The 57,671-nt window shown below is 39.2% G+C and carries 49 protein-coding genes (1 of these 49 only partly in view); 25 read left to right on the top strand and 24 right to left on the bottom strand.

Annotated features, from left to right (window positions below):
• The 5 genes from JMN32_RS25935 to JMN32_RS25915 all read left to right on the top strand — a co-directional run.
• On the top strand, positions 1–117 hold the 3' portion of the coding sequence (locus JMN32_RS25935; protein ID WP_202859325.1) for a SusD/RagB family nutrient-binding outer membrane lipoprotein. Its footprint begins 1,332 nt before the window's first position; the window shows 117 of its 1,449 coding nt (coding positions 1,333–1,449); the start codon falls outside the window, past its left edge; it ends in the stop codon at positions 115–117.
• 25 nt (positions 118–142) lie between these two features.
• A complete protein-coding gene (locus tag JMN32_RS25930) occupies positions 143–1,435 on the top strand; it encodes a hypothetical protein (protein ID WP_202859324.1) in 1,293 nt (430 codons plus the stop codon).
• A gap of 95 nt (positions 1,436–1,530) precedes the next feature.
• The gene (locus JMN32_RS25925) at positions 1,531–4,194 is read left to right on the top strand and encodes a TonB-dependent receptor (RefSeq protein WP_202859323.1); all 2,664 of its coding nucleotides are present in this window, start codon (positions 1,531–1,533) and stop codon (positions 4,192–4,194) included.
• Positions 4,195–4,198: 4 nt separating this feature from the next.
• Positions 4,199–5,284 (top strand): DUF4249 domain-containing protein, encoded by a 1,086-nt coding sequence (locus JMN32_RS25920; RefSeq protein ID WP_202859322.1) that lies wholly within the window; start codon positions 4,199–4,201, stop codon positions 5,282–5,284.
• Between the two features lie 26 nt (positions 5,285–5,310).
• Positions 5,311–6,417 carry a DUF4249 family protein gene (locus tag JMN32_RS25915; RefSeq protein ID WP_202859321.1) on the top strand — a complete coding sequence of 369 codons (1,107 nt, stop codon included), beginning with the start codon at positions 5,311–5,313 and terminating at the stop codon, positions 6,415–6,417.
• 93 nt (positions 6,418–6,510) lie between these two features.
• Here the strand turns inward: JMN32_RS25915 and JMN32_RS25910 are convergent, their stop codons facing one another.
• The 4 genes from JMN32_RS25910 to JMN32_RS25895 are packed head-to-tail and all read right to left on the bottom strand — an operon-like array spanning position 6,511 to position 12,890.
• Positions 6,511–7,131 (bottom strand): rhomboid family intramembrane serine protease, encoded by a 621-nt coding sequence (locus tag JMN32_RS25910; protein WP_202859320.1) that lies wholly within the window; start codon positions 7,129–7,131, stop codon positions 6,511–6,513.
• A gap of 47 nt (positions 7,132–7,178) precedes the next feature.
• Positions 7,179–8,579 carry a dihydrolipoyl dehydrogenase gene (lpdA, locus tag JMN32_RS25905; protein ID WP_202859319.1) on the bottom strand — a complete coding sequence of 467 codons (1,401 nt, stop codon included), beginning with the start codon at positions 8,577–8,579 and terminating at the stop codon, positions 7,179–7,181.
• Between the two features lie 28 nt (positions 8,580–8,607).
• Complete coding sequence (gene odhB, locus JMN32_RS25900; protein ID WP_202859318.1) at positions 8,608–10,149, bottom strand: 2-oxoglutarate dehydrogenase complex dihydrolipoyllysine-residue succinyltransferase; 1,542 nt, start codon at positions 10,147–10,149, stop codon at positions 8,608–8,610.
• A gap of 23 nt (positions 10,150–10,172) precedes the next feature.
• Positions 10,173–12,890 carry a 2-oxoglutarate dehydrogenase E1 component gene (locus tag JMN32_RS25895; protein WP_202859317.1) on the bottom strand — a complete coding sequence of 906 codons (2,718 nt, stop codon included), beginning with the start codon at positions 12,888–12,890 and terminating at the stop codon, positions 10,173–10,175.
• A gap of 320 nt (positions 12,891–13,210) precedes the next feature.
• Here JMN32_RS25895 and JMN32_RS25890 point away from each other — a divergent pair, with 320 nt between their 5' ends.
• The 4 genes from JMN32_RS25890 to rplS all read left to right on the top strand — a co-directional run bounded on the left by JMN32_RS25890 (position 13,211) and on the right by rplS (position 15,597).
• Positions 13,211–13,774, top strand: a complete 564-nt coding sequence (locus tag JMN32_RS25890) for a 30S ribosomal protein S16 (RefSeq protein WP_202859316.1) — start codon at positions 13,211–13,213, stop codon at positions 13,772–13,774.
• A 5-nt stretch (positions 13,775–13,779) separates the two neighbouring features.
• Positions 13,780–14,304, top strand: coding sequence for a ribosome maturation factor RimM (gene rimM, locus JMN32_RS25885; protein ID WP_202859315.1), 525 nt, complete (start codon positions 13,780–13,782; stop codon positions 14,302–14,304).
• 4 nt (positions 14,305–14,308) lie between these two features.
• The gene (gene trmD, locus JMN32_RS25880; RefSeq protein ID WP_202859314.1) at positions 14,309–14,983 is read left to right on the top strand and encodes a tRNA (guanosine(37)-N1)-methyltransferase TrmD; all 675 of its coding nucleotides are present in this window, start codon (positions 14,309–14,311) and stop codon (positions 14,981–14,983) included.
• A gap of 260 nt (positions 14,984–15,243) precedes the next feature.
• A complete protein-coding gene (gene rplS, locus JMN32_RS25875; protein WP_202859313.1) occupies positions 15,244–15,597 on the top strand; it encodes a 50S ribosomal protein L19 in 354 nt (117 codons plus the stop codon).
• Positions 15,598–15,677: 80 nt separating this feature from the next.
• Here the strand turns inward: rplS and fbaA are convergent, their stop codons facing one another.
• Positions 15,678–16,751 carry a class II fructose-bisphosphate aldolase gene (gene fbaA / locus JMN32_RS25870; RefSeq protein ID WP_202859312.1) on the bottom strand — a complete coding sequence of 358 codons (1,074 nt, stop codon included), beginning with the start codon at positions 16,749–16,751 and terminating at the stop codon, positions 15,678–15,680.
• A gap of 191 nt (positions 16,752–16,942) precedes the next feature.
• On the opposite strand from fbaA, the gene accD reads away from it, so the two are divergent.
• Positions 16,943–17,782: an acetyl-CoA carboxylase, carboxyltransferase subunit beta gene (accD, locus tag JMN32_RS25865; protein WP_202859311.1), complete on the top strand. Its 840-nt coding sequence runs from the start codon at positions 16,943–16,945 to the stop codon at positions 17,780–17,782.
• A gap of 393 nt (positions 17,783–18,175) precedes the next feature.
• Here accD and JMN32_RS25860 read toward each other — a convergent pair whose 3' ends face one another.
• Both JMN32_RS25860 and hemE read right to left on the bottom strand, forming a co-directional pair.
• Positions 18,176–18,673 carry a hypothetical protein gene (locus JMN32_RS25860; RefSeq protein ID WP_202859310.1) on the bottom strand — a complete coding sequence of 166 codons (498 nt, stop codon included), beginning with the start codon at positions 18,671–18,673 and terminating at the stop codon, positions 18,176–18,178.
• A 70-nt stretch (positions 18,674–18,743) separates the two neighbouring features.
• Positions 18,744–19,778, bottom strand: a complete 1,035-nt coding sequence (hemE, locus tag JMN32_RS25855) for a uroporphyrinogen decarboxylase (RefSeq protein ID WP_202859309.1) — start codon at positions 19,776–19,778, stop codon at positions 18,744–18,746.
• A 97-nt stretch (positions 19,779–19,875) separates the two neighbouring features.
• On the opposite strand from hemE, the gene JMN32_RS25850 reads away from it, so the two are divergent.
• Both JMN32_RS25850 and JMN32_RS25845 read left to right on the top strand, forming a co-directional pair.
• Positions 19,876–20,766, top strand: a complete 891-nt coding sequence (locus JMN32_RS25850) for an SdiA-regulated domain-containing protein (protein ID WP_202859308.1) — start codon at positions 19,876–19,878, stop codon at positions 20,764–20,766.
• Between the two features lie 44 nt (positions 20,767–20,810).
• Positions 20,811–24,533, top strand: a complete 3,723-nt coding sequence (locus JMN32_RS25845) for a metallophosphoesterase (protein WP_202859307.1) — start codon at positions 20,811–20,813, stop codon at positions 24,531–24,533.
• Between the two features lie 26 nt (positions 24,534–24,559).
• Here the strand turns inward: JMN32_RS25845 and JMN32_RS25840 are convergent, their stop codons facing one another.
• The 4 genes from JMN32_RS25840 to fabG all read right to left on the bottom strand — a co-directional run bounded on the left by JMN32_RS25840 (position 24,560) and on the right by fabG (position 27,829).
• A complete protein-coding gene (locus JMN32_RS25840) occupies positions 24,560–24,766 on the bottom strand; it encodes a hypothetical protein (RefSeq protein WP_202859306.1) in 207 nt (68 codons plus the stop codon).
• A 174-nt stretch (positions 24,767–24,940) separates the two neighbouring features.
• On the bottom strand, positions 24,941–25,864 hold the full coding sequence (locus JMN32_RS25835; protein ID WP_202859305.1) for a GyrI-like domain-containing protein: 924 nt from the start codon (positions 25,862–25,864) through the stop codon (positions 24,941–24,943).
• Positions 25,865–25,975: 111 nt separating this feature from the next.
• Positions 25,976–26,953 (bottom strand): radical SAM protein, encoded by a 978-nt coding sequence (locus JMN32_RS25830; protein ID WP_202859304.1) that lies wholly within the window; start codon positions 26,951–26,953, stop codon positions 25,976–25,978.
• Between the two features lie 129 nt (positions 26,954–27,082).
• Entirely contained in the window at positions 27,083–27,829 is a 747-nt protein-coding gene (gene fabG, locus JMN32_RS25825; protein ID WP_202859303.1) for a 3-oxoacyl-[acyl-carrier-protein] reductase, read from the bottom strand.
• Positions 27,830–28,047: 218 nt separating this feature from the next.
• On the opposite strand from fabG, the gene JMN32_RS25820 reads away from it, so the two are divergent.
• Positions 28,048–28,734: a response regulator gene (locus tag JMN32_RS25820; RefSeq protein ID WP_202859302.1), complete on the top strand. Its 687-nt coding sequence runs from the start codon at positions 28,048–28,050 to the stop codon at positions 28,732–28,734.
• Positions 28,735–28,746: 12 nt separating this feature from the next.
• On the opposite strand, the gene JMN32_RS25815 is transcribed toward JMN32_RS25820, so the two are convergent.
• Together JMN32_RS25815 and JMN32_RS25810 are read right to left on the bottom strand one after the other, a co-directional pair.
• Positions 28,747–30,096: a sigma-54-dependent transcriptional regulator gene (locus JMN32_RS25815; protein WP_202859301.1), complete on the bottom strand. Its 1,350-nt coding sequence runs from the start codon at positions 30,094–30,096 to the stop codon at positions 28,747–28,749.
• A gap of 146 nt (positions 30,097–30,242) precedes the next feature.
• Positions 30,243–30,578, bottom strand: coding sequence for a hypothetical protein (locus tag JMN32_RS25810; protein ID WP_202859300.1), 336 nt, complete (start codon positions 30,576–30,578; stop codon positions 30,243–30,245).
• Positions 30,579–30,845: 267 nt separating this feature from the next.
• Between JMN32_RS25810 and lpdA (JMN32_RS25805) the strand changes: the two genes are divergently transcribed.
• The 7 genes from lpdA (JMN32_RS25805) (at position 30,846) to JMN32_RS25775 (ending at position 40,908) form a co-directional block, all read left to right on the top strand.
• On the top strand, positions 30,846–32,240 hold the full coding sequence (gene lpdA / locus JMN32_RS25805; protein ID WP_202859299.1) for a dihydrolipoyl dehydrogenase: 1,395 nt from the start codon (positions 30,846–30,848) through the stop codon (positions 32,238–32,240).
• 559 nt (positions 32,241–32,799) lie between these two features.
• Positions 32,800–33,588: a LamG domain-containing protein gene (locus JMN32_RS25800; RefSeq protein ID WP_202859298.1), complete on the top strand. Its 789-nt coding sequence runs from the start codon at positions 32,800–32,802 to the stop codon at positions 33,586–33,588.
• Positions 33,589–33,902: 314 nt separating this feature from the next.
• Positions 33,903–38,813, top strand: coding sequence for a tetratricopeptide repeat protein (locus tag JMN32_RS25795; RefSeq protein WP_202859297.1), 4,911 nt, complete (start codon positions 33,903–33,905; stop codon positions 38,811–38,813).
• 124 nt (positions 38,814–38,937) lie between these two features.
• On the top strand, positions 38,938–39,417 hold the full coding sequence (locus JMN32_RS25790) for a thermonuclease family protein (RefSeq protein ID WP_202859296.1): 480 nt from the start codon (positions 38,938–38,940) through the stop codon (positions 39,415–39,417).
• A 98-nt stretch (positions 39,418–39,515) separates the two neighbouring features.
• Positions 39,516–39,902, top strand: a complete 387-nt coding sequence (locus JMN32_RS25785) for a hypothetical protein (protein WP_202859295.1) — start codon at positions 39,516–39,518, stop codon at positions 39,900–39,902.
• A 71-nt stretch (positions 39,903–39,973) separates the two neighbouring features.
• On the top strand, positions 39,974–40,627 hold the full coding sequence (gene deoC, locus JMN32_RS25780) for a deoxyribose-phosphate aldolase (protein ID WP_202859294.1): 654 nt from the start codon (positions 39,974–39,976) through the stop codon (positions 40,625–40,627).
• Positions 40,628–40,635: 8 nt separating this feature from the next.
• Positions 40,636–40,908 (top strand): acylphosphatase, encoded by a 273-nt coding sequence (locus tag JMN32_RS25775; protein WP_202859293.1) that lies wholly within the window; start codon positions 40,636–40,638, stop codon positions 40,906–40,908.
• A gap of 27 nt (positions 40,909–40,935) precedes the next feature.
• On the opposite strand, the gene JMN32_RS25770 is transcribed toward JMN32_RS25775, so the two are convergent.
• Positions 40,936–41,439, bottom strand: a complete 504-nt coding sequence (locus JMN32_RS25770; protein ID WP_202859292.1) for a hypothetical protein — start codon at positions 41,437–41,439, stop codon at positions 40,936–40,938.
• 151 nt (positions 41,440–41,590) lie between these two features.
• On the opposite strand from JMN32_RS25770, the gene bla reads away from it, so the two are divergent.
• Positions 41,591–42,310 (top strand): subclass B1 metallo-beta-lactamase, encoded by a 720-nt coding sequence (gene bla, locus JMN32_RS25765; protein ID WP_202859291.1) that lies wholly within the window; start codon positions 41,591–41,593, stop codon positions 42,308–42,310.
• A gap of 1 nt (position 42,311) precedes the next feature.
• On the opposite strand, the gene JMN32_RS25760 is transcribed toward bla, so the two are convergent.
• Complete coding sequence (locus JMN32_RS25760) at positions 42,312–43,118, bottom strand: SDR family oxidoreductase (RefSeq protein ID WP_202859290.1); 807 nt, start codon at positions 43,116–43,118, stop codon at positions 42,312–42,314.
• A gap of 311 nt (positions 43,119–43,429) precedes the next feature.
• On the opposite strand from JMN32_RS25760, the gene JMN32_RS25755 reads away from it, so the two are divergent.
• Entirely contained in the window at positions 43,430–44,278 is an 849-nt protein-coding gene (locus JMN32_RS25755; RefSeq protein WP_202859289.1) for a lysophospholipid acyltransferase family protein, read from the top strand.
• A gap of 127 nt (positions 44,279–44,405) precedes the next feature.
• Here the strand turns inward: JMN32_RS25755 and JMN32_RS25750 are convergent, their stop codons facing one another.
• Positions 44,406–45,650: a cystathionine gamma-synthase family protein gene (locus JMN32_RS25750; RefSeq protein WP_202859288.1), complete on the bottom strand. Its 1,245-nt coding sequence runs from the start codon at positions 45,648–45,650 to the stop codon at positions 44,406–44,408.
• 132 nt (positions 45,651–45,782) lie between these two features.
• Here JMN32_RS25750 and JMN32_RS25745 point away from each other — a divergent pair, with 132 nt between their 5' ends.
• Positions 45,783–46,265: an Lrp/AsnC family transcriptional regulator gene (locus JMN32_RS25745; protein ID WP_202859287.1), complete on the top strand. Its 483-nt coding sequence runs from the start codon at positions 45,783–45,785 to the stop codon at positions 46,263–46,265.
• Here JMN32_RS25745 and JMN32_RS25740 read toward each other — a convergent pair.
• The 3 genes from JMN32_RS25740 to rbfA form a co-directional block, all read right to left on the bottom strand.
• On the bottom strand, positions 46,254–49,184 hold the full coding sequence (locus JMN32_RS25740; RefSeq protein ID WP_202859286.1) for a DEAD/DEAH box helicase: 2,931 nt from the start codon (positions 49,182–49,184) through the stop codon (positions 46,254–46,256). The genes JMN32_RS25745 and JMN32_RS25740 overlap by 12 nt on opposite strands.
• A gap of 187 nt (positions 49,185–49,371) precedes the next feature.
• Positions 49,372–50,511, bottom strand: coding sequence for an ABC transporter permease (locus JMN32_RS25735; RefSeq protein WP_238354628.1), 1,140 nt, complete (start codon positions 50,509–50,511; stop codon positions 49,372–49,374).
• A gap of 87 nt (positions 50,512–50,598) precedes the next feature.
• Positions 50,599–50,979 (bottom strand): 30S ribosome-binding factor RbfA, encoded by a 381-nt coding sequence (rbfA, locus tag JMN32_RS25730; RefSeq protein WP_202859284.1) that lies wholly within the window; start codon positions 50,977–50,979, stop codon positions 50,599–50,601.
• 280 nt (positions 50,980–51,259) lie between these two features.
• Between rbfA and JMN32_RS25725 the strand changes: the two genes are divergently transcribed.
• Complete coding sequence (locus tag JMN32_RS25725; protein WP_202859283.1) at positions 51,260–52,582, top strand: hypothetical protein; 1,323 nt, start codon at positions 51,260–51,262, stop codon at positions 52,580–52,582.
• Here the strand turns inward: JMN32_RS25725 and rpiB are convergent.
• From rpiB to JMN32_RS25710, 3 genes are read right to left on the bottom strand one after another with little or no spacing between them, the layout of a single operon-like run.
• The gene (rpiB, locus tag JMN32_RS25720; RefSeq protein WP_202859282.1) at positions 52,579–53,010 is read right to left on the bottom strand and encodes a ribose 5-phosphate isomerase B; all 432 of its coding nucleotides are present in this window, start codon (positions 53,008–53,010) and stop codon (positions 52,579–52,581) included. The two genes, JMN32_RS25725 and rpiB, sit on opposite strands and share 4 nt — an antisense overlap.
• On the bottom strand, positions 53,007–53,822 hold the full coding sequence (gene tatC / locus JMN32_RS25715) for a twin-arginine translocase subunit TatC (protein WP_202859480.1): 816 nt from the start codon (positions 53,820–53,822) through the stop codon (positions 53,007–53,009). Before tatC ends, rpiB begins: the two co-directional genes overlap by 4 nt.
• A gap of 39 nt (positions 53,823–53,861) precedes the next feature.
• Entirely contained in the window at positions 53,862–55,151 is a 1,290-nt protein-coding gene (locus JMN32_RS25710; RefSeq protein WP_202859281.1) for a serine hydroxymethyltransferase, read from the bottom strand.
• A 127-nt stretch (positions 55,152–55,278) separates the two neighbouring features.
• Between JMN32_RS25710 and JMN32_RS25705 the strand changes: the two genes are divergently transcribed.
• Positions 55,279–56,016: a head GIN domain-containing protein gene (locus tag JMN32_RS25705; protein WP_202859280.1), complete on the top strand. Its 738-nt coding sequence runs from the start codon at positions 55,279–55,281 to the stop codon at positions 56,014–56,016.
• A gap of 22 nt (positions 56,017–56,038) precedes the next feature.
• On the opposite strand, the gene JMN32_RS25700 is transcribed toward JMN32_RS25705, so the two are convergent.
• Positions 56,039–56,932: a TPM domain-containing protein gene (locus JMN32_RS25700; protein ID WP_202859279.1), complete on the bottom strand. Its 894-nt coding sequence runs from the start codon at positions 56,930–56,932 to the stop codon at positions 56,039–56,041.
• Positions 56,929–57,582: a TPM domain-containing protein gene (locus tag JMN32_RS25695; RefSeq protein WP_202859278.1), complete on the bottom strand. Its 654-nt coding sequence runs from the start codon at positions 57,580–57,582 to the stop codon at positions 56,929–56,931. Before JMN32_RS25695 ends, JMN32_RS25700 begins: the two co-directional genes overlap by 4 nt.
• Between the last annotated feature and the right edge of the window lie 89 nt (positions 57,583–57,671).

Genomic DNA, 57,671 nt, shown 5'->3' with positions numbered 1-57,671 from the left:
GTGAGATTTACCTATCCACTTGAGGAAGCTCAGTTGAACGGTGAGCAATACGCTAAAGCGGGTACTGCAATAGGTGGGGATGATGTTTCTACTAAAGTCTTCTGGGACGTATTATAATCTCAACTCTAAAAAGAATAATATAATGAAGAATAAACTATCGATATTTATATTGTCTCTCATCACAGCCGTACTATTTACGGCTTGTGGTGACGACGACTCAACTTTTAATGGTCCCTTCAGATTGAATATAGCGGGATCTAGTGAGGTTAGACCTGAGTCCACTCACGAATATACTATAGGTGATTTTACTAGTGCCGATTCATATACATGGACTGTTTCAGGTCCAGCGACTGTCAGTGGTAGTGCTACAGGTAATACAGTTTCTATTACTTTTGGAGAGGTAGGTGATGTTGTTATTACTGTTACTAATGGCACGGATACTGGTACATTTGGTGTTGAAGTAGCTAATACAGAACCAACTGTTAGTGTATCATACAATGGTGGTGGTACTCTAAGAACTGGAGAGGCTGATACAGTGTTCTTCGAGTTTGATGCTCCTTTGGCACTTGATCCTAGTTTTGCAATGAATACAACAGATTCAACTCAGTTTAATGGAGGAACGCCATTTGTGTCAGGTTCATTAGGTCCATTGGTTAAAGTGGATGCGGATTCTTACTATGCAATCTATACCGCAGGTGATGGAAATGGTACATCTGAGGCATTGTTCCAGGATATTAAATCTACGGCTACATATGGTGATGTGAATATTGACAGTGCTTTTGTAAAACTTTACAGAGTTGACAATATAGCTCCTGTTGCAACTATTGATTACTCACCTGCACTGGCAATGGACAGCACAGTAATAACTGTAACTGTTACTTTCAGTGAGTTGGTAATGGCAGCTAATCCTGCGGTTGATAGTTCGTTGCTAATTTCATTTGCTAATGCAGGTGTTGCTACTGAAACTGATACTTTAATTGCTACTGAAGATCCATTGGTTTATACTTATCAGTATACATTAAATGGAGAAGGTAATGGACAAGTAGAGGTTATCGTTAGTAATATTGCTGATCTAGCTGGTAATACATCTGAAATCTCGTCATATGAGTTGGTTGCTGATAATACAGCACCTGGTATTGATTGGTATATAGATGAGTTTACAGGATATGCCGAGGTTGGATTTATTTTACTTGGCATGGGGCCTGCTGAGGCTGGAACAGGTTATTATGCTGTATTCCCTAGTGGAGCAGCTGCACCTGCTAGTTTAGAGGAATTTGAAAATGGTGTTGTTAGTGGAACCAAGCAAATAAATGCGGGTACCTATGTTATTTATAATGTGCCGTTAGAGGCTGGAAATTATAATATTTACTTCATAGGTGAAGATCTTGCAGGTAATATGAGTCCTATCTCATCAGATAGTTTTACAGTGAATTAACACATAGATATTACCATTCATATAAAAAGCCATTCCAAAAGCTGTTTTTGGGATGGCTTTTTTTATTATTGTGTCAATCAATTGGACCCGACATAGTGAAAAATGCACTCCTTATTTTAATAATGGGTTTGGGTTGCCTTTCCCTAAAGGCACAGAACCTCAAAGATGTTTTTGTAGACCCTTCTGATAACGGTAAAATCTTCTCTGAATTCTTATACGACCTTGAAAAAAAGTATGGGGTTGATTTTATTTTTGATGAACAAAAAATCCAGGCACTAACAGTTAATGGAATTCAGGAAAGAATCAGAATTATAGATTACCTGGATTACTATCTTGTTCAATATAAAGTAGTCAAGACTCATGATAACATCCTCTTTATTGTAGATAAACATCTAGGAGAGGAATTTGGTAAGAGAAAGGATAACTATGTAGCTGTTAAAGCTAATACGAAGGGTGGCATTGTAACCCTTGAGGGTGTTGTTACGGATGCCGGAACCGATGATCCGATAGTTGGTGCTCAGGTATATATATCAAAATTGAATAAAGGTGCTCTCACGGATGTAAATGGACGATTTAAGTTCTCTGTTGATCCTGATACCTATAAAATAGACATTCGTTTTGTTGGGTATGAAACCACTACTTTGATAGTAGCCTTTAGTCCATATGGAGATCAACAGCAGATTGAATCCTCAATTTTTCCTGAGTCGAAGGAGCTTGATGGGGTGACTATTACAGCTGAGAGAATTGATAGAAACGTTACAAGTGAACTTACAGGTGTAGAGGCATTGGGTATTGAGACCATTAAGTCTTTACCTACATTTTTAGGCGAGGTTGATCCTATTAAGAGTTTGACCACATTGCCGGGTGTAAGTACTGTCGGCGAACTTTCCTCCGGGTTCAATGTAAGAGGTGGGGAAACCGGACAAAATTTGATTTTACAGGATGGAGCAACCATATACAATCCAGCTCATATGTTTGGGTTCTTTTCGGCTTTTAACCCAGATATGGTTAGTGATGTTGTACTATATAAAGGAGGTGGCCCAGCCAATTTCGGAAGTAGGGTATCCTCAGTTCTGGATGTGAAGTTAAGGAACGGTGATGCTGGTAAGCATAAGGTATCCGGAGGAGTAGGGCTTGTGTCCAGTAGATTGACAGTTGAAGGGCCAATAAAGAGAAGTAAATCTTCTTATTTATTAGGTGGTAGAATTTCTTATAGTAATTGGCTACTAAAGGCGACAGACGATATTCAATTGCAAAACAGTTCGGCAGAATTTTATGATGTGACTGCTAAAGTATTTCAGACGATCAATGAAAATAATTTCATAACCGTTTCTGGATATAGAAGCAGTGATGGTTTTCAGCTTGCCAGCGATTCAACCTTTAGTTGGGAAACCACAAATGCTTCAATCAGGTGGGATCATACCTTTAACCAAAATTTATCTTCTTCAGTTAATGTTGCCAGCAGTAATTATTTGAGTAAGGTTGATAACCCTGATCCTATTGAGGGTTTTACTTACGAAAATGCTATCAATAATATCAGGCTAAAGGCAGAGTTCAATTATAGTAAAGATGATAAATTAAAGCTGTTAGCTGGTATTGAAGGGGAAGGTTTGATTATAGAGCCAGGCAGGCTTGAGCCCTTAATAGAGGGTAGTAATGTCATTGGATCTGACATGAATGATCAGAGGGCGCTTGAAACAGCGGCCTATCTCCAATCAAATGTACAATTATCTGCCAAGTTATCGTTATCTGCAGGGTTGAGATATTCCCGCTTCATGAGGCTGGGTAGTGATGAAATATATAAATTTGATTATGCCGATATCAATGGGAGGTATCCTGCTATTGTAGATACCTTGGTTTATGAGGATGGAGATGTTATTAAATCGTTTGGAGGTCTGGAACCAAGAGTATCGCTAAGATTTTTGTTATCAGAGAGCTCTTCTCTTAAAGCAAGTTATTATAGGGGCTATCAGTATTTACATTTAATTTCTAACACAACATCTACAACCCCTCAGGATTATTGGGTTGCAAGTGGTCCTTATTTAAAGCCTGCAATGGGTGATCAGTTTTCATTAGGGGCTTTTAAAAACTTTAAGGATAACGTATATGAATTATCTGTAGAAGGGTTTTATAAACAGGTTTCTAATTCTATTGATTATATAGAAGGTGCCGATATCACGCTTAACCCATCTCTCGAAGCAGGCTTAACTTCTGGTAAAGGATTGGCCTATGGAGTGGAATTCTTACTGAAGAAGAATCAGGGTACAGTTAACGGTTGGATAGCTTATACTTTTTCAAGAAGCCTTAGGAAGTTTGATTCGGATGTACATGAAACTAAGGTTATCAATAAAGGAGATTATTACCCTGCTACATATGATCAGCCTCATAATCTATCCTTAGTGTTTAACTACCGACTGGGAGGGAGAGCAACCTTCTCCACAAACTTTAGCTATAGTACGGGTAGACCTATTACTATACCCGTGTCGAAATTTTCTTATGAGGCGTATCTTTCAGTGTTGAATTACTCTGAAAGAAATGAATATCGTATACCGGATTATCACAGATTGGATTTTTCGTTAACTATTAAAGATAAACCAAGAAAGAATAAGCGGTTTATGGGTGAATGGATAATTTCTGTATTTAATGTTTATAGTAGAAATAACGCCTATTCGATATTTTTCGATAGATACGGAAAGGCAAGTAAGCTTTCTGTTCTAGGTAGTGCTTTCCCTTCGATATCATACAATTTTACTTTCTAGGAAAATGCAGAGGGGGCTCTTGTTTTGTTTATTTATCTTATTTAGTAATGGCTGTATAGAGCCATACGAGTTTGTAATAAGGAACAATTCACCAGCCTTGGTAGTTGAGGGGTTTATATCGGATGTTTCATATAATGAAACACTGGAATACCCAAATGATGGCAGGTATTTCTATGTTAAACTCAGCTATACTAGTGACGTTACTAACCGTAGAGGGGAGGCAGTTACTGGTGCAGTGGTCAAGCTTGAAAATGAGAGTAATCAAGGATGGTTATACACTGAGGAGGGTGATGGAAAGTACCTACTTTTGGATAAAGATTTTAAAGCGATGAAGGGTGGTAAGTACAGGATATTAGTGGACCTTCCTGAAGGTGAGCATTATGAAAGCGAATGGGAAGCTGTGCCTGATGGAAATTTAGCACCTATTGGGAATATATCATATGAAGAAACGGAGGAGCTTAGCTATCAGTATGTTGCCCAGGAGGAAGTAATTCGAGAAATTCAGGGGGTTGATGTTAGGATAGGCTTGCCTATAAATGAAACCCAAAGTAGTGTTTACTATCTTTGGAAATTTGAGCCTACGTGGAAATTTGAATCACCTAGCAATCCTTCTGTAAATAGAAGGTGCTGGATAAGCAGCGACGTTTATTTATCTGATTATGTACTTCATGAAGATAACGTCGGAGGGTATGACAAAAAGTTATTCTTTATGGAGACAGTAGGTAATGAGAGACTACTCTGGGATTTTTCACTTCTTGTAAAACAGTTTGCTATTAGCAAGGATTACTACCAGTTCATGAGTGATATGCAAAAACAAACAAATACTTCGCTTAGCGACGCTCTTCCTTATAATCTGCAAACAAACCTTAAAGCAAAGGATGGAACAGGTGTAAAAGGGTATTTTACAGTGGTTAGTGAAAGAGCAACACGTTGGTATTTTAGTCAGAGAGATCTTTCATATGTACTTAAAGATAAAATTAGGGAGTATTGTTTGAATCCACTTTCAGATAAAGGCCCTTTGTGTTGGGATTGTATGGCATATGGAAACGGTGTTCCAAGTACAAGCCCCCCGGTTTGGTGGAAAAAGTAATAATGATTATCAAAATTATAAATAGTATGGGCTTCAGGTTTTTTTATGTACTGCTTTTCATTGCAATTATAGGATGTATTGAGCCTTATGAGTTTGTTATCAAGGATGATACGCCTGTATTGATAGTTGATGGATTTATTACGGATGTTTCGTATGAACAGTCAAGGGCATACCCAAATGATGGTCGCTACTTCAAGGTTAAGCTAAGCTATACAAGCGATGTTACGAACAAGAGAGGGGAGCCTGTGGTTGGAGCCTCAATCCAGTTATTATCCGGAGATAGTAAAAATAGTTGGTGGTATCATGAGATTAATGAAGGCGAATATTGGCTTGCTTATGGTGATTTTGCCGCAAGCCCGGGGATGGATTATAAGCTATCAATCTCTCTTCCTGATGGTGATAAATTTGAATCTGAATGGCTGAGACTTCCTGAGGTTGATGGTCAGGAAATGGGGGATGTGTCGTTTACAGAGTTATCAAAAGAGGTCCATGAGATTGTGGCGGGAGAGAAAAAGGTTAAAACCATAGAGGGTATTAATGTGAATGTTGGTATCCCTAAAAATGAAAGTGGACTACCTAGGTACTACAAATGGGATTTTGAGCCTATATGGGAATATACTGTTCCTTTAAGACCTTATATTAATAAAACATGTTGGATACGCAGCAGCACCTATTTGCCAAACTATACTTTGCAGGAGGATCATGTAGGCGGATATGCAAATGACCTTTTCTTTATGGAAACGCACGGCAATGAGCGATTGTTTGAGAAGTTCTCTCTGCTGGTAAAACAGTATATACTCAATGAAAAAGACTATTATTTCTTCCAAGAATTGCAGGAACAGGCTACAGCAGGAGCCTTTTTCGATAAACCTCCTTACAACCTAAAGACTAATATTAACAGCGTAGAGGGTGACAAAAAGGTTGTTGGGTATTTTTGGATAGCCTCAGAGCAGGCAAAAAGGTGGTATTTTGATATCACTGATTTATCATACTATGTATATAATCATTTGCGCGAAGAATGTCTCAAGCCTTATGGACCTCCAGCTATTGGAGATATTGATCCTTGCAAGGATTGTCTTGGATACCCCAATGGCAAGGCTACACTGGAAAAACCGGAATGGTGGATTAGATAAATGGCAATTCCCTATAAATTAGGGTTCTAAACAACTAGACCGTAGTAAGTACTGTCAAAGTCGTTGTCTTAACCAATAGGCTTTGTTAAGGTGTTAGAAAAGACTGAGGTTGCCCAGTTGATCTATAAAATGTAGAATAACTTTGGGATAGACCAATATAGTAAATCCAACCCCAAACAAAGCGCCATAAAGGTGAGCATCATGATTGATATTGTCAGCCCCTCTTTTACCCATGTAGGCTGAGTATAGGAGGTACAATGCGGCCCACACTATACCAGGTAGTCCGATAATACCATAGAGGTATAGCTTTTGAGCTGGGGCAAACAGGATAAAGCTAAACAAAACCGAAGCAACACCACCAGAGGCTCCCAAGGCGTTGTAATATGCGTGGTTTTTATGCTTTAAGTAAGTTGGTATGTCAGAAACTATTATCCCCAACAGATAGAGTGCTACGAAAATGGCCTTTCCACTAATACCATAAATTGCAGCAAAAACATATTCAACTTGCTCTCCGAACATCCAAAGTACCAACATATTGAATAGTAAATGTACGAAGTCATTATGAATGAACCCTGATGTGACAAAACGGTAATACTGTCGGTATTCGTTTACACTATATGGATTGAATATCCATTTCCTAAGCAGATCCTGATTGTTCCATGCATATAAGCTGGCAAGAACAGTGATAATTACAAGTATTAATGTCACTGACATAATTGGCTAAAAAATAATGCCCGGATTGGATTCCGGGCATTCTATAATTAAATGTGAATGGGTCTATTATCAGTTGCCGCCAGACAGGCTTCTTTTACTGCTTCCATGTACGTTGGGTGAGCGTGTGACATGCGTGACACATCTTCAGCTGCCGCTCTAAACTCCATGGCTGTAACTCCTGCTGCGATCATATCGGCTGCTCTTGCACCGATGATATGAATGCCAAGAATTTCATCTGTTTGCTTATCAGCAAGCACTTTTACTTGTCCATCGATATCCATACTAGCTCTGGCTCTGCCTAAGGCTTTGAAAGGGAAAGCTCCTGTTTTATAAGCTCTACCTTCCTCTTTCAGCTCCTCTTCTGTATAACCTACACTGGCAACCTCTGGCCAGGTATATACCACACCTGGTATTAAGCGGTAGTTAATATGCGGTTTCTGACCTGCAAATTGCTCTGCTACCATTGTGCCCTCTTCCTCGGCTTTATGCGCAAGCATGGCACCTTTCACTACGTCACCAATAGCATAGATATTATCAATGTTAGTTTTTAAGTGATTGTCGACCTCTATTCTCCCTCGATCGTCGGTTTTAATACCTACATTTTCAAGCCCAAGACCAGCAGTATATGGTTTCCTGCCGATAGCAACGAGGCAGTAATCGCCTTTGATCTCAACGATGCCGCCCTTTTTGTCCTCAGCTTTAACAACAACCTCCTTACCTTTGGGTTCTACAGAAGTTACCTTATGACTGACCTTAATATCCATACCTAATTTTTTGGCAGACCTTGTAAGCTCTTTGCCCATGGTGCCATCCATAGTAGGTATTATCTTGTCCATATATTCAACCACGGTAACTTTGGAGCCAATTCTTGAATAAACAGAACCCAGCTCCATACCTATCACACCACCACCAATCACGATAAGGTGTTTGGGTATTTCTTTTAACTCCAATGCCTCAGTGCTGCTAATCACGCGCTTTTTATCTATTTTGGCAAAAGGCAGATCCGCAGGTTTTGAACCTGTGGCAATGATTACTTTATCGGTTTTTATTTCCTTGGCATCACCTTTTTCAGGGGTGATTTTAATGGTGTTCTTATCAACAAAAGATCCTACACCATGGTGAACATCGATTTTGTTTTTTTTCATTAAAAAATCAATGCCATCGCAGGTCTGTTTTACCACACTTGCCTTTCGGTCAATCATTTGCTTTAGGTTTACCTTTGGCTTACTGATCTCAATGCCATGCTCTTTAAAATGAGTTACCGCATTATGGTAGTGCTCTGTCGAATCCAACATTGCTTTGGATGGAATACAGCCTACATTTAAGCAGGTTCCACCAAGGGTATTATACTTTTCAATAATGGCTGTTTTAAAACCGAGCTGTGCGCTGCGGATAGCAGCTACATATCCACCAGGGCCTGAACCAATTACTGTTACGTCGTATTGCATGTTAATATTTTTTAAACCAAAGTTTTATTTATACTCCCAACATTAAGCGAGTAGGATCTTCAAGTAACTCTTTTACCCTTACAAGGAAGCTTACCGACTCTCTACCGTCAATGGTTCTATGATCATAAGATAGTGCAACGTACATGATCGGTCTGACTTGGACTTCACCATTAACTACTACAGGTCTTTCTACAATATTATGCATTCCAAGAATTGCAGACTGTGGTGCATTTATGATCGGTGTTGAAAGCATTGAGCCAAACACACCTCCATTAGTAATCGTGAATGTGCCACCGGTCATTTCATCAATTGTGAGCTTCCCATCGCGTGCTTTTACGGCAAGTCTGATAATCTCACTTTCGATACTCTGAAAATCCATTGCCTCAGCACTTCTAACCACTGGAACTACGAGCCCCCTAGGGGTCGAAACGGCGATTGAAATATCACAATAGTCATGGTAAACTATTTCATCGCCATCAATTGCTGCGTTTACTGCCGGCCATTCTTTAAGAGCCTGACAGCATGCTTTGGTGAAGAATGACATAAAACCTAAACCAACACCGTATTTTTCTTTGAATTGATCTTTATATTTTTTACGTAGATCCATAATAGGTTTCATATCCACCTCGTTGAAGGTAGTCAACATAGCTGTTTCATTTTTAACAGCTACAAGTCTTCTGGAGATGGTTTTACGCAGGTTAGTCATTTTTTCTCTGCGCTCGTCTCTGGCTCCTGCAGCACTTGTACTGGTGGCTGCTGGTTTGGAGGTATCTTTTGGTGCTTGCTGAGTAGGCTTCTGAGCTTTCTCAGCATCTTCTTTAGTAATACGTCCATCAATACCACTACCTTTTACGTCTCCGGCATTAATACCCTTTTCTTCGAGAATTTTTGCTGCAGCAGGTGAAGGGTGCCCAGTCGCATATGTTGTTTCTCCTGAAACTGATACTGATGATGTTTCTGCGGGCTTTTCTTGGCTTGTTGAAGAAGTTGTTCCAGAAGGTTTTCCTTCCATAACTTCAATTTTACAAAGTAGAGCACCAATTTCTAAAGTATCACCTTCACTGGCTACCGTACGAAGTATTCCATTCGCTTCAGCAGGTAGTTCAAAAGTGGCCTTATCTGATTCGATTTCTGCTATTGTTTCGTCGAGCTCTACAAAATCTCCATCTTTTTTAAACCAAGAAGCTAATGTGACCTCAGTAATAGACTCCCCAAGCTCTGATACATGCATTTCTTTTATTTCTCCGGTTTTCTTACCCTCTTCAGAGTCATCGGAAGAAGTAGTGGTACTTGCCGTACTTTCTTTAGGAGCATCACTTTTCCCGCCAGCCTTAGCGTCGGTATCGATTTCTGCTATTACTGCACCAACCGCAACAGTATCTCCCTCGTTGGCCTTAATGCGTAGCACGCCAGAAGCTTCTGCTGGAAATTCCTGAGTAGCTTTATCAGTTTCAATTTCAGCAATGATTTCGTCCTGTTCTACATAGTCTCCGTCGCTCTTTAACCAAGAGCCTATAACTACTTCGGTGATTGACTCACCTACTTCAGGAATTTTGATTTCTAAACTCATCGGAATATATTTTTAATATGTTATTACTTGTCAAATGCTTTTTCTACTATACGTGCTTGTTCTACTTTATGCACTTTTGCATAACCGGTTGCCGGAGATGCACTGGCTTTTCTAGAAACTAATTCTAGTTTGGAGTCTTCCTTAAATCGCTTGATGAACCACCAATACCCCATGTTTGAGGGTTCTTCCTGTACCCAATATAGTTCAGCATTTTTATACTGTTTCAGTACCTTGTCAAGTTGCTTTTTAGGGAAAGGGTACAATTGCTCAATTCTTACAATGGCAATGTCTTTGATTTTTTTCTTTTCTTGCTCTTCCAGCAAGTCATAGTAGACTTTACCACTACATAGCAATACCCGTTTAACCGATTTTTTAGTAACATAGTTGTCATCGATTACCTCTTGGAATTTACTCTCCGTAAAATCTGTGATTGGAGATATCACCTTAGGGTGCCTAAGAAGCGATTTTGGAGAAAATACGATACAAGGCTTTCTGAAGCTCCAGGTTACTTGTCTTCTTAGTAAATGAAATATGTTTGCAGGAGTAGTACAGTTGGCTGCAATCATGTTTTCTTCAGCGGCTAACTGCAAAAACCTTTCAGGTCTGGCATTGGAGTGCTCAGGCCCCTGTCCTTCATAACCATGCGGAAGTAACATTACAAGACCATTCATACGCTGCCACTTGGATTCGGCACTGGTTATAAACTGGTCAATCATAACTTGGGCACCATTGGCAAAATCTCCAAATTGAGCTTCCCAAAGTACCAATGCATTGGGTGTGGCCATTGCATATCCATATTCGAAACCTAGAACACCAAACTCAGAAAGCAGGGAGTTATAGATCTGGAATTTTTGCTGACCTTCTTCAATATGATTGAGGTTGCAATATGGCTCGTTAGTATTGGCATCGAATACAAACGAGTGTCTGTGAGAGAATGTACCTCTTTTCACATCCTGGCCAGACATACGAACCAACTTATTCTCGGTCAATAAAGATCCGTAAGCCAGCAATTCCGCATCAGCCCAATTGAGTTCCTTCTTCTCTAAGAAATTAGTTTTTCTGTCTTTAATGAGCTTATCGATTTGCTTTAAGGGTTTAAACCCTTTAGGAAGAGAAGTAAGCGCTTTAGCTACTTTATCAACAACTTTCAGATCTATGCTCGTGTCTGGAGACTCATCAAAATCTTCTGGTTTAGCCCTGTGTAAGAGCTGCCATTCTTCTTCTACCTTTTGAGGTTTGTAAGGAAGAGGCTTCTGCTTCACTTCGTTAAGCCTGTCTTGTAATAGGTCTCTAAATTCTTTATCAAGCTTTTTGGAATTCTCCTCATCAATATCCCCACGCTCAATTAGAGTCTTTACATAGATTTCTCTTGGGTTAGGGTGTTTGGCGATGAGGCTATATAATTTTGGCTGAGTGAATTTTGGTTCGTCAGCTTCGTTGTGACCATGTCTTCTGTAGCATAGGAGATCAATAAAAATATCCTTGCCAAATCTTTGGTTATATTCTACCGCCAATTTTGAAGCAAACACTACAGCTTCAGGATCATCTCCATTGATGTGAAGTACCGGGGCATCTATGATTTTGGCAACATCAGTACAGTAGATACTTGATCTGGCATCATCATAATCGGTAGTAAAACCAACCTGGTTATTAATTACAAAGTGAATAGTTCCGCCTGTGGAATAGCCATCAAGCTCTGACATTTGTATGATCTCGTAAACAAGACCTTGACCCGCTAATGCTGCGTCTCCATGAATTAATACTGACATGGCCTTTTTTGGGTCTCCGCTGTACTCGTCATCAATTTGACCTCGTGTATAACCTAAAACGACAGGATCCACTGCTTCAAGGTGAGATGGGTTTGGTGTCAATTTTACATAAACATCTTTGTTTGAGACAGTTTTTATCCGGCTGGAATATCCCATGTGATACTTTACGTCACCATCACCCATGGTAAGGTCAGGGTCTGTTGTTCCCTCAAATTCACTGAATATTTCCTCATAGGTTTTGCCCATGATGTTGGCCAGTACGTTAAGGCGGCCTCTATGTGCCATACCAATAACAACCTCTTTTACATCGAAGTTTGTCGCATAGTGTATGATCTGATCAAGGGCCGGAATGGTGTTTTCTCCACCTTCGAGAGAGAACCTTTTCTGACCAAGAAATTTTGTGTGCAGAAAGTTTTCAAAGACTACAGCTTCATTCAGCTTGCTTAGAATTCTTTGCTTAGTGCTTTTATCTGGGTTCGTGTCGAGGCCTTCTTTTTCACATTTTCTTTTGAACCAATCAAGAATTTCTGAATCACGGATGTGCATATATTCAAAACCTATATGGCCCAAATAAATTGTGTCCAGCGTTTCAATGATCTTTTTTAGGCTGGCTTTACCCAAACCTATTTCACTGCCAACTTCAAATTCCGTATTCAAGTCATTATCTGATAAACCGAAATCCTTATATGATAGCGTTACATTGTGGTTACGCCTTGTACGTACCGGGTTTGTATCTGACTTTAAATGCGCCCTTGAGCGGTATGCGTGAATCAGGTTGCGCACCTGGGTCTCCTTAGAGCTTTCTTCAGTGGAGACATGTCCGTTTTCCCCAAACTTCTGTTGAGAAAATTCAAAACCTTCGAAAAACTTTTGCCATGATTGATCTACTGATGAGGGATCCTGCTTGTATGCTTGATACAGCTCATCCAGATAATGGCCGTGAGCGTTGGAAATGTAGGAGTATTTATCCATGGGTTTGTTCTTGTGAAATTGTAAAACAAATGTAGGTAAGATAAATACAATTAAAAAATCGTTTATTCGCTTTAACAAATTTGTTTAATTTTCAGTATAGTTGAGGGCTTTTTAGGGATTCACACTTTTCTGGTTAAAATTGGAACACTAGCGACAGCTATTTGTTTGCAAAATAACTAACCCTTCTTCCCAATAAGATGTATTTCAAGGTATGCGTCCTTCTTTTACTTTGGCTGTGTGAATTATTTGGAAAATAACCTTATCTTTGCAGTCTTTTAAAGGGCGGACGTGATCCGTAGTTTTAGAAACTAAATAAAAAAATGGCAGTAAAAATCAGATTGGCCCGTAGAGGTCGTAAAAAACAAGCATTGTACGATGTAGTCGTAGCAGATGCTAGAGCACCACGTGATGGTCGCTACATTGAGAAGATTGGTAGATACAATCCGAACACTGACCCTGCAACTATTGAGTTGAATGAGGAGAAAGCTTTTCAGTGGGTAATGAATGGAGCACAACCTACTGACACAGTAAGGGCTATGCTTTCATACAGAGGAATTATGCTTAAGAAACACTTGCAAATAGGTGTTAATAAAGGAGCGATTACTCAGGAAGAGGCAGATAAAAAATTCGAAGCTTGGTTGCAAGAGAAAGAATCTAAAATCGAGTCGAAGAAAGATAAACTTGCCAAAGAAGCTGCTGCTAGTGCTAAAGCTAGAAAAGAAGCTGAAACTAAAGTTAAGGAAGCTAGAGCGGAAGCGCTTAAAAAGAAAAGCGAAGCTGAAGATGCAGCAGCAGCCGAGGAAGCTGTAGCAGAATCTGCTGAGGCTGTAGAAGAGCCTAAAGACGAAACTCCTGCTGAAGGAGAAGAGAATAAAGGAGAATAATAGCTATGAATGTTGGTGAGTGTTTCCAGCTTGGTTACGTCATCAAAAAGCATGGCTTGAGTGGAGAGGTTAGCATCATATTGGATGTTGATGTTCCACATGAATATCAGGAATTGGAATCAGTTTTCGTTGAAATAAACGATAAACTGGTTCCTTTTTTTATTGAATCCATTTCTATTAAAGGCAACAAGGCCATTGTCAGGTTTGAAGATGTTAATACTCTGGAACAAGCTGATGAACTAAAAGGGAAAGGGCTTTTTTTACCTCTTTCGATGCTTCCTGAGTTGGATGATGATAAGTTTTACTACCATCAGGTTATGGGGTACCATGTAATTGATACAACGGCGGGTGATGTAGGTGTTATTGTTGATGTCTACACCTCTCCAAATCAGGATTTGCTTGCGATAGACCATAGGGGTAAAGAGGTGTTGGTTCCTATTAATGATGAGATCATAGGTAAGGTTGATCATGAAAAAAGTACTCTAAATGTGAATCTACCCGAAGGCTTATTGGATATTTACCTGGACTAATGATATGCGAATAGATATTATTACATGCTTGCCACGTTTGTTGGATAGTCCATTTTCGGACTCTATCTTACAGCGAGCTCAAAAGAAAGGACTTGTGGAGGTTAATATCCATGATTTGCGGAAATATTCTACCGACAAACATCAAAAGATTGATGACTACGCTTTTGGTGGTGGGGCAGGTATGGTGATGATGATAGAGCCGATAGCAAACTGTATTCGTGATTTGCAATCTAAGCGTGCATATGATGAAGTGATATATATGAGTCCCGATGGAGAGCAGTTTACTCAGAGTATAGCTAATCAGCTTTCTATGTATAAAAATATAATCATACTATGTGGGCACTATAAAGGTGTTGACGAGCGTGTGCGTCAGCATTTTATAACCAGAGAAATTAGTATTGGTGATTATGTCCTGTCAGGAGGTGAGCTTGCCGCAGCTGTAGTTTCAGACGCTATTATCCGCTTACTTCCCGGAGTGCTTTCAGATGAAACCTCGGCATTGACTGATTCTTTTCAGGATGATTTGGTTGCTCCACCTGTCTATACCAGGCCTGCGGACTTTGAAGGAATGGTTGTGCCTGATATATTGCTGTCTGGGCATGAGAAAAAAATAGATGACTGGCGTTTTGATCAGGCGGTGAAAAGAACAAAAAAACGGAGACCTAATCTATTGAAATAATAGTTAATCTTTGCAATCTCCTTAGCTAATTTTGATGTTTGTTATAATTTAGGACTTCTATTCATAAACTTACAATACACCAAATAATACCCTATTTCTATGACGCGATCGGGAATGTTTTGTTTGGATTAGTCAAGATAAAGCTAAACAAAATATTTTTGTGCATTTTCATATTTTTAATGTAGTATCGTGTATTTCTAAAATTATTGTTATATTTGCAGTCCGATTTTTGGAACAGAGACTTTTTAGCGATAGAAATCATGAACGATATTATCAAATCATTGGAAGCAGAAAATAACGAGAGAAGAGCTGCGTTCCCTTCTTTCCAGGCTGGTGATACTGTTAACGTGCACGTAAAAATTACTGAGGGTAACAAAGAAAGAATCCAGCAATTCCAAGGTACTGTAATACAAAGGAGACATCCCAATTCAAACGGTGAGACTTTTACCGTTAGAAAAGTTTCCAATGGTATTGGTATCGAAAGAATATTCCCCATTTTATCACCTAATATCGAGAAAATTGATGTGGTGAGAAGAGGTAAAGTAAGAAGAGCGAGACTTTATTACTTGAGAGGAAGACAAGGTAAAGCAGCAAGGATTAAAGAAAAGTTGTAATGCCTTCCTTATTCGTAAAGGACATAAAAAAAGATCGTCAACATTGACGATCTTTTTTTATGTCCTTTTGAAAGTAGGGACTAGTTAAGAGTACCTACGTTGTTAAGGTCTTCACAAGCTTGTTTAAGCCTGGCTTTGAAACTTTCCTCTCCTTTGCGTAACCATACTCGAGGATCATAAAATTTCTTGTTAGGTACATCATCTCCTTCAGGGTTTCCTATTTGCCCTTGTAGATACCCTTCATTCTCTTTATAGTATTGGCGAATACCGTCCCAGTATGCCCACTGTAAGTCAGTGTCAATATTCATTTTTATTACTCCATATGAGATACCTTCTCTTATCTCATCAACAGTAGAGCCTGAACCTCCATGGAATACGAAGTCAACCGGTTTCTCACCAGTACTGTACTTCTCTTGAATGTAATCCTGAGAATTCTTAAGTATAACTGGGGTCAACTTTACGTTGCCAGGTTTATATACACCGTGAACATTTCCAAATGCCGCAGCAATTGTAAATTTATCGCTTACTTTTTTGAGTTCTTCATAAGCATAAGCCACCTCTTCAGGCTGAGTATATAGTTTTGAACTATCTATTCCTGTATTATCAACACCGTCTTCTTCACCTCCGGTAACTCCAAGTTCAATTTCCAGGGTCATGTCCATTTTGCTCATACGCTCAAGGTATCTCTTGCATATTTCGATGTTTTCTTCGAGGGGTTCCTCAGAAAGGTCGATCATGTGAGAGCTGTAGAGTGATTTTCCATGTACTTTATAAAAGTCTTCACCAGCTGTCAGCATACCATCTATCCAGGGTAATAGCTTTTTTGCGGCGTGGTCGGTATGAAGAATTACCCTTGCGCCATACTGTTCTGCAAGAAGGTGAACGTGGTGCGCGCCAGAAACAGCTCCGGCAATAGCGGCTTTTTGATCGGTATTAGACAGGCCTTTACCGGCAAAAAAGCTTGCTCCTCCATTAGAAAACTGAATGATTACCGGGGAATTTAATTCGCTGGCGGTTTCCATTACAGCGTTAACAGAGTTTGTACCTACCACATTTACAGCGGGAAGTGCGAATTGCTTGTCTTTTGCGAACTGAAAGAGTTTCTGTACGTCATCACCGGTCAAAACTCCGGCTTTAAATTGTGAAGCGGACATTTTTAAGTTTTTTAGAGGTTAAAAATAATTAGCTTTAAAAGCCTTGCAAATAAACTAAATAATTCAAGTAGGTCACATTCTTAAGGCTAATTTTTGAAAGCTGGCTTATACTGTAGATATTTGCAATGATAATTTTACTTATATTGACTCGTCATATCTGTTAAAGGATTGATTCATACAAAATTAACCTCATGAGCTGGTTTAAAAGAAAAGATAAAGGTATTCAAACCCCGACTGAAGCTAAGAAAGAAGCTCCGGATGGACTTTGGTTTAAGACCCCAAGTGGCAAAATTGTCCACACCAGGGAGTTGAAAAATAATGCTTATGTAAGCCCTGAAGATGGCTATCATGCGAGAATAGGTTCAAAAGAGTATTTTGAAATACTTTTTGATAATAACAAATTCACTGAGTTGGACCCCGAAATGGAGTCTGCGGATCCGCTAAAATTTGCGGACAGTAAGCCATATCCGGATAGAATAAAGGCTACTCAGGAAAAAACGGACCTTAAAGATGCTGTTAGGACAGCCTATGGTAAACTTAATGGAATTGATATTACCATCGCCTGTATGGATTTTAATTTCATTGGAGGATCCATGGGGTCAGTAGTGGGAGAGAAGATAGCACGAGCTATTGATCATTCTCTTAAAGAGAAGATACCTTTTTTAATGATTTCAAAATCTGGGGGTGCCAGAATGATGGAGGCCGGGCTTTCATTAATGCAAATGGCAAAAACTTCAGCTAAACTTGCCTTGTTGAGTGAGGCAGGGATCCCGTATATCTCATTACTCACGGACCCCACAACTGGTGGTGTTACAGCTTCATATGCTATGCTGGGTGACTTTAATATTGCTGAACCAGGGGCGTTGATTGGGTTCGCCGGACCAAGGGTAATCAGGGAGACAATAGGTAAGGATTTGCCTAAGGGCTTTCAAAGTGCCGAGTTTGTGCTTGAGCATGGGTTTCTGGATTTTATAGTCGATAGAAGAAACCTGAAGAGCAAGCTCTCTATTTTGCTCAAAATGCTTCAGTAAAAATATATTGAGACAAAACTTGAAAATCTCAGTTGGTGAGTCCGGCTGAGATTTTTTGTTTTATTGGGAGTATTGTCGGGTTGTCGGTCGCTGTTGCATGTCTTTATGTGTAGGTTAATGGTTGTTAGCATGCAACTTATAAGGTAAGTGCGGGTGTATACCCTCAAACCATTCCGCCATAATCGGTAATTGTATAAAAGTTGCTTTAAGAAACCTGATCAATAATAAGGTATATACTTATTGATGTAATGGGTCGGCTATATTGCAAGTTGCCTGTCTTACGGTATAATTATCAGGCAATAAAGACTGAAATTGCAAACCCTGCGCAGTTGTTAAGAAGTGAGTAGGGCTGTTTCGGGATTCGGTGTAGGCCGAAACAGCCACTAAGCTATTTTATGGTAAGGAGTCTAAGTCTAAGTCTTTTGATACTTTTTCAGCCAGGCTTTCATCTGCATTTTCGGTGATGTTGATGGTTATCAAATATCTGCCGTTAATTCCAAGAATGAGCGTAGACTCTTGATTGTGTTTATCGTAACTGAACCACCCATTCATTCCATTGATGCTAACACTATGGGCTTTTTGTTGATCGTCTTCATAAGACATGGAATTGTTCCATGCCATAGTAGAGCCTTCATACATTTCTGCGGCACCTTTGTAATCCATGATTGTGATAGTCAGCCAGGAATTTCCTTTGCTATATTCTCTCATGGCTGAAGAGTATGACATCTCATTCATTTCAAACATATTGCCTTCCGGGGCACTCTCAGCAGAGAATCCTGCCAGAGACGCAGGTAGATGTTTTTGCAATTCCTTATAGTGAACGGCTTTGTTCTGGGCTTGTACTGCTGCGCCAAGCAGCAAAAGGGCTAGATAGAGTAAGGTTTTCTTCATGATATTTTTATAATTGCCTAAGACAAATTAATAGCATTTTATGAGAAAAATAAGGAGGAAAGAGAATAATTTAATGTATAGTGGCACTATATTCTTTAACCGTGTCTATAAATAACTTAACCTTTCCTGGATCTGTATCCGGGTACACCCCATGACCTAAATTAGCAATGTGACGCTGTGGACCAAATTGGTCAAGCATATTTATTACGGCTTCCTTTATGCGCTGCTCATCAGCATATAATACACAAGGGTCAAGGTTACCCTGTAAAGTTTTGTCAGTACCTACCAATTGTCTCGATTCTTTTATGTCCATGCACCAGTCGAGTCCTACAGTATCGCAGTTGATTTGACCGAGTGATCTTCTGGCAAAATAGGCATCCTTCGCAAATACAGTTTTAGGTACCTCTGTGATTGCATCACAGATTTGGCTGATATATTTAAGGCTAAACTCTTCATACTGGTAAGGCGGTAGTATGCCAGCCCATGAGTCAAATATTTGTACGAGGTCTGCACCTGCAGCTACTTGTCCTTTGAGGTAGTTGATGGTACTGTCAGTGATCATTTGCAGTAGCTGGTGAGCTGTTTTTGGATCTCTGTAAAGTAGTGCGCGAGCCTTTGAAAAGGTTTTACTCCCGGTACCCTCCACCATATAGGCAAATATGGTCCATGGAGCTCCTGCAAATCCAATAAGAGGGACACGTCCATGGAGCTCTTTCTTGGTTATTTTGATGGCGTCTATTGTGTATTTGATATCGTCAGCTTCTGCAATTTTAATCTTTTTAAGATCTGCTGCTGACTTTATAGTAGAGGGAAAGCGCGGTCCCTTCTTCTCAATCATTTCGTAAGGGAGTCCCATAGCTTCAGGGATTACCAGTATATCAGAAAATATAATAGCAGCATCAACCCCCAAAATGTCAACAGGCTGAATAGTTACCTCTGCTGCTAGTTCTGGCGTTTCTACTAGTTCCTTGAAACCAGATAGAGAGTTTCTCACCTCTCTGTACTCTGGTAGAATCCGTCCGGCCTGGCGCATAAGCCATACCGGTGTGCGCTCTGTTTTTTCGCCTCTGATAGTGCGAAGAATAAGATCATTTTTCAATTGCATGCACAAAGATACTCCTACGGATAATTAATAAAAATATGCTCTATTTTTTTGTCAATCCATTTTTCTGGAAATTTGTTGAAAACCAAAATACATCATTTTGAAAAGCCTGATTTTTACATGTTTTGCCTTCTCGCTTTTAGCTCTGACTGCCCTTAACTGCAATAGTATCACGAATCTGGTAACCGATAGTGTATATATGGATTATGATTATCAGAAAGTTCCCTACAAATTATATGCTCCTGATCAGAAGTATTTGCTCCATTATGATCTGGAGGAAATCTCGGGGTTGTCTATGTTAGGAGATGCTCACTTGGCAGTAGTACAAGACGAGCTAGGTTATGTATATGTGTTGAAAGCAGAAAATGGCGAATTAGTACGTAAAATAAAATTTGCCAAGTCTGGCGACTATGAGGGAATTGAGGTGGTCGGTAATAGTATATATGTGGTGAAGAGCAACGGAGATATTTACTCTTTTAAAGTCTCAGGAAGTGAAACGGTAGCGCCTGATGAGGTTGATACGGATTTTTCTTCTCAGAATGATGTTGAAGGGCTTTCGGTTTTGGAGGATAGGCTACTTGTGGCTTGTAAAAAGAAAGGTGAAATTAATGATAAAAAAGTCAAGGGAAAGGCGGTTTATAGCTATAATATCAAGGAGAAGAAAGTGAGTGCAGAACCTCTTTTTCATTTCAGGGAAGAGGAGATTGAAGATTTTATTAAGGGAAGAAAGTTTTTTAATAAAATACATAGTTTTGATCCGTCTGCAATTGCGGTGCATCCCTTAACTTCAGATATATATTGGCTTTCTGCAGATAAAGTGTTGGTGGTATTATCGCCTGCCTTTCACCTGAAGGAGGTGGTACGTCTCGATAGAGGTATTTATAAGCAGCCAGAAGGTATATGCTTTGCTCAGGATGGTACCATGTATCTCTCTAGTGAAGGTGATGGGGCAAGGGGCAAAATTTTTAAAATTAGTTATAAGTCTAATTAGAAGTTAAAATGGTTTTGGCTAAATTTTAATTTCAACCTTATTTTATGAAGAATCTTTTGATTTTAGCGATTTTAGGCCTGGTGCTATTTTTCTCCACTGGCATTTATGGGCAAAGAAATTCTACTGATACACTTTCTTATTCTGTTTTTCTGATTGGTGATGCGGGTAAAATTACTCCCGGGCAGCAAAAAATCTTTGAAGTCTTAAAGCAACAACTTGCTTTAGTTGGAGAAAACAGTGGTTTAATATTTCTTGGAGATAACTTATACCCAAAGGGCATGCCTCCGGCATACAGTACGGATAGGGCGGCTTCTGAAGATGCTATTGATAAGCAACTATCCTTAACTACTGATTATAAAGGTAAATATTATTTTGTTCCTGGAAATCATGATTGGGCTCAGGGCAGGAGTTATGGGTGGGATTATGTGCAAAATCAGGAGAACTATATTGAAGGAAAGTCAGGTGGAGAGAATGTCTTTCTTCCTGATAATGGTTGTCCGGGTCCCGTTGCCGTGTCTCTAAGTGAAGAGGTAGAGTTAATTATTGTAGATACACAGTGGTTTTTGCATGGGTGGGATAAGCCTAATGAGTTACAGGGTGATTGTCCTGTAGCTAACCCGATTGAGGTCATGCAATTAATGGATGACATCATCAAAAAGAACCCTGAGAAAAAAATCATTGTCGCTACGCACCACCCCATGTATTCCTATGGTAATCATGGGGGTTTTAACACTGTCAAAGATCATTTTTTTCCACTCACAGAGTTGGCTTCTCCCTTATATATTCCCATGCCTGTTGTGGGTTCTATATACCCCTTCTTTCGCAAAGTTTTCGGTAATATTCAAGATATTTCGCACCCGAAGTATAAAGCCATGCGAAATAGTATGGTCAATATTTTTGAAAACTATCCAAACCTCATTCATGTTTCAGGCCATGAGCATGCTTTGCAGTATATCAATAAAGATAGCATACACTATATCGTCAGTGGTTCCGGTTGCAAAACAGAATATGTGCGTACCAAAGGTTATGCAGAGTATACGGAGTCTGTTAATGGGTTTGCCCGGTTAGATTTTTACAAGAATGGAGAGGTGCGTGTAGAGTTTTGGAAACCCTCAAAGGAAAGTGCTTCAGGTAAATTGTCTTTCGAAAAAACACTATTTAAAAAAAGCTTCCAGCCAAAGCTTACTTCAGAGGAGTTTGTGCAAAAATTTGATCTTAAAGACAGTGTTGTTTTTGCCAGTGCGAGTAATCAATACGGAGTCAAAAAGGGGCTGGGAGAAAAGCTAATGGGGGCAAACTATCGAGCTGAGTGGAGGCAAAAAATTGAAGTTCCTGTATTTGATATTGGTGGTGAGCATGGAGGGCTAAAGATTGTGCAGCGTGGAGGGGGTATGCAGACTAAATCCCTTCGGCTTGAAGCTTCTAACGGAAAGCAATATGTTTTAAGATCTGTAGAGAAGTACCCAGAGAATGCCGTTCCTGCTTTCTTACGAGAGACTTTTGCAGTTGACTTAGTGCAGGATCAGATTTCCGCAGCGCATCCTTATGGAGCCTTTGTTATTCCTCCTCTTGCAGAAGCAGTTGGTATTTATCATACCAACCCCAAGTTGGTATATATTCCTGATGACCCAAGGTTTGGGGATTATCAAAGTACCTTTGCAAATACTCTGGCGCTCTATGAAGAGAGGCCTGATGATGACTGGTCTGATGCTTCATTTTTTGGTAACTCTGAAAAGATTGTAAGTACCTCGAAAGTATTGGATAAGTTGGTTGATGATAACGATAATGAAGTAGATCAGCAATTTGTACTGAAATCTCGTCTTTTTGATTTGGTAATAGGGGACTGGGATCGACATGATGACCAGTGGCGTTGGGCTAAATTTGAAAAAAAAGGAGAGAAAGGTGATTTGTATCGACCAATTCCTCGTGACCGTGATCAGGTGTTTTTTGTAAATGAAGGCCTGCTTCCTGGCCTGGTAAGTAGAAGGTGGGCTTTGCCAAAACTTGAGGGTTTTGATTATGACGTAAGATGGCCTTCAGGTTTTATGTTCAATGCACGATACTTTGACAGGTCATTTCTTACAGGGCTTTCTAAAGAAGATTGGGAGGCTGCCGCTGAGGCTATTCAAAACGACCTGACTGATGCTGAAATTGAGGCAGCCATACGGCAATGGCCAGATTCAATCTATGCATTACACGGAAAAGAGGTTGTAGCTAAAATAAAAGCCAGGAGAGATAAGCTGAAGGGTTATGCTTTGGAGCACTACCTGTTCCTGGCCAGGGAAGTTGATGTAGTTGGTAGTGATAAGCATGAATATTTCCATGTTAAAAGGCTTGCGAATGGAGATGTGCATGTTGAGGTTCTTAAGATGAAGAAAGACGGTGAAAAAAAGAAAAAGATCTACAGTCGACTTTTTAAATTAGGAGAAACAGAGGAAGTGAGGTTATATGGTTTGGGGGGAGAAGATGAATTTTTGATTGAGGGAGATAGTAAAGGAAGTATTAAAGTACGAGTAATAGGTGGAGAAGATGAGGATATAATGAAGGACCAGTCGCATGTAGCTGGCCTGGGTCGTAGAAATATTTTTTATGATACCAGAACTGGTAATGATATTGAACTTAATGCAGAAAGTAAAAAGCGGTTGTCAAGTAACCCTAAAGTGCATTATTATAATCGAAAGGAATTTAAATATGATGTATTAATGCCATTGGTTACGGGAAATCTTAACCCAGATGATGGCCTGTTTGTCGGAGGTGGATTTATGTATACTACTCATGGCTTTAGAAAGGAACCATATAAGAGCAAGCATACATTATTGGCAAGTTATGCATTGAAAACCTCATCATATGATTTTAGGTATTCAGGAGATTTTATCGATGCAGTCAGTGACTGGAATTTAAGCGTGAAGCTCAGTGTGAAGCAACCTAATTATGTAAATAACTTCTTTGGTCTGGGGAATGAAAGTGAATTTAACCAGGATATTGATGAAACAACTAATGTAGGGCGTTCAATCAGCTATTACAGACTGCGTTTTCAGGAAATGTCTTCGGATATTGGTCTTTACAAGAGAATTGGAGGTTTTGCAACATTTTCTGTTTCTCATAAATTCCAGGCTATTGAGATTGAGGATATTGAAGGTGATGATCGTTTTATTACCGACTATAGTAATGCTACCGGTGAAATAGACTTTGATATTTACAAAAGCTATACCGGAGGGGCGATAAACCTGACTTTTGATAAGCGCAATAGTTCACTAATAACTACTTCCGGGGTTTTCTGGAGTAATGAGGCGTCAGTACTTACCGGAATCAGTCATGCGCAAAAGACTTTTTCATCACTTAGCTCTTCTCTTGCATTCTACTATACATTAAAGCTACCTTCTTCATTTACAATGGCTACACGCTTCGGTGTTGGTACGAATTTGGGTGATTATGAATTTTATCAAGCACAGGTATTAGATGGTAAGTCGGAGTTGCGTGGATACCGCAAAACACGATTTTATGGTGATAGTAAGCTATTTAATAATTTTGAAGTGCGTTGGAATCTGCTTTCTTTTCGCACATATATATTTCCCGCCAGTATGGGGATATTGGCTTTCAACGATATAGGAAGAGTTTGGTTGGACGGTGAAGATTCCAACTTATGGCATCACGGATATGGAGGAGGACTTTGGATTGCTCCTTTTAACACAGCAGTTGTATCTGCCGAAGTGGGCCACTCCGTGGAGGAAACTCTTTTTTATATCCGGTTAGGATTTATGTTTTAAGAAAGCCTTTTAGGCTGCCTTAAATGTCAAAGCTGATATATGGTCTTTATAGAAGCTTTGGGGATTGATAAACCTCCTTTAGTTAAAACTAGGTCTTGCTTCAAACCTATAACAGTGTCGACAATGGTTTCATAACCTTCGTTAATGACCTTAACGATACGAACGCTTTTGTTGTAAAAGTTCCCAAGTATCAGGGCTCTTTTTAACTTGATTTCTTTTCTCTCGTTTTGCATGGTTTTATTTGTCTTAAAAACTGATAACGATTTAAATCAGTATTTTATTTGTGGTTATTTTAAAAGAACCCAATTTTTTACTCTATTTTGAGTTTTTTGTCGATGAATCAACATATTTGTCGATGAAATAAAGAAAATAATTCTGATTTTTGGGTTACCTCTCGAGGTGTCACTTTAATTGACTGCCTGCTTCACTGGGTATCGTATGATCGTTTTTAGCTTTTCAATTGGAGTATTGCGAGGGTCTGAAACAAAAATTTCGTGGTGATATCCATTCACTTTTAGACTATGTTCACGGATAAATTTCATTAGTCTATCAATAGTTGACTTTTCATCATTATAAGAGCCAGTATGCATTATTTGAACGCTTCGGGATTCATTAAGTGTTATGAGCTGTACCTCGTTGGCCAGTGAGATGTTATTTTTATGAATTACCTCTTCTACCGCTTTATCGACTTTATTCGTACTTATGAACTCTGGCATACGTATCAGGATGTTCCATTGCCATTCTTCAGGTGGCGCCTCGGCAATGGGTGCCCCTGACTCTACCCACCATTGCCCCTCCATTTTAGCAACTACAAAGTCTTTACCTATAGACTTACTTGTAAACTTCAAGTTGTAAGAGATAGAATAAATAGCCTCTACAGCATTTTTGAAATTCATATTTTCAGGAGTGCCAATACCTTTAATTGATAAATATTTCAATGGTTTGAGTTCAATGATATGAGGTTCTTGGCTGGCTTGGTAATAATTAGGGTCTGCCCTGAATAGATCCAGTTTTCTTATATGCCGAGTGATGTCATCTGTGAATGGTTCAAAATGATCCATTATGAGGATTTCATCAAAGACAGCTATAAAAGATTCTAGCTCTGCCTTTCTGGCCAAGTCTATTGAATTCCATTTTACAAGATCAATAAATAATAGGTCCCTGCTAATTGATCTCAGAGCTTTATACTCTATAAAACCGGGAAACTTTTCTATTGTTGAGCGGGCTATAGAAAGTACTTCTTCAAAATCGTCAGAATGGTCTGGTTTGATTTTGTAAATTACCGTCTCTACTACAGCAGTTTGAGTTTTGGGATAAACAAGGCTTGTCATTATTTGTTTAATATTAAAAGGATCGTTAATTTCTTATATGCAAGAAAATAGAGAGTAGTGACAGCCTTATGTCAGTAGTAAATCAAGTTAATTAGCTTTTTTTGAAAAGCACTAAAGCAACTGTTTCCATGTGCCCTTCATACGGTTGTATTTGATGGTGCTGGGCAGGGCCTTCCACCAATATTTATTGAGTTCTACAGTAAAGGATGGTTGCATATAGCAATTAATCGTACAGCCCTCACATTGGGGGTGTTTGCCTTCCAGTGAAATCAGGTTTTGCACCTCCCCTGATTTATAAAGTTGGTAGAGGTTGTCATTTATAGAGAGCGACTTAAGGCCTAAATGGTAGCAAGGTAGCACCAGTTCATTTTTTGGCGAGATAACTATTGTGGAGCTTGCTGCCTTGCAAATAGGGTTATTTACATGGTTTCCCCCATCTTTTCTTAATTGGATAAAGGCCTCATTGAGATAAACCCCGGGCTTTTTAGTCCATCCCTTTAATTGCTGTAAAGTTGCCACTGAAAATTTTTCTCCTGTTTCGACGTTGTTGTACTCGAAGATGGGATTAAGGATGAGCACAAGTTTATTAGGTTTGCAGAATTTGTGGTAGACTTCCTCTATTTGGTGTACATTAGTTTCAAATACGGTGAAAAGTATGTCTGGTTTTTCACCTAGCATTTTGGCTTGGACGATTGATTCAACTAAAAAATCATAACAATCTACACCTCTGGACTGGTTATGTTTTTCTTTAACAGGAGAGTCGAGTGAAAAGTGTAGCATGTCAACTTTCCCTTTTAGTCTCTCCGCCCATTTCGGATAAAGCAGGCAATTGGTCGTTAGGGTGGTAATGAAGCCATAGTCTTTAGCAAGGTTCAATAGTTTGTCTATCTCCCTGTGTAGTAGCGGTTCACCTCCAGTGAAGTCAATCACTTTCACCCCCAGTCTTTTTAGATCTTTGAAGTTCCTTTCAGCAGTGTGTAAGTCAATGTATGGAGATGGGCGCTCCCAAATATCGCAAAAACTACAGCGCGCATTACACCTGTAAGTGACATAGTAATTGCATAATACAGGGTGTGAAATGAGTCGCATTTGTTGAAGTTACGATTACTTTTTCATCTGCCAATGGTTCCGGGGGAGTTATATTGAGGTAACCGTAATAGGGAAATTTGCTTGAGGTAAAGAGTCGCATGGTTAACCATACGACTCTGTGAATAATCATTAGGTAAGCATACCTCCATCAACTTGGATCACCTGTCCGGTGATGTAAGATGACATGTCGGAGCCAAGATAAACGCATGCATCAGCTACATCTTCAGGTCTTCCACCTCGCTTAAGAGGAATGGCATCTCTCCAGCCCTGAACAGTTTTTTCATCTAATTTATCAGTCATTTCAGTTTCAATAAAGCCGGGGGCAACTGCATTTGACCTAATGCCTCTCGACCCTAATTCAAGGGCAACTGATTTGGTAAAACCTATTATGCCAGCTTTGGAGGCAGAGTAGTTGGTTTGTCCTGCATTACCTTTTAATCCTACCACGGATGTCATGTTGATGATGGAACCACTTCTTTGCTTCATCATGGTCTTGGTGACAGCTTTTACCGTATTGAAGCAAGATTTCAGGTTAATGTTGATCACATCATCCCAATCAGCTTCGTTGATTCTGAGCAGAAGGTTGTCTTTTGTGATCCCAGCATTGTTAACAAGAATATCTAAAGAACCAAAATCATTAACCACATCGCTAATCAGTTGTTCTGCTGCAGCAAAATCAGAGGCATCTGATCTGTAGCCTTTTGCTTTGATACCTTTTTCCTGAAGCTCTTTTTCAAGGGCCTGTCCTTTTTCAACACTGGATAGGTAAGTGAATGCAACATTGGCACCCTGTTCCGCATATTTATGAGCAATGGCATATCCTATACCCTTTGAGGCTCCTGTTACAAGTGCGGTTTTTCCTTCTAATAATTTCATGGTATAATTAACTTTAAATGATTCGCATGCATGACTAGTAGATCAATACATGTTTAAGTTTTAGGTAATGAACTATATGTTTCTAAAATTGAGGGCTTTTATTGGTTTTACTAAATATTTATCCCTTTGGTGATCCAAAGAAAAATAAAAGAAATAACACCGGCAAAAATGAAGTCAGGAATTGCATACTGAGGTGTGGTTTTTGCTTGTAACACTTTATGATGGCAAGCAGCAAAAAAAGGATAATCTACCTCGAAGATGATGAGTTTACACGCCAGATGGTTAAGTCACAATTTGAAAATGCTGGTTTTTCTGTAGATGCTTTCTCCTCCTTTGATGAGCTGATGAAAACCCTGGAACAAGACAAGTGCGATATTGTGGTTACAGACTTGCATGTCCATGGACACGATCCTGCTCAATTAATAAAGAGTATAAAAATGGCTCATACTCACTCCTTGGTGGTATTAAGTGGGGTAGCAGTTGAGGTGCCGGGTGCAAATCTGGTAATAGAAAAGCCCTTAAGTGATCAAGGTATAAAAGCAGTTATACAGCTATTGCCTGAGGAAGAAGTAAAGGTCAATCTTAGTAAAGTACTCAAATTTGCCTGCGGAGATCAGGGGCTACTGAGGAGGTATGTCAGTACTTTTATTGAAAACTATGAAAAAGACCTTCTTATGTTAAAACGAGAGGTCAGCAATGGTAATAATAAGGAGGTGGAAAGCCTTGCGCATAAAATGCTATCTTCGGTGTCGTATTATGATCAGGGTTCGTTGATTGAACTTTTGCAAAAACTAGAATTGTATGCTTCTGAAATGAGCAAGAAACAGATTTTGGATGATATACAGCAAATTGAACATCATTCAGGTAAATTGCTTAGCGGTATTCGTAAGCAGGTTTGGTTTTAATGGTTGAGCTGATCAGACTTCAAGTTCATATTTCCTGATTTTATTGTATAGTGTGGAACGGTCAATTTTCAGAATCCGTGCTGCCTTTGATTTATTGAATTTTACATCCTTTAAAGTTTGAGCTATCAGTGCTTTTTCATTTTGAATTGCAAGTGTCTTCAAATCTTTGGGCTGGCTATGTTCTTTGTTGGTCATAGCTAGGCTTTCTACTGAGGTTAGTTCTGATAAATTGTCAATGCCTAGGTACTCTTCGGTTTCAAGTAAAACTGACCGGCGCACCATGTTTTTGAGTTCTCGAATATTTCCAGGCCAGTCGTAGTTCAAAAATACCTCCATAGCTTCATTGGAAAAGCCCTTGACACTGCGGTTAAGTTCTTGATTGGCTTTTCCCAGAAAATACTGGGCATATATTTCAATATCTTGCTTCCTTTGCCTTAATGCAGGTATATTGATCTGGAATTCATTGATCCTGTGAAATAGGTCTTCTCTGAAGTTATTATCAGAGGATGCCGTAGGGCTAAGGCTTTCATTTGTGGCGGTAATTAGCCTGACATCTACGTCGAAATCTTTGGTGCCTCCTACTTTGCGAACTTTCCTTTCTTGCAATATGCGAAGCAGTTTTACCTGTACTTCATAAGAAAGATTTCCAATTTCATCTAAAAAGAGCGTACCTCCGTTTGCAAGCTGAAACTGCCCGTCTTTGTCGTTTATTGCTCCGGTGAAGGCTCCCTTTACATGACCAAACAGTTCACTGGCAGCGAGATTTTCTGACAAGGCTCCGCAATCAATTGATACAAAAGGTTTGTCTTTTCTTTTGCTTTTCTGATGTATCAGGCGTGCAATGTATTCTTTGCCTGTGCCACTTTCACCCAGTATCAGAACTGACATATCAGTTTCGGCCACCAAGCCTACATGTTGAATTATCCTTTGGAAGTCGGGGCTTTGTCCGTGTACAAACTCAAAGTTAGGTGTTATGGGTATCGGACGCTCTTCTTTGGGCGATTTTGCGTTCAGTGCTTTGTAGGTAATACTTAATAGCTCGTCGGGGTTAATTGGCTTGGCTATGTATTCGAATGCACCGAGCTTAATAGCTTTGACAGCACTTTTAATATGCGCATAATTGGTCATAATTATGACAGCGCATTCATGGCTTTTCTTTTTTATTTCTTTGAGGAGGTCGAGGCCATCCAAGTCAGGCATTTTAAGGTCTGAGAGTATAATGTCAAAAGATTTTTCATTAAGCTTTCTTAGGGCCATTATCCCGTTCGATACATGGTCGCACTCAAACTTATTCTTTGCTAGAAAACCTTTTAGCATAGCTGCAAAAGAGGCATCATCTTCAACTATTAAAATACTCGCCATTATTATCCTTTACTTGGTTAATCCTTTAACGTTTTGTTAAAGCAAATGTGATCTTTAAGCTAACAAAAATAAAGGCCCACTTGTTGAAGCGGGCCTTTCGGGAGTTAAAGAAGTGCTATTAGCTGTTGAAAGACTAACCTATCCTGTTAGCCATCAATCAGCGCTCCTTCTTTATTGTAAACCTTTATTTGCTTTTCCTTTTTATCATTAGAAAAATGAACTTCATACTCTACCTTTTCTTTATTCTCCGAATAGGTGATTTTATAAACCTTGGCAACGTTCCACTTAGCAAATTCGCTATTCAAAATAACATCTTTAACGGGTGAAGGAAGTTCTGAGGGTCTTATTTCAGTTTTTTTTGGATCCATCTTCAAAACAATCTCATCATCTGATTTTATTTGAGTGGTGTTTGCATAAGAAGAAACAAGGGCAGTAAAAGTAAGAGTAAATGCGGCTATGAATATTTTAGTCATCTTCATCATTATAATCGTTTTGGTTAAACATCATTTATACATGAAAAAAGAGAGAACTATGCCAAAACCCCCATTAGGATTTAATTGGCTGATTATCAATGAATTAAAATAATTCTAATTGTAGGTATAAGGTTTGACTGTTGTATTTCTCTACAAATTGATGTGTGTATGTGTCGCTGATTGTGCCAGCTATGCAGAAGGCAAATTTTTTTCTAAGACCATTTCGCTTAAATTTGCAATCCCACGATTAAACAGGAAATTAAAACACATTATAACATGTCAAAGAAATATGATCTTTTAGTATTAGGTAGTGGACCTGGCGGTTATGTTGCCGCTATTCGTGCTGCTCAGTTGGGATTAAAAGTAGGGGTTGTAGAAAAGGAATCTTTAGGTGGAATATGTCTTAACTGGGGGTGTATTCCTACCAAGGCTTTATTAAAAAGTGCTAATGTTTTTGAATACATATCACATGCTGCTGATTATGGAATTAGCGTAAAAGATGCTAAGGCTGACCTGGATGGCATGGTTAAGAGAAGCCGTGGAGTTGCCGAAGGTATGAGTAAGGGTATTCAGTTCTTATTTAAGAAGAACAAGATCGATGCTATTATGGGCTTTGGTAAGCTAAAAGCTGGGAAGAAAATAGAAGTTGCAACTGAGGATGGAAAAACTGAGATCTATAGTGCTGATCATATTATAGTTGCAACAGGTGGTCGTTCAAGACAATTGCCTAACCTGCCAATAGACGGCAAGAAGATCATAGGTTACAGAGAAGCTCTGGTTCTTGATAAAGCGCCTAAGAAAATGGTTATCGTGGGGTCAGGAGCCATCGGCGTTGAGTTTGCATACTTCTACAATACCATAGGTACTGAGGTAACTATTGTTGAGTTCATGCCAAGGCTTGTTCCTGTTGAAGACGAGGAAGTTTCTAAGGCACTTGAGAGAAATTTCAAAAAAGCAGGTATGAAAGTGATGACCAGCTCAGAAGTTACCAATGTGGATACCAAAGGCACAGGCTGTAAAGTTACTGTGAAGACCAAAAAAGGTGATGAAACAATTGACTGTGATGTCGTGCTGTCGGCGGTAGGTATCTCTACTAACCTTGAAGGTATTGGTCTTGAAGATATAGGTGTAGCTACAGATAAAGGAAAAGTGATTGTTGACGATTACTATAAGACCAATATACCTGGAGTGTATGCTATCGGTGATATAGTTCACGGTCCGGCACTGGCTCACGTAGCTTCGGCAGAAGGTATTATTTGCGTAGAGAAAATAGCAGGAGAAAATCCTCAACCACTTGATTATAACAACATTCCCGGATGTACTTATTGTAGCCCTGAAATTGCATCTGTTGGATATACGGAGGCAGCAGCAAAAGAAGCAGGTTATGAACTTAAAGTAGGTAAATTCCCATTCTCAGCATCAGGTAAAGCTAGTGCGGCTGGAGCTAAAGATGGTTTTGTGAAACTTATCTTTGATGCTAAATATGGTGAATTGCTTGGAGCGCATATGATCGGTGCTAACGTTACTGAAATGATAGCGGAGATCGTTGCTGTTAGAAAACTGGAAACAACTGGTCATGAAATCATAAAAGCGGTACACCCTCACCCTACTATGTCAGAGGCAGTGATGGAAGCAGCAGCAGCGGCTTATGATGAAGTGATCCACATATAATTTAAGACTATCACCCGAAAGGGACTGTTCAGAGGTCAGGGCAAGTGTCATGTCTGCCGACTATTGACAAGTGCTTAAGTTACTTGACCTTTGATACAGTCCCTTTCTTTTTTATATTTTCAGCTAACTGCTAACCAAGAGCCAATATCTCAGGCTTACAAGGGCAATTATAAGAATCGGATGTCATGGCTTTGTTGAAAAGAGAAGTTCTTGACTTGGGTTGACTATCATTTTCCTATATATTCTTGGCATACCCTTTTTGAGGTTATTCTATTCCCCAAACTGTTGATTAATCAAACATTTGCAAGGAAAGTGGTTTGCCCTGTTCCATTGTTAACAGGCAGGTTTCAGTTTATTGTAATATATTGGAAGGATCAGTTAACCTTATAGTGGTTTTCTTTTAATTAATTAAAAAATAAGTGAATTAATCTTCTCTGATTTGGGTTATTGAGTTGATAGTGCTATATCAACTAAACAGGTTTCAAAATTTAATAGGTGAGTTTAGGTGCGAAAGTTGCCTTAAGTCTAGTATATGTTGTAACTCACTTAAACTGTTATTATGATGAAACCATCTATTTATGTACTCAGGATATTATACCTGGCACTGGCAATTGCGATTGCTGGTTGTTCAGAAGAAGATGACCCATCTATTGACCCCGAAGAAGTAGTTGATCCGCCGATTCCCTCACTAAGTTTTGCAACTTCCTCTGATTCTACTAGAATTTCATTTGATGTTGTTGGGGATCCTGAAATTATGGGAACAAGGTATACATTTAATCTTACCGATGAAAATAATGGGTGCGGAATGCCCGGCGGTGATTATGTTAAATTAGATACACTTGAATCTATTTGGAGCAATGGTTTTGCAATAGCTGCCTGGGTAGAGTTTAAGGATAAAGCTCGATATTATGAAAGAATTATTGATTTTGGTAATGGCTGGGGAGAACATGGTGGGATGAATATTACCCTATCTCGCCTGGCTCGCTCCACTGACTTGGTATTAACCAGTTGGATTGATTCTGATTCTTTGACTAATCGGGAGAAAGGTAGGCTAATAGCTCGTGATGCTATAGTTGATGGGGTGACCCAGTTATATGCGGCAACCATTAGTCCAAGCGGAGAAATGAAGATTTTTGTAAATGGTATGTTGGTAGCAGAGAAAGCTAATGGGCACCCTGTTGCTAATGTGGTGCGTAATCAAAACTATATTGGTCACTCAAACTGGTGTGAAGAGGATTATGATTTGAAGGGAACCGTTGATGGAGTGTACATTTTCAACAGAGTTATTACTCCAGAAGAGGTAAGTGCTCTATATGATCTTAAATCAGCATCGGCTCAAACCAAATAAGGAAATAAAATTGTCTGTAACATAAAGGCCATTTCCTCGGGAAATGGCCTTTTGCTTGTTATAAAATCTCAAGGTAGTGAAATGTATTTCAGAAACAGGGGTGGATTCATTGAATAACTCTGATTTTGTTTCAAACTGAACAGGTACACGTCAATATGATCGACAGTAATGAGATTAATGCCGCCCATTATAGAGTTTATTGTGAGTAAAGGCCATACTGTCAGTCAATGCTTTTAATGATGATTTTTGTAAATTGATATCGTTTAAAGCCGTATTTTAATAACTTTACTATCCGCCAATTTTTTGAAAAGCATATGAATAAACATGTTTACATACTCTCTACGGTATTTTTTTGTCTGATTACGACTATTATGTTGGCTCAGGGGGATGAGGCTCTCGAGAAGACCTACGCCAGAGCTAATGAAAAGCTTGAAAGTGGAGACTTTAGAAGTGCTATACTGGATTATTCGCAACTCATCAATTCGAAATTTGGTAATGATGAGGTGTATGTGAAACGAGGTATGGCTTATTACCAAATGAAGGATTTCAGCAAGGCTGCTGATGACTTTGATGATGCTGTTAAAGCGCGTGTTGACAGCCCGGAATTATATGGGTATCGTGGACTGACAAAATATGAGCAAAAAGACTATCAAGGTGCTGCTGGTGATCTGGAGAAAGCCGTTAATATGGGTTTTAAAAACCCTGAAGGCTTATTTAATCTGGGTAATGCCAAGTATAGAATGGATAGCTACCAAGATGCTATTAAATACTATGACCAAGCAGAGGGTGCAGGGTATCGGGATGCCACACTTTTTAATAACAGAGGCAAGGCAAGATTTACCTTGAAGAGTTATGATGCAGCTGTTCAGGATTACAATAAAGCACTTGCCGTTGATAGCAAGTATGATAAAGCTTTGGAGAACCGTGCCGAAGCTTATTTTGAGTTGAAGAAATGGAGGGAAACCGCAGATGATTACGATGCACTTATTAAATCAGGTAAGGTAACCGATGAAAACTTTGCAAGAAGAGGCATAGCCTTATATCAACTGAAGAACAATGATGAGGCTGCCAAGGACCTGGAAAGTGCAGTTAAAAGAGGTAGTAAAATACCGGAATTGACCTATTACCTTGGGAATATTTCTTTTGGCAAAAAAGACTATAAAAAAGCAGCACTATACTACGAGCAGGCCCAGAGGGCCAATGCAGAGGCCAGTGATTTAAATACGAAACTTGGACAGGCGTACTTTTTCAGCAATAATTATTCGGCGGCAGAAACTGTTTTTGACAATGCTATTAACAAGGGTGAAAACGCTCCTGCTAATTATCTGTATCGTGGGCTGGCGAGATATGAGTTGAAAGATGATAATGGTGCATACCAAGATCTTAAGCAGGCTATAGATAAAGGACAAAAGAATTACAATGCCTTCTTCTACCTAGGTAATTTACAGTTTAAACAAGAGGAGTACCATCTGGCTGAGGTCAGCTACGACAAGGCTATAGAACTTGAAGCGACTGATCCGGTCGTTTTTAACAACCGGGGTAAATCAAAATTTAACCTTGACAAGTATGCGGAGGCACTGAAAGATTATAATAAGGCGCTAACACTTAAGGCGGATTACGACAAGGCACTTGAAAACAGGGCAGAGGTCCAATTTAAACTAGAGAAATGGCAGGAAGCTGTAAATGATTATGATGTATTGATAAAATCGGGTAAAGTAACTGATGAAAGTTTTGCTAGAAGAGGTATTGCCCTTTACAAGCAAAATAAATATGACGAAGCTATCAAGGACTTAGAGAGTGCGGTCCAGCGGGGAAGCAAGAGCCAAGAGCTAACTTATTATCTGGGGAATGCATGGTTTGCCAAGGAAGACTATAAGAAGTCGGCCCTTTATTATGAGCAGGCTCAGCGTGCAGGTGTAGAGGCAGCTGACCTGACTACCAAATTAGGTGAAGCATATTTTCTTAATAAAAATTATGCGGCTGCAGAATCCACATTGTCAGATGCCATAAGTAAGAGTAGTGCCGGTGACAACAGCTATTTGTACAGAGGTTTGGCAAGGTACGAATTGAAAAATGATGATGGAGCTTTGTCGGATTTACAGCAAGCCGTATCCAAAGGGATAAAAGACTATAATGCATACCACTACTTGGGTAACCTGCAATTTAAAAAAGATGAATTTGCAAATGCTATTGCCAGTTATGACAAGGCCGTTGCTATAGAAGCTTCTGATGCCGTAGTATTTAACAATAGAGGTAAAGCCAAGTTTAACCTTAAGAAATACAATGAAGCAATTGTTGATTTTGATAAAGCACTTGCTTTACAGAATGATTATAGTAAAGCTTTGGAAAACCGTGCTGAAGCAAAGTTTGCAGCTGAGGACTGGTCGGGAGCGATTACAGATTATGAGGCTATCAAAAAATCAGGAAGCTCTGATGCTACTGTTTATGAAAAGATAGGTGTTGCTCGTTTCAATAGTGGGGATTTTCAGGGTGCAGTTACTGAACTGAAGTCAGCCATCCAGAGAGGGGCTACAGGCGATGACTTAAACCTGAAGCTTGGTATGGCCCTCTATGAAACAGGGGGAAATAAAGAAGCTTATTCTTATCTACAAAAAGCTGAAGCTGCCGGACACGCTACCCCGGAAGTTTATGAGATGCTAGGTGTTTCTGCTTACGAAAATACAAGCTATGGCAAAGCTGAAGAGTATATCACCAAAGCATTGGATGGCGGAATTAAAAATAATGAGCTTTATAAATATCGGGGAGCCGCAAGGTATTCAATCAGTAATGTGCAGGGTGCATTTGACGATTTTAAAAAGGCTGAATCTCTGGGAGTTGCGGATTATGAAACTTTTAAATCATTAGGAGATATATATTACTCTCGTAACGAATTTGAAAATGCAATTGGTGCATACGATAAAGCTGTTGACATTAAAGCTGATGACCATATAGTGTTGAATAATAGAGGTAAAGCTAAGCTTCTACTCAAAAACTATCAGGGAGCTGTTGATGATTTTGATAAAGCCATAGCCCTTAAACCTGATTATGGGAAGGGTCTGCTCAATCGTGGGACGGCCAGGTTTGAGCTTAAGAATTATTCTGGCGCCATTGCTGATCTGGAAAAAGCAAAAGAGGCCTCAGGGCCAAATAAAGGAGTAGTTAAAATGCTAGGGCTTGCCTACTATGAAACGGGAAATAAGCAAGATGCACAAAAGTACCTAGACAAGGCTATTCAGGAAGGAATAAAAGATGCTCATGTATATGTGTATAGCGGATTGTTAAGTTATGATCAGGGTGATTATAAGAAAACTGTCAGCTACTTGGATATGGCAGAAGAGTTGGGTGAAAAATCTGATGAGATATATGAAAAAAGAGGTTTTGCTAAATATAATTTAAAAAATTATCAGGGGGCAGTAGATGACTTGGGTCGTGTGGAAAAGTCAGGTGTAGCAAATGCTGATGTGTATGCGAAGATAGGTATTTCACTGTATGAGTTGAAGAGTTATAGTGAGGCTGCTGGTAGTTTGCAAAAATCCGTATCCAAGGGCTCCAAGGATAAAGAGGTTTATTACAACCTTGGTAACGCACAGTTCAGACTTGAGCAATTTGGTCAGGCTATCAAGAGTTACGATCAGGCTATAACATTGGGAGCTAATGATGAGCTTGTTTATAATAACCGAGGTAAAGCAAAAATGCTGATCAATAAATTGTCTGAGGCTATTGGCGATTTTGATAAAGCCCTTCAGGTTAAGCCAGGTTATAATGTGGCTCTGCTCAATAGAGGTACTGCTAAATACCTTTCTCAAGATTATGAAGGAGCTATCGCTGATTTGAATAAAATTATAGATGCTGGCCAGGGAGGTAAGGAAGAGTACCTTTATCTAGGGGTATCAAAGTTTCGGACTAAAGACTACGAAGGGGCACTTACTGCCTTGGATAAGGCACGCTCTTTAGGTATAAATGATAAATTGCTTTATTATGGGGTAGGTAATGCTCAATACTATAAGGGAGACTATGAAAAAGCACTGCCCAACCTGGAAAAAGCCGTCCAGATGGGAATGGAAGATGCACAGACCTATGCAAACAAAGGGGCTGCTGAATATAAGCTTGAAAAGTATCAGGCAGCAACTACGGATCTAAAAAAAGCTGTGGAATTGGGAGCTTCTGGTGCGGAAGTATTTCATAACCTCGGACATTCACTTTATGAGATGAATGACTTTGAGGGGGCGATTTCTGCACTTAATAAAGCCATAAGTGTCAGAAGTGATTATGGTTCGGCATATTTCCATCGGGGAAACGCCAAGTTTCGATTAAAAAATTACGAAAGCGCCATTAAAGATTATGATGAGGCTATTGTCAAAGGGGTAAAGAATCCAATCATTTATAATAACAAAGGTAAAGCTCATCAATTATCTGAAAACCTGGATCAGGCCATTGAGAGTTATACTAAAGCTATTGAGATTGATGGAAACTACTCCAGAGCTTATGAAAATAGGGGTAAGGTCTATTTTATAATGGAAAGGTACGAAACTGCAGCAAAAGATCTTTCCAGATATGAAAAACTGGAGGAAAAGCCTGATGGAGAGGCTATTTTTTATCTGGCAGAATCATATTACCACATGGAAGAATATGTGAGAGCACTGTCCTTTTTTGACAAAACCATTGAAGCGGGTAACAAGAGTGGAGAAACTTACCAGCACCGAGCAAGAACATTGATGGAAACTCAAGACTATGAGGCGGCTATATCTGATTTGCAAAACGCATTGAATGCAGGCAAAAAGGATGCTTCGGTTTATATGGATAGGGCAAGGGCCAATCTTTATTTAGGAAATCTACGTGCGGCATCTAATGACCTCGATGATGTTATAGCGAAAGACCCGAGTAATGCAGATGCATATTACAATAGGGCATACTTAAAAGAGGAGGCAGAAAACTACGAGGGAGCCATTAGTGATTACAAAAAGGTTATAGAACTTACTCCGGAAGATGCCGGGGCACACTACCATCTTGCTAACGTTACCGTGTCTTCCGGCAATGTGGGAGGAGCTTTGGAGGCTATTAATAAGGCAATTGAGCTAAATGGTACTGAGGCATCTTACCATAAAGTAAAAGGTAATATTTTGTATCAATTAGAGCGGGGTGGAGAAGCTTGTGAGAGTTGGAGGAAAGCAGTGGAACTTGGTGACAAAAAAGCTTCATATTTTATCGGTCAATATTGTAAATAATGATCCAAAGAGTTTGATTTTAAAGTGTGCCCGGTAACTGATAGTTGACTGGGCATTTTATTTAAAAACTCTGTTACCTGGCCCCCCCTTCGCGTATATACGTTTACTAGCCAGACCACTTATCATGATCAAACTTTTTATTTCATTTTTCTTTGTTTTTAGTCCCTCAGGACCTGAAAAAGTATCAGGAAAAGTCATTCGCGTTATTGACGGTAACACCATAGAACTTCTTAACCCAGACAAGGAAGTAGTTAAAATAATGCTTAGCGAAGTTGATTGTCCTGAGCCAGGTCAGGAGTATGCCGAGGAGGCTAAAAAATTCACAGAAAAACTGGTGCTTAGGAAAAGGGTTGTTGTTGAAATGAAGGGAAAAGATAGGTGGGGAAATAAGCTTGGGCAGGTAGTTTTGAATAATGGAAAGTTGTTGCATCATGAACTGTTAAAAAGTGGATTGGCCTGGGCTAGAGAAGAAGATAATCTGTCTCTATTAAGTATGCAGCAGGCAGCAAAGGAAAGTAAGAATGGATTATGGGGGCATGACGACCCTACTCCACCTTGGGTCTATAGAAGACAACAAACCATGATGGCCCCGAAAGGACGGTAGCAATATATTTTGAATATCTTGTAGCTTAGCGATTTATAGTGTTTGGGCACAATAAAGAGCGTTGATTACTGTTAATAGACTGAATGAAATAAATAGCTATGAGATTTTTGTTAGTTACTTTGATTTGTCTTTTTGGAATTGCATTTAATGCCAGTGCTCAAAAGGTTAATAAGCCCAAAAATAAAGCTCAAAAAGCTGACAATTCATTTGAACCTTTCAGGCCTGAGGAAGTTAAGGCTCCAGTAAAAAAGAGTAATAAAAAGCGTAAAAAGTCATTTAGTAGTAAATATAACAAAACACTTGAGGAGAAAAGGGAGGAGTTTGCCAAGCGTATGGAGGCCAACGCCAAAAGCGAACGCAAAAAACAACGCCAAATGATTAAACCTCAGTATTCTGATCCATCGTATTTCGGTCATAAGAACAAACCTAAAAAAAGGAAGCCTAGTAAAAGAAAGTTCTGCAAAGAGTGTGGGATTGTACACTAAGTTTCAAAAAAATGACCCATTGACCTGTTAAGTACACACGTTTACCAGTAGTATTTCTTATCTTAGATTCAATGAACAACCTCAATCGATTCATTGAACAGACCAATCTGAAACCAACTTTTGTAGCTGGTGATGTAGATGTGATTGTAAATCAGGCTTTTGAACATAACTTTTTGGGTGTATGTGTGCCTCCTTTTTGGGTCAAAAAAGTTAGTAGGGAGATTGGAGATAAAGATATTCAACTGGTTACCGTTATTGGTTTTCCGTTAGGGTATAATATGACTGAAACCAAGATTCAGGAAATAGAGTTAGCCATGAATAATGGTGCCGATGAGCTGGATATTGTTATGAATATATCTTCATTTAAAACCGGACTTCCCTGGACAAAGATTGAATTGGCCAAATGCTGCAACCTGATTCATGATAATTATAAGCTTGTAAAGGTTATTATTGAAACGGCCTATTTATCAATCAGGGAGATAGAGGAGGCCTGTATGCTATGCGCTGATGCGGGGGTTGACTTTGTTAAAACGTCAACAGGATTTGCCGGAGAAGGAGCCAAAGTAGAGCATATTGAGCTCATGCGCAAAGTATTGCCATCTAATGTTGGGATAAAGGCTTCAGGAGGTATTAAAACATACGAGCAGGCCGTTGAACTCATTATGGCTGGAGCAGATAGAATAGGCACATCTTCTGGAGTAGAAATGTTAGCTAAAGCTAAATAAATAAAGCCATGGAGCACTTTAATATTAGGGTTGTAGGAAAGGTTCAAGGGGTTTTTTACAGAGCAAATACACGCAAAAAGGCTTATGAACTAGGGCTAACCGGATACGTACGCAATGAGCCTGATGGTAGTGTGTATATTGAGGTAGAGGGAAATCTTAATAAGCTTAATGAATTTGTGTCTTGGTGCAAAACGGGGCCTGACAGGGCTAAGGTAGACGAGGTGCAAGTCAAGCCTACAGGTCCACTAAAAAACTTTACTAAGTTTGAGATAGAAAATTAGGTAGACGAACTGTTTAAGGGACTGTCCTTATGCTACCTTCATTTTAACAATGCCCTTATGCTTATAGATTTTAAGCTCAAAATGCTGATTAATGAATGCTTTCATTCTACTCTCAGCAAGTTCCGCTTTGCGCCCCTCAGGATAAAAAACGGTAAGCTCTAATACTGCTTTGAGAAAGTTGGGTCTAATACAAAAATCAACAAGCCACTCTTCGTAGGCTTTAACCCAGTCGACCGTATATTTTTCATAATGGTCAGCGCCATCAAACAGGAACTCCAGCTGATTATTCCCATGTTTGTACCTGTAAACACCTGCCAGGTTGCGGTAAAACTCCTCTAGACGATCAGTGTATTCAGTTTTATGAGCTATAATGCGCTTTACTGTATCATCTTCCAAGCCAAGTGGATTAAACTGGGTAAGATAAAATTTCTTGGCAAAATCTATCAAATAAACGATAAGCTGCTGCTCCTGATCGAGTTGTGCCTTTTCGAGTATATAGTTTTTATCCAGTGAAAAATACTTCTGAATCATTATTATATTTTTGACCTGCCAAATATAATAGTTTCTTTTCAAGTATGAGATTAAAAAGTAATAAATGATCATGTAATAAGACCAATAATATTACATCACTGCTTTGACAGAAAGGGCATGTAGCGTATCTTGACCATTTAGATCTACCCTTATGCAAAAACTACTTTCCACATTACTGCTGCTACTAATTATTGTAAACTGTTATGCTCAGGAGGAAGTACCCTTTCAAATTGATGTTACGGAACTCGATAAAGGTCTTCTTCTCTACCATTCTTATGGTGACTATAATGGCAATAAGGTGTCTGCTAATGGTATGGTCGTTGTGACAAAAGATAGTGTAGTAATTATTGATTCGCCATGGGATAATGAACAGACGGTGCAATTACTTGATTGGATTGAGACTGAAATTAGCAAGCCTATAGCAGCAGTTGTGATCACTCATGCTCACAGCGATAGGATTGGGGGGATTTCCGTATTGCATGAAAGAAATATAAAAACAGTAAGTAGTCAGCTTACAAAAGTTTACGCCTTAAAGCGTGGTTTTGAAGCACCGACAAAAGTATTCCATAAGGAGATCACTTTGAATTTTGGGGACCACTCCATTAGGGTATTTTATCCTGGAGCCGGGCATACCGTGGATAATACCATTGTTTACATATCTCCTTACGATGTGCTTTATGGTGGCTGTTTTATTAAAAGCAGCTCATCAACAAATCTGGGCAATACAGAAGATGCTGATCTGGACTCTTGGGGAAAAAGTATTGAAAATATGCAAAAACATTTCCCCTCCCCAAAAATAGTCGTTCCTGGGCACGGCAATTATGATCCGGGAGCTGTTGAAAATACGATTGAGTTACTTGGGTATAAGTAGCTTACTTGAGAGGGGAGTTCTCCTCTTTTGCCATTACATTATAAACCACTTTATCCATCATGCCAGGAAACCATTTATTGAGAAAAACAGTCATTTTACCTTGACCTGTAAGTACAAGGTATTTTTTTCTCTTTTGGGTGGCTTTATAAATGTGTTCAGCACAGACTTCTGCAGTCATCATTTTTTCCTCTTTCCGAGGGGATTCACCTTGCAGGGAGCCGTCGGCAGTAAGTGAAGATTTTCTGATATTGGATGCAGTAAAACCAGGACATGCTGTCAAAACATGCACACCTTTTTTTAACATTTCAGTTCTAAGTACTTCCAGAAAACCCTGAAGGGCAAATTTTGATGCGGAATAACCCGTTCTGCCGGGAAGCCCACGAAACCCTGCAATGGATGATATGCCGATTACAGAGCCTTTATTTTCTTGTATTGAAGGGAGACAATATTTGGTGGCATACAACACCCCGTAGAAATTGATGTCCATCACTTGTTTCACTACATCCAGATCTACTTCTTCGAATAGTGCTCTCATAGATATGCCGGCATTATTGATCAGAATGTCGATATGGCCATAGTGCCTGATGGCTTCCTCTGCCATTTTTTTATTATCCTCTTCTCTGCTGACGTCGGATTGAAAGCCAATTACCTCAATACCTTTATTTTGAAGCTCTTTGACAGCCTTGTCAAGTGGCTCTTGCTTTCGGCCGGTGATCATGACTTTTGATCCATTTTTGCCAAATACTTCAGCCAGAGCTTTGCCTATTCCGGAGGATCCGCCCGTGATAATTACTACTTTGTTTTGCATGAGGTAATTGTTTAAGATATTATTTGTAACCCACAGGCCTCAAAGATAGTGAGATGTTTGTGGATCAGGTAATATTTCAGTGGTACAAGTTTACCATATGCTATTATGGGTTGGTATCAATCATGAATTAATAGAATCATTATGATCAGGACGGTCTTTTTCTAATAGGGTAGGGCTTGTTACTTCATCTCTATAACTTGTTCTAAAGGTTCCGCTTGATATCATAGTTTACCCTTTCTAAAATAATTGATTAGGTTTTATTTAACTTATCTTTTAAGGAATTGGCTAATTTTGGCTGACTTTTAGATGATATGATTTTACTGAAACTTTTTTCTCGGCTACCCATGTGGCTGCTCTACACCCTTTCAGATCTTATGTTTGTAACAATATACTACCTGGCGGGGTATAGAAAGCGTGTAGTTGCTAACAATATCAGAAATTCATTCCCAAAAATGTCTGAACAGGAAGTGAAGTCAGCTGTAAAGGAATTTTACCGTAGGTTTATGGACTTTGTTATGGAAACATTGAAGGCCTTTACTATCACAGGTGAGGAGCTTACCGCTAGAGTAAAGTTTACCAATGTTCAGGATGTACAGTCTTATGCTGATAAGCAACAGTCCATTTTGGTAATAGCGTCACATCAATTTAATTGGGAATGGGCGCTGTTAACAGGGTGCATTGTGCTTCCTTTTCCTGTTGATGCTGTTTACCAGAAACTATCTAACAAAGGCTTTAATGATCTCATGCTAAAGACCAGATCGAGGTTTGGGGGCCAGCCTATAGAAAAAAGCAATATACTACGTGCGGTGCTTAAGAACCCTGACAGGCTCAGGGCATTGGGGATTGTAGCAGACCAGTCTCCTAGAAGAAAATCGCCAAAATATTGGACCAACTTCTTGAGTCAGGATACTGCCTTTTTTCTGGGACCTGAGCAGATAGCCAAGTTGGCTAAATACCCTACATTTTTTTTTAAAGTCAACAGGGTCAAGAGAGGGTATTATACCGTGGAGTTAGTAAAATTGACAGAACCACCCTATGAAAAAGATAACCATGCAATTTTAGAAGCATATGCCAAGGCTACTGAAGAACTTGTTAAAGAAGATCCGGCTGGTTATTTATGGTCTCACAAGCGCTGGAAATTAAAGAGGGAGAGTTCTTAATTGTGTTAAATATTCGCATTTGAGGAGGTACTCGTATGGACGATTTTTCAGGAAATAAGCGATAAGAAAAAGGAGCCCGGACCGTAAACCGAGCTCCATTAGGTAGTTTAAGCCAACTTATAATGATTTATACTTTTTCTAGTGCTTGCTCAATATCCCAGATGATATCTTTGTGGTTTTCCACACCCACGGATAATCTGATCATTTTATCAGTTATTGACATTTTCTTCCTTAGCCCCGAGTCTACATCGGCATGGGTCATGGTGGCAGGGTGCTCAGCCAGACTTTCTGTGCTTCCTAAGCTCACCGCCAGCTTTATGAGCTTCATGTTATTTAAGAAGCGGAATGCTTCCTGCTCCCCCCCTTTGATGTCAAATGACACCATGGCACCATTGCTTTTACTTTGTTTTTTATGGATATCATATTGACGTCCATCCTCAGGAGTGATATTTCCCAAATAGTAAACTTTTTCTACCAAAGGGTGATTGCTTAAAAATTCTGCAACTTTTTCAGCATTTGCCGCTTGCTGGTCCATCCTTACTTTCAGCGTCTCAAGACTTCTCATGAGTAGCCAGCCTGTCCATGGTCCGGCCATACAACCCAAAAATGTTCGTAATACTTTTACCCGGCCGATGAGCTCTTTTGAGCCCAGACAAGCTCCTGCAATAACATCGCTATGTCCACCGATGTATTTTGTAGCAGAGTATATGACAAGGTCTGCGCCATGCTCCAATGGATGTTGCCAGAGAGGTCCCATGTAAGTATTGTCAACTGCCATGTATACTTGTTTTTCTTCAGAAGAGTATTGGTTTGCTACGTCTTTATACATGCTGATATCAATGAGAGCATTGGTAGGGTTGGCAGGAGTTTCCAGATAAACAAATGCCAGCTTATCACCATGCTCATGGTTTTGAAGTTTTTCCAAGACTTCTTCTTTCGTGTCATAAGCCGTAACTCCCAGCGTGTGGATACCATATGATGGAAGTATTTTGGAAATGAAATGATCAGTGCCACCGTACACTGGGCTCGAGTATAGTATAAGATCCCCAGGCTTTAAAAACTCCATGAGCGTGGTGCTTATGGCAGACATGCCGCTTTCAAAAACAGCCGCATCGTCAGCTTTATCCCATAAGGTCAACCTGTTTTCCAATATCTCCAGATCAGGGTTGTTCAGTCTGCTGTAGATCAAACCCAACTCTTCGTCAGGGTGCTTTTCACGTAGGCCATATGCTACTTCGAAAAAGTTTTTCCCCTCTTCGGCATTTTTAAATACAAATGTGGAGGTCTGGAATATGGGACATTTTATGGCACCTTCGGAAAGTTCCGGTTTGTAGCCATATGACATCATTAAGCTTTCTGGTGAGAAGTTCATGTCTAAATAATTTTAAAATCCATCTCGAATTTAGTATTTTATTCTTTTAAAATAAATATTACTAGAAAATACAGCTATTAATTTTATTTTTGTAGTTATATATTCTTTTTAATTGCTTTTTTATTCTATGCCATGGAAAATGTATCTTTTCTTAAACTTGATCAAATTGATTTGAGGTTGTTGGATTTGCTTCAGCGCGATGCTAAAATGAAACATAAAGAACTTGCTGCAGAGCTAAATCTCACAGTAACACCTGTTTATGAGAGGATAAAAAGGTTGGAGAGAACAGGAGTTATTAAAAAGTATGTGGCATTGCTCGATGGCGAAAAGATAGGCTGTGAGTTGATTGCTTTTTGTATGGTAAAATTGGAAAAGCACTCATTACCTAACCTTCAGGTTTTTGAAAAAAAGATACTGAATATCCCTGAGATTTTGGAATGTTTCCATTTAGCAGGAGAATATGATTATATACTCAAGGTAGTCGTCAAAGATATGAACGCCTACCAGGAGTTTACGGTTAAAAAACTTTCAGTAATTGAAGGGGTCGCTATCATTCATAGCTCTTTTGCTATGTCTGTGCTTAAATCTACTACTGCCTATCCTTTAGGAGAGTAGAGACTCAATATCCTCTTTTGATAAACTTTTTACAAAGCTTTCCTCGGTTGTGATCAGTTCGCTAGCGAGTTTACGTTTGTGCTTTTGGAGTGCCAGAATTTTCTCTTCCACCGTGTTTTTAGAGATGAATTTATAAGTAAATACCTTATTTTCCTGGCCTATACGGTGCGCTCTGTCTACAGCCTGAGCCTCGATGGCAGGATTCCACCAAGGGTCTAGAATAAACACATAGTCTGCTTTGGTAAGGTTGAGACCAAGACCCCCAGCTTTTAATGAAATCAGGAAAACCTTTAGTGAAGAGTCATTTTGGAATCGCTCCACCTGTGCCTGTCTGTCTTTTGTAGAACCGTCGAGGTATGCAAAGTCAATGTGCTTTTCTTTCAAGTGTTCAGCAAGAATAGATAAGTGTTTCACAAACTGACTAAATATCAGGATTTTATGGTCATCTCGAATAGCGTTGTCAAGTTTGAGAATTACGTCTTGCATTTTGCCCGAGTCCCCATTATATTCCAGATCAACCATTTTAGGGTGGTTAGCAATTTGTCGGAGCTTCGTAAGACCTTGGAGCAATAATAACTGAGATTTGTTAAGTCCCTGCATTTCAATATTCTCCAGTATCTTGTTTCTGTAGTAAGATTTTACTTTATCGTATTCTTTTTCCTGCGAAGGAGTTAGGTCGCTGTATTGAACATTTTCTACCTTTTCGGGGAGTTCCGTTGCTACCTGAGACTTATGCCTGCGCATAATGAATGGCTTAATGATCGCATTAAGTTTTCTGGTTTTTTCTTCATCATTCTTCTTTTCAATAGGGTTGAGGAACTCATTTTTGAAGAATGATTGAGAACCCAGCAGGCCGGGATTGATGAAGTTCATCTGAGACCACAAGTCCATAGTGCTGTTTTCCAGTGGAGTACCTGTAAGTATTAGTCTATTTCGTGAATTAAGCTGTCTTACGGCTTTTGCAATATTGGATGCAGGATTTTTAATGGCCTGGGATTCATCCAAAATTACATAGTTGAAATAGTAATCGGTAAGCAGGTCTATGTCAAGCCTTACAATACCATATGATGTGATAATAACATCGTATTTAGCAAACTTCTCAGGGTTCTTATCTCTGTTGGTACCTGTATAAGTAAATACTTTTAGTTTCGGTGTGAACTTTTTAGCTTCAGCCTCCCAGTTGTAAACCAGCGAGGTGGGCATAATAAGCAATGAAGCTCCTTGAGCACCAGCTTCTTTTTGTGAAAGCAGCATGGTAAGGGTTTGTACTGTTTTACCAAGACCCATGTCATCAGCAAGGCAGCCACCAAATTTGTATTGATTAAGGAAATGCAACCAGTTGTATCCAGCAAGCTGGTAAGGACGCAATTTTCCTTTGAAGTTTTGGGGTATTGGAGCATCTTCAATAGACTCGAAACCTTTGAGAGACTCAAGCTTTTTGCTCATAGTGACCTTGGCCAGGTTACCATTTTCGAGGTCCTGGACTAAAGCCAAGTGGTGTTTTTTAAGCTTTGGTTCACCGTTTTCATCCTCTTCAGAGAAGGCAAATAACTCAGAGTATTCGTTGAGCCATGATTCCGGGATGACAGCGATCTCGCCGTTTGGAAGCTCCACTTCAAGTTTCTTTTTACTGATCAGTTTACGAAGCTCTTTAAATGAGATTTGATATTTGCCGAACTGTATTACAGCATGAATATCAAACCAGTCAATATTTTCTCTAACCTCGACGCTGATTTTATATTCTCCAATAAAATATTTTTTTGAAGAACGTCCCTTTTGGTCTATAATGAATTCCCGATTATCTAGTTCTTCTCTGTTTTCGTCAAGCCAGGCAAAGGCAGTGGTTTTAGAAATTGCTGCTTTCGAGTTTCTGATAGGAAGCCCCGAGTTGATCATGAATTGAATGATCTCCTTTTCATCATCCAACTTGCGTGATACCCTGTGAAAAGTATAGCTATCTCCTTGCTTGTCAACGGATACACTTACCGGACCAATATTACTTGCCTTAAATTTAAACGGCCCATACTTGAATGATAGCTCCAGCAGAATCTTTTCATTTTCGACATTTGTCTGACCATTACCGTTTTCATTGAAAAGTGACATACTGGCGCCGCTTCCCGCTAGTTCTGAAATGGTTAGTATTGGAATGGGGTTGTAGCGCTCACTGTTGATCTCGAAGCCTTTAGCATAAACATCAAAAGAAGCAATTAGCGGGGCTACGAATTTATTGTAATAAGTTTCCTCTACGTTTTTAGGAATTACGATGAATTTCTTATTCAGGAAAGGGGCAAGTTTTTTTCCGTCAACATCTTTTTCAAAAGAATATAACTTGCCTTCAAGGACCATCCAAGCCGGGCTTTTGCAAATAATATAAGCCCCTTTGTATTGGAAGTCTACCTTTTCACCATTATATTTTATGGTGGGGAAGTAATGTGTATTTTCTTCGTTTCTTCTAAAATGGAATAGTACTGTAGCTTTTTGCTCAAGCACTTCAATTTTTTTCCATGCAGGCTCCCCATCATTGCCCATTTCATATAGCCATTTACCCTGTATTCTCTCCAGAATTTTGGATCTTCTTCGCTCAAGGTAGCTCTCTATCTCAGCTTTAAGGGCATCATTGTTTTTGCCATTATCATATATCTTAGGAAAAAACTCTTCAGGCTTTACATTCTTTTTGTTGAAGTGTTTGATCACAGCCTCTTGCTGCATTTGATCCATTAGCTCTATGAGCTCATAGTCTGTAGTGTCTAACCTGGAAGCAAACTCACTCGCATTTTTGGAGGAGATGTTTTGGTGTTGTAGCGTTAATTTTCCTTTCTCATCAAGATGTACAACGAATGACTCGAATATGTATCCAAGATATTCGTGTTCATATAACGAGTATATGATTTGAAATGGTTGGGCTGCTGATATCTTCATTTTTAGTATACAAACAGAACCTGCAAATTAAGAAAAAAACATCATTTTATAGAGTTTTTTTTATTCTAAATCAATCAATATCTGACATGGTCGATAAAAGAATTTTTAATGCGGATCAATGGTCTATAACGCAAAAAGAGCCATTTGTGTTATTAATATGTTAATATTTCATTAGAAAACTTGCACATTACAGATTTTCGAGGGAGTTATATCTGGTTGCAATTACAGCCGGTCGATAAGAGATTATGAGTGTTATAAAGATGAGGCTAAGCGATGTGTATATAAAATCTGTAGTTTTCATTTCTACAGGGTAATTCTCCAGAACAGAGGTTTCCATTCCCATAGAGACTATACCGAAAGTTTGTTGTAGCCAGCAGATCACACCTCCAAGAACTAATCCTAAGGCAGCACCTCCCAGCGAAATAATAGCCCCCTCAGAAATGAAAATCCTGCGGATGAGTCGATTACTTGCTCCCATGGCATAAAGTATCGATATGTCCTTCTTCTTGTCTATGGCAAGCATAGTTAGTGCAAAGAAAATGTTAATAGAGCCCACAGCCATAATGAAAGAAAATGCTATAAATACAAAAAGTTTCTCCAGGTTTAAGAGCTTATAAAGATCCGCATGCTGTTCTTCATTATCCAGCACTTTAAACTCTGCACCCAATTTTTCAGATAATCGCTGTTCTACTGTTTGTATGCTTAGGCCTTCTGTAACTTTTATTTCAAGTGAAGTGCGTTTGTTTCCATAATCAAGTAAGTCGCGGGCAAAGTCGAGAGGGACGAATATGTAGTTTTCATCATAATTTTTCTCTATAGCAAAAACACTACCCGGTAAGATATTCCTTCTGCTGTAAAGGTTACTGATGTCGATACTTCCTGGCTGTACATCTTTTATGTAATGCACTTGAAGCGGGTATATGTCGCTACCAGGCATAATGGATAGATTGTACTGTACGCCACGGCCAATTATTGCATAGTTGATATTGTTTTCTTTCAATTTGAGTTCTCCACTTACTATGGCCGTGTCTATTCGCTTTTGATCCAAAAAATTCTGGCTTACTCCTTTTATGGTGGCGACCATATCAGCATCGCGATATTTAACGTAGGCATAGTCTTCAATGACCTCGGTTAAAATGTCGACGCCCTCAACACTTTTGATTGCCTGGGAGAGGCTATCGGTAAATATAAATGATTTTCCTTTTACAGCTTCTATCTTTATTTGTGGGTCAAAGGAGCCATAAAGGGATCTTAATAGGCCTTCAAGACCATTAAAAACGGAAAGTACGATAATTAATGCTGCAGTACATATAGATACTATGAGCATCGATATGATTGATATCACATTGATGAAGTTCCTTTTCCTTTTGGAAAAGAAGTATTTCCGCGCTATGAAAAAAGACAGGTTCAAAAATTATTCTTTTTCGCCATCCTTGCCTTCAGGCGGAATGTTTAAGTCATCAATTAATTTATCAATTTTTTGAGCTCTCTCCTCAACCTCATCTATATAAAAATTAAGCTGGGGTACTATCCTTACTTGCTTCCCAATTTTGTTTCCCAGATCTCTTCTTATTTCGCTTTTATGCTGATCCACTTTGCTTAACATGGCTTCTTTGTCTTTGACCATGAGCATGGAAAGGTATACTTTGGCTACACTTAGGTCAGGGCTTATAATCACATCTGCCACCGTAACAAAGGTATTAGCGAAAATTCCCATCTTATCCTTCTGAAATATATCACTGAGATCCCGTTGGATTAACCTTGAAAATTTTTGCTGTCTTTTACTTTCATTCATAGTTACAAATATCCGATTAAATTTACTTTTTTCATGTGTATAAGCTAATTTTCAGAAGTTAAGCAGCCTATATTTCCAGATGGTTTGCTTGTTGGAATATTTGAGATACTATGTGATACATATCAATTTAGGTTGCATGATGGCAATGTTATCTTAAGATTGGCTTAATTTCGTGCGTCTCTTAAAACTGAAAGGAGTATTGTTAAATTATTTTAGAATAAACGACCCATATAGGCTGATCATAATTTTTTTGCTGTTATTGGCCATCAGATTGCCAATAATGCTTGATGATCATACCCTTACCCTTCCTGAACTGAACTACATGCTGGTTGGGGAAATGCTAAACGATGGAGCCACACTTTATGAAGGTATTTGGGATAATATTGCACCTCTTTCGGCATCTGTATATATGGTCATTGATTTTCTGTTTGGCCGATCCCAATTGGCATATCAGGTCATAGCATTAATATTAGTGGCATTTCAGTGTCTGGTATTTAACCGTTTGTTATTGCTGAATAAAGCTTACAATGAAAATACCTATATCCCTGGGTTAGTATATGGTTTGCTGATGTCATTCTTTTTTGACTTTCTTACGCTCACTCCTGTTTTAATGGGCACAACTTTTCTTTTACTGGCATTGAATAATATTTTTAATCATATCGAGTTCAGAGCCAAGCAGGATGAAATGATACTGAACATCGGCCTTTATTTAGGGATTGCATATTTGTTTTATTTGCCCAACATAATTTTTGGGATTGCAGCATTGCTGGTTTTTGGCATATTCACGGGTACTGTAGCACGACGTTATGTATTGATGCTTTTTGGCTTTTCTTTACCTATGATGTTGGCTGCGTGCTATTTTTTGCTCAAAGGGCGTTTTACATCTTTTATTTATAATTTCCTTGACCCTTTGTTGAACTATGAAGTGGAACAATATATGTCCCTTCAGGAAATATTCATTCTTTTTTCAGTGCCAATCCTGTTACTAATATTGGCATTGGTAAGGGTCAGTCAGCGGGCAAGGTTTACAAACTACCAGGTGAGGCTAACTCAAGTGATGTTTGTATGGATTATTTTCTCTGTTGGATTTGTTTTTCTGAGTGGAGTATTTGCTCCTAACACCTTTATGGTTTTTGTGCCTTCAGCAGCCTTTTTTCTAAGTCACTATTTATTGTTGATTAAGAAGAGGTGGATGGCTGAGATTGCTTTTCAAGTCCTTTTCGTATCAGTAATACTTTTTAATCTGGGTACATTCTTTGACTTTTTCTATAGTGCCAAGCTGTTGAGTTATGATAATTACCTGGTACAAAGGGAAGACGGTTGGGCGGATAAGAGAATTCTTGTGCTGGATTACGATATGGCTCCCTATATCAATGCTTATCCTGCTACACCATTTCTCAACTGGCAATTATCAGAGGAGTTATTTAGGAATCCGGAGTATTACGATAATTTGACTATCCTGGAAAGAGGTTTTTCAGGAGACATCCCGGAGGTTATCATTGATACACACGATGTAATGTCTCCTGTATTTAAAAGGTTACCAGCTTTAAAAGCAAAATACGATAAAAGAGATGGTAATATTTATTACCTGAAAAAGGGTTAGCAGCCTATTTTGTCTATCCTTTTATCATGTCGACCACCTTCAAATGAGGTTGAAAGAAACGCGTCCATCATTTGTTCAACAAGGTCATAGTCTACAAACCGTGATGGTATGCAGAGTATGTTGGCATTGTTATGCAATCTGGCCAGTTCTGCTAGTTCTTTTTGCCAACAGATAGCCGCTCGTATACCCTGGTGTTTGTTGGCGGTCATGGCAACCCCATTGGCACTTCCGCAGATTAGCACTCCACAATCAAATTCTTTACTTTCAACCGCAGAGGCTACAGGGTGTGCAAAGTCAGGATAGTCAACCGAATCCGCGCTATGCGTACCGAAATCTTTTACAGAATGACCTTTAGATTCCAGCCATGCTACAAGTTTACTTTTATATTCAAATCCGGCATGGTCTCCGCCGATAGCTATTTTACTCATGATTGTGTGTATTTTTTCTGCTCTAACATTTCTTTTTTGCGCTGTCTTCTATAGACAGAGCTTGATATCAAAATACTGAATTGATAAAGGCCAAACAATGGCAACGCTATTAATACCTGGCTTAATGGGTCAGGTGGAGTTAACATAGCTCCTAAAATAAGTATGACCACTATAGAGTGCTTTCTGTATGCCTTCATTAGAGATGGAGTAACTACACCTATTTTGGAAAGGAAATAAACCACAATTGGTAATTGAAATAATATTCCACTTCCTAATACCAATGTTGTTACTGTACCTACATAAGAAGTGATGTCAAACTCATTATAAACTAGTTCACTTACTTGATAATTGGCCAAAAAGTTCACCGATAATGGGGCCATAATATAATAGCCAAACATGATGCCCAGTGCAAATAAGACTGTAACTGAGAATACCGCGCCCCTGCTTACAGAACGTTCATTCATGTGTAGCCCAGGACTAATAAACCTCCAAAATTCCCAAAATGCATAAGGAAAAGCTACAATTATACCAATGACAAATGACGAAGTAATATGCATTGTAAATTGCCCCGTCATTTGTCGGCTTTGTATCTTAAATGGAATGTCTTCAATGCAAAGAGCAGAGGAGTTTATCAATTCACCCAGCTTACATAGCATTCTGAAAGTCCAGAAATCAGGTTTGGCAGGACCAAGTATTACAGTATTGAATACAAAGTCTACCGAAACAAAAGCTACAATTGAAATTACAAAAATAGCAATTAATGACCTGATTAGATGCCACCTCAGTTCTTCGAGATGGTCTATGAAAGACATCTCTTTTTCCTCCCCTTGATCCAGATATTTAGTCACTTTTTAAACTGCAGAAACTTGTTCTTTATAAAGAGGGAAGCTGTTCATCCAATTGTTCACCTCTGTTTTAACTGCACTAATCTCATCATCATTATCATGATTCATCAGCACTCTGTCTATTAATTCAACAATTTTCACCATGTCATCTTCTTTCATACCTCTTGTGGTAACGGCTGCTGTACCTATACGCATTCCTGAAGTTACAAAAGGAGACTGATCATCGAAAGGAACCATATTTTTGTTAATGGTAATGTCAGCTTTAATCAATGTATTTTCTGCTAATTTACCAGTTATATCTTTTGATCTTAGATCGATAAGCATCATGTGATTATCTGTGCCATCAGAGATAACCTTATAACCTTTGTCAACAAAATGTTTAGCCATCACTTTAGCATTTTTGCTTACCTGTACCACATAGTTCAGGTACTCTTCGCTGAGGGCTTCTTCATAGGCAACAGCTTTTGCTGCTATTACGTGCTCAAGTGGGCCTCCCTGAGTTCCAGGGAAAACGCCGGAGTCTAGAAGTGAAGCTATTTTTCTAATCTCTCCTTTAGGGGTCTTAATTCCCCAAGGGTTTTCAAAGTTTTCCCCTATCATGATCATCCCACCACGAGGTCCGCGCAGGGTTTTGTGAGTAGTGGTAGTTACAATATGACAATGCTCAAGAGGGTCATTAAGTAAGCCTCTTGCAATAAGGCCTGATGGATGAGATATATCCGCGAGTAGTATGGCTCCCACTTCATCCGCAGCGTTTCTCAGGCTTTCATAGTCCCAGTCACGGCTATAAGCTGAAGCTCCGCAGATGATCATCTTGGGTTTTTCTTTTCTAGCCGTTTCTGCAACCTTATCCCAATCAATAAGACCAGTTTCTTTATCCACACCATAAAAAGTTGGTTGGTATAATTTTCCTGAGAAGTTAACCGGTGACCCATGTGTCAGGTGGCCACCATGGGAAAGGTCAAAACCTAATATCTTGTCCCCAGGGTTCAAGGTCGCCAGCATAACAGCGGCATTGGCTTGTGCTCCTGAGTGTGGCTGAACGTTAACCCATGTAGCTCCAAATAATTTTTTAGCACGGTCAATTGCTAGCTGCTCAACTTCGTCCACAACCTCACAACCTCCATAATACCTTTTTCCGGGTAAGCCTTCAGCATACTTGTTGGTAAGCACACTGCCCATGGCTTCCATAACTTGTGGTGATGTAAAGTTTTCTGAAGCAATTAGTTCAATCCCGGATTGTTGTCTTTGCTTTTCTTTGTTGATCAGATCAAATATAAGCGTATCTCTTTGCATAATATTTTTATAGAGGTGTGAAAATGGAAGTCCAAAAATAGTGCATGTGCCAGATATAACCAATATTGTAAGAGGTGATTCCAATTAAGAAACAATTTTTTTAATTTTAGCCAAAACCCAACTAGCCATGAAAAACCTTAGCATATACTTTTTTGCTCTTCTTACAGTGCTATCTCTCACTAAATGTGATAATTATCATCATGAGAGAGGAAACGGAAATATAATTTCTGAGAAGAGAAATATTGAAGATTTTAAAGAGATAGAAATCGGAGGAAGTTATGAGGTATTTCTTACAAAATCAGAAAAACCAGCATTAACCATTGTTGCAGATGAAAACTTACACCAATTTATAAATGTAGATCAACATGGAGACGTACTTGAAATTTTTAGTGAGGCGACACTGGAGAGTGAGGAAGGAGTAAAGCTGTATATTGATTATGTAGAACTTATGGCGGTTAATACCAGTGGAGCTGCAGTTATTAAAAGCGATAACGTTATCTCGGGAGATTATCTTCGCCTGGAAATGTCCGGTGCAGGAGTAATTGATTTGGACGTTGACTTAAAAGCACTTAAAATAAATATTTCCGGAGCCGGTGCTGTAGAGCTTTCGGGTAATGTGATAGAGCAAAATATTCAGATGAGTGGAGCAGGAGGCTTGGAAGCCTATGACCTTATAAGTCAGAGAAGCAAGGTCGATATCAGTGGAGTTGGAGGAGCTGCGGTTACTGTAAAAAAGAGGCTTGAGGCGACGGTTAGTGGGGTTGGTGGAATTAGTTATAGAGGAAATCCTGAAGAAGTGAATTCTAATGTTTCAGGTTTAGGTACTATTGTTGAAGATGAGGGAGAAGAAGATGAGAACATTTGACCAGCTCTCATCTTGTTTTAATTTACCACGATCCACTCGATCCGCCACCGCCAAAGCTGCCACCGCCACCTGAAAAACTGCTTCCTCCTGATGACCACCCTGACCCTGAAGAGAAATTGCTGGTTTTGATGCTGGAGGATCGATGATCATAGAATTTTTTGCCTGCAGGTGTTTTAAAATAAATTATTTTCAGAAAAAGAAAGCCAAAGAAATAAATCAGAAAAAGTACAATTCCTGCTGTGATGCCAAGTATGAACATGGGAAATGTAAGGTAGAAAGGGATTAGAAATAGGTATAGCCCCCAACCTGAACACCCTTTTGAGAAAAGTGCCACATAGGTAAAGGTGCCTACAACGATTAAAAATATAAACCCCATAAATAACCTGATAAACCAGGGAATGTCATTGTTAATATTAGACAGGTCAGATGTACTAATGTCAGCACTATATTCTCCTCTTATTGACTTTATAATGGACTCTGTTCCTGCTCGTACCCCTTCACTATAATCATCAACTCTAAAAGCAGGAGTTATTTCATTTCTAATGATGTTGCTGGAAAGTGCGTCCGTTAATACTCCTTCAAGTCCATAACCGACCTCAATTCTTAATTTTCTGTCGTCTAAAGAAATCAGTAACAATACACCATTGTCTCTGTCTTTTTGTCCCAAACCCCACGTTTCTGCAACTTTTAAGGAGTATTCTTCTAATATCTCACCTTCCAATGATTGGATAATGAGTACTGCAATTTGGTTTGAGGTGCTGTCTTCATGAGTTTTTAATAGTTGATTTAAATAGTTGACGGTTTCTTGGTCTAAGACACCTACTTCATCAACAACTCTTCCTGAAAGGTATGGAACCTCTTTGGCCTGAAGAAAGAGCGCGAAAAATAATAACTCAAGCAGTAGTAAATACCTCATAGCTCTAATCTTAAGTGGTCGGGCAGTTCGTTTTGATCACCTTCTTCCTTTTTAAAACCCTTCTCTAGAAGTATGTCACCACAGCTTTCAATGGCTTTTGACAGTCCCTCAACAAGCAGCCCCCTCTTTATGTAACTGGTTAAATTATTGGTGAGATCGTCCCACGTTTTTTGATCTACGACATTGGCTATGCCACTATCTGTCATTACTATAACTTCATGCTCCAGGAAGGAGATGAATATTAATATACCTGTACGTTGTTGTGTGTCAAATATCTCTTCTTCAAGAAAAACAGTCTCGGCTTTTTGAACAGCAGCATGTTTCTTTTCCGCATCTGTAACTAAAAAGGCTTTAAATGATGGTATCCAGAAAGGAAGCAGTGCACCAACTGAACCTATGCCGGTAACAATGAAAAAGTAATATAATGGGTCATAGATGTTAAAGCCGGGAACCCATCGGTCTCCTGCCACCAGCATCATAAATCCAACTAGAGCAAACAGAGCTGCCGATTTCCATTTTACAGAGGGATAATGATGGCTTTGTCTGACCAGTGCCGGCCTTATTTCTCCCGATATTTTACTTTCTGCTTTAAAAACAGTTTTTTTAATCCTGTTGAGTTCCTGTACTGATAGCTTTGGGAAAGTAGCCATTCTGCTAATGTTGGTTACTTACTCAATATAATGGAAATTTTTATAAATAGAATGTTTTTGGAGCAGGGACTTGAAGTCTGATATTTAGC

It is taken from the genome of Fulvivirga marina (assembly GCF_016775155.1).
In the GTDB taxonomy this organism is placed as follows: Bacteria; Bacteroidota; Bacteroidia; order Cytophagales; family Cyclobacteriaceae; genus Fulvivirga; species Fulvivirga marina.
Note: the sequence above shows the minus strand (reverse complement) of the source record. Positions and strands in the feature narration are given on the sequence as shown.

Bases quoted from the DNA above. Each gene is read 5' to 3' on its own strand.
- JMN32_RS25910 (WP_202859320.1), bottom strand. From the start codon at position 7,131: ATGTCAGTGACATTAATACTTGTAATTATCACTGTTCTTGCCAGCTTA.
- hemE (WP_202859309.1), bottom strand. From the start codon at position 19,778: ATGCAATTGAAAAATGATCTTATTCTTCGCACTATCAGAGGCGAAAAA.
- JMN32_RS25830 (WP_202859304.1), bottom strand. From the start codon at position 26,953: ATGCGACTCATTTCACACCCTGTATTATGCAATTACTATGTCACTTAC.
- deoC (WP_202859294.1), top strand. From the start codon at position 39,974: ATGAACAACCTCAATCGATTCATTGAACAGACCAATCTGAAACCAACT.
- JMN32_RS25845 (WP_202859307.1), top strand. From the start codon at position 20,811: ATGAAGAATCTTTTGATTTTAGCGATTTTAGGCCTGGTGCTATTTTTC.
- rpiB (WP_202859282.1), bottom strand. From the start codon at position 53,010: ATGAGTAAAATAGCTATCGGCGGAGACCATGCCGGATTTGAATATAAA.
- rplS (WP_202859313.1), top strand. From the start codon at position 15,244: ATGAACGATATTATCAAATCATTGGAAGCAGAAAATAACGAGAGAAGA.
- JMN32_RS25755 (WP_202859289.1), top strand. From the start codon at position 43,430: ATGATTTTACTGAAACTTTTTTCTCGGCTACCCATGTGGCTGCTCTAC.
- JMN32_RS25785 (WP_202859295.1), top strand. From the start codon at position 39,516: ATGAGATTTTTGTTAGTTACTTTGATTTGTCTTTTTGGAATTGCATTT.
- JMN32_RS25860 (WP_202859310.1), bottom strand. From the start codon at position 18,673: ATGAAGAAAACCTTACTCTATCTAGCCCTTTTGCTGCTTGGCGCAGCA.
- JMN32_RS25820 (WP_202859302.1), top strand. From the start codon at position 28,048: ATGATGGCAAGCAGCAAAAAAAGGATAATCTACCTCGAAGATGATGAG.
- JMN32_RS25745 (WP_202859287.1), top strand. From the start codon at position 45,783: ATGGAAAATGTATCTTTTCTTAAACTTGATCAAATTGATTTGAGGTTG.
- JMN32_RS25895 (WP_202859317.1), bottom strand. From the start codon at position 12,890: ATGGATAAATACTCCTACATTTCCAACGCTCACGGCCATTATCTGGAT.
- JMN32_RS25775 (WP_202859293.1), top strand. From the start codon at position 40,636: ATGGAGCACTTTAATATTAGGGTTGTAGGAAAGGTTCAAGGGGTTTTT.
- JMN32_RS25725 (WP_202859283.1), top strand. From the start codon at position 51,260: ATGCTTGATGATCATACCCTTACCCTTCCTGAACTGAACTACATGCTG.
- fabG (WP_202859303.1), bottom strand. From the start codon at position 27,829: ATGAAATTATTAGAAGGAAAAACCGCACTTGTAACAGGAGCCTCAAAG.
- JMN32_RS25710 (WP_202859281.1), bottom strand. From the start codon at position 55,151: ATGCAAAGAGATACGCTTATATTTGATCTGATCAACAAAGAAAAGCAA.
- JMN32_RS25705 (WP_202859280.1), top strand. From the start codon at position 55,279: ATGAAAAACCTTAGCATATACTTTTTTGCTCTTCTTACAGTGCTATCT.
- JMN32_RS25835 (WP_202859305.1), bottom strand. From the start codon at position 25,864: ATGACAAGCCTTGTTTATCCCAAAACTCAAACTGCTGTAGTAGAGACG.
- accD (WP_202859311.1), top strand. From the start codon at position 16,943: ATGAGCTGGTTTAAAAGAAAAGATAAAGGTATTCAAACCCCGACTGAA.
- JMN32_RS25750 (WP_202859288.1), bottom strand. From the start codon at position 45,650: ATGAACTTCTCACCAGAAAGCTTAATGATGTCATATGGCTACAAACCG.
- JMN32_RS25810 (WP_202859300.1), bottom strand. From the start codon at position 30,578: ATGATGAAGATGACTAAAATATTCATAGCCGCATTTACTCTTACTTTT.
- lpdA (WP_202859299.1), top strand. From the start codon at position 30,846: ATGTCAAAGAAATATGATCTTTTAGTATTAGGTAGTGGACCTGGCGGT.
- JMN32_RS25930 (WP_202859324.1), top strand. From the start codon at position 143: ATGAAGAATAAACTATCGATATTTATATTGTCTCTCATCACAGCCGTA.
- lpdA (WP_202859319.1), bottom strand. From the start codon at position 8,579: ATGCAATACGACGTAACAGTAATTGGTTCAGGCCCTGGTGGATATGTA.
- JMN32_RS25800 (WP_202859298.1), top strand. From the start codon at position 32,800: ATGATGAAACCATCTATTTATGTACTCAGGATATTATACCTGGCACTG.
- JMN32_RS25740 (WP_202859286.1), bottom strand. From the start codon at position 49,184: ATGAAGATATCAGCAGCCCAACCATTTCAAATCATATACTCGTTATAT.
- tatC (WP_202859480.1), bottom strand. From the start codon at position 53,822: ATGTCTTTCATAGACCATCTCGAAGAACTGAGGTGGCATCTAATCAGG.
- JMN32_RS25815 (WP_202859301.1), bottom strand. From the start codon at position 30,096: ATGGCGAGTATTTTAATAGTTGAAGATGATGCCTCTTTTGCAGCTATG.
- JMN32_RS25770 (WP_202859292.1), bottom strand. From the start codon at position 41,439: ATGATTCAGAAGTATTTTTCACTGGATAAAAACTATATACTCGAAAAG.
- JMN32_RS25915 (WP_202859321.1), top strand. From the start codon at position 5,311: ATGGGCTTCAGGTTTTTTTATGTACTGCTTTTCATTGCAATTATAGGA.
- JMN32_RS25920 (WP_202859322.1), top strand. From the start codon at position 4,199: ATGCAGAGGGGGCTCTTGTTTTGTTTATTTATCTTATTTAGTAATGGC.
- trmD (WP_202859314.1), top strand. From the start codon at position 14,309: ATGCGAATAGATATTATTACATGCTTGCCACGTTTGTTGGATAGTCCA.
- fbaA (WP_202859312.1), bottom strand. From the start codon at position 16,751: ATGTCCGCTTCACAATTTAAAGCCGGAGTTTTGACCGGTGATGACGTA.
- JMN32_RS25840 (WP_202859306.1), bottom strand. From the start codon at position 24,766: ATGCAAAACGAGAGAAAAGAAATCAAGTTAAAAAGAGCCCTGATACTT.
- rimM (WP_202859315.1), top strand. From the start codon at position 13,780: ATGAATGTTGGTGAGTGTTTCCAGCTTGGTTACGTCATCAAAAAGCAT.
- JMN32_RS25890 (WP_202859316.1), top strand. From the start codon at position 13,211: ATGGCAGTAAAAATCAGATTGGCCCGTAGAGGTCGTAAAAAACAAGCA.
- JMN32_RS25700 (WP_202859279.1), bottom strand. From the start codon at position 56,932: ATGAGGTATTTACTACTGCTTGAGTTATTATTTTTCGCGCTCTTTCTT.
- JMN32_RS25760 (WP_202859290.1), bottom strand. From the start codon at position 43,118: ATGCAAAACAAAGTAGTAATTATCACGGGCGGATCCTCCGGAATAGGC.
- JMN32_RS25735 (WP_238354628.1), bottom strand. From the start codon at position 50,511: ATGCTCATAGTATCTATATGTACTGCAGCATTAATTATCGTACTTTCC.
- JMN32_RS25795 (WP_202859297.1), top strand. From the start codon at position 33,903: ATGAATAAACATGTTTACATACTCTCTACGGTATTTTTTTGTCTGATT.
- odhB (WP_202859318.1), bottom strand. From the start codon at position 10,149: ATGAGTTTAGAAATCAAAATTCCTGAAGTAGGTGAGTCAATCACCGAA.
- bla (WP_202859291.1), top strand. From the start codon at position 41,591: ATGCAAAAACTACTTTCCACATTACTGCTGCTACTAATTATTGTAAAC.
- JMN32_RS25790 (WP_202859296.1), top strand. From the start codon at position 38,938: ATGATCAAACTTTTTATTTCATTTTTCTTTGTTTTTAGTCCCTCAGGA.
- JMN32_RS25695 (WP_202859278.1), bottom strand. From the start codon at position 57,582: ATGGCTACTTTCCCAAAGCTATCAGTACAGGAACTCAACAGGATTAAA.
- rbfA (WP_202859284.1), bottom strand. From the start codon at position 50,979: ATGAATGAAAGTAAAAGACAGCAAAAATTTTCAAGGTTAATCCAACGG.